This is a genomic window from Acinetobacter sp. IK23 (assembly GCF_035615275.1).
Lineage (GTDB): Bacteria > Pseudomonadota > Gammaproteobacteria > Pseudomonadales > Moraxellaceae > Acinetobacter > Acinetobacter seifertii.
The window spans coordinates 284,823-342,493 of the sequence record NZ_JANBNX010000001.1; the positions used below are offsets into that span (position 1 = coordinate 284,823).

The following is a 57,671-nucleotide window of genomic DNA, read 5'->3' on the forward strand; positions in this document are numbered from 1 at the left end:
ATTTGGATGGCTTGATAGATCATCTAAACGTTCATTGCCAAATAAAGTGTTATAGCCATGTTGAACACCTTCAGCATTGGCAATCAGGTCAAGCATCTTCTGTACATTTGGTGAACCCAATAGCTTTTCAAAGTTTTCTCTTGTTGCCATAACTTTTCCTCGGGCGTAAAAAAACCGCTCGAAAGCGGTTTATGGTATTTTATAAAAAATAATTTAATATCTAAAAATCATGCCTGAATATGTCAAAGACTTCACCCGTCCTCAATACTCAGATCCTGTAATCGATATGTCTGAATACTTTATTGAAAACCCTCAATACAGAGTAATTAAATATATCCATATTGAGGGTGGAATAAGATGCTGGTATGTGATGGTTAGTTAGGCTTGAATTTAATATTTGACGCTTAACATCTCCCATGCTTTGCATGATTTATCTACAACACCCTCACCAATTGATTCTGGTACAGCTGGAGTCATTTCTGAGTAGCTACTCGTGAAGCTGCTATTAGGCATATGCTTGTTGTTTTTATATGCCTGAGCGCTCAAAACCCCATATTTTCTTTGCTCACAATCAACTTGGTACATTAATAAAGTGTAATCCCCAATAGTTTGACCGTCCTTAACTGTATCTTTAACAATTTCTTTCTTAAACCATGCGTTAACCATCCCATAACTGGTCTTCTTAACACTTTCTATGTTTATATAATACCGATCAGTGTCGGAAGAAAATACAGGCAACCAACTAGCTGCATATAGTTCTTTCGTGGCTATCAGTGCAAAAGGTAGTACAAAAAATATTCTTTTCATTTATTCTCTCCTCATGAATGAAAAGAGAATAACATATGACCAATTTTACAATCCATTCTCATTAACGAACTTCTGAGCTTCTGCGGGAGAAATTCCAAGGGTTTTTGCAGCACTCATAACAGCAGGAGAATAGCCTTCCCCTTTTGTTGCATATAATTGAGCTTTACGGTTGGCACTCTTAGCTGCAGCTGACATTTGCTGAGCGATTTTTGAAAGGTTTTGCTGAACTGCTTTTGGCCCCTGATTAATATCAAGTGATGCAATAGATGATCGAATAGCATCCCCTTCTTTATCGGTTAAAGCACCTAAACCTCGCATTTTTTCTACTTGAGCAAGGAAGACTTGAGACTTTAAAGTCTCAATATCTTTTGCAAAAGTATTTTCTGATGTTCCCGGCACTTGACGCACTAACCGATCCCAGTAAGCACCGCCATTTTCCTTAGTCTGATTAACGAGTTTTGCAGCTAGATTAGATGCATCTGCTGCCTGTTTCGAAGCATTAGCATAATTTTCAACTTTCTCAAGTCGCTCAACTCTTTGGATTGAACTTTCAGCTTTAGATGCTCTCAATTTTGCCGCTTCAATGCGCTCGGTTTTATCTAGACCATCATAGAACTGCTGTTGATCTTGGCTTAACTTGTCATAAAAGTTTTGATTGTCATATTCAATCTTTTTGCCTTGATTCTTTACACCAGTTCGGCGGTCTTCTGCTGCTAATGGAATGTCGTTTGTTTGAGCTTCTGTATATGCAGTTTTTGCTCTTGATTCAGCAATCTCATAAGGCTGCATTTCATTTGCACGCTGTTCAGAACCAAGAGCAGTCCAAACATCCTTAAATTTATCAGGATCAGTTCCAGCCATTAACATACCAACTGAGGCACGTGCAGCATCTGGATCAGTATCGATAAGCTTAATAATTCCCTTTGTCACGCTCGCATCTTTCGTATTTCCTGCGTTTTCGTACGCTGTGGCTTGGTCGGTTAAAACCTGTTTGGCAATATCTGGCTGCTGATTGGATAGTGCAGCAAATACCTGTGAGGATGTATTGAACACAGCTTTGCGCTTACCATCATCCATGGTGTCGTAGGCACGTTTCAGATTTTCAGAAAGCTGTGGATACATAGTCATGACTTTGGCATAGCCTTCTGGTGAAGGGTTGCTTGCCAGATCAGCCAAGTCGGCTTGCATTTGTGCTTGTTGTTTCTTTTGAAGCGCAAGCTGTTCTTGCTTGAGCTTCACTTCTTCTACCTGAGCCGCTGTGTTAAACCCATAGTTAAAGCTCTTCTGCACAGTATCCATAGGGTTTGGCAGATCAAGAATGTAGTTATTTGGCTGTGCCATGATTCACCTCAAAAGCCCTTAAATGCTGATGCTCCGGCTAGATTTCCCAAAGCTCCTGTTAAACTGTTCCACATATTTGCTGATGCTTGTCCTTGAGCAAGCGCGTTACCAGCCTGCGCTTGACCAATTGAACCAACCAGATTGCCGATGTTATTTGCCGTTTGCATACCAGCATTACCAACACCAGCAGCTGCATTCTGACCCAGCGAGGTTAAGCCTCCTAAGTTTTGATACTGCTGATTAACTAGTTGGTTTAAAAGCTGTGGTCTAAATTGTGAAAGTGCTGCTTGAGTATTTCCACCACGCAAACCACCTGTTGCGGATGCATTTTGCAAAATGGAATTTTCGCCTTGCTGCAAATAGGTCTGCATTGCTTGGCTATTATTAATTGCATCAATTGCGGATTGCTGTTTGTCTGCACCGTTTAAACCGAGTAAATCAGATTGACCTGAAAGGCCCTGAGCACCTGCATTCACATACGGCTTCATTAACTCTTGTATAGCATCAAACTGACGACGCTGTTCATCAATTGCCGCTTGTGAAGCTTCTGTTTGTGCCTGAGCTGCTGAGCTTGCGGCTTTGCTTTGTGCTTTACTTGATAATACGCCACCAACAACGGTTGCGGCGGCTACTGCTGCGACTGGCATAAGTATTCCTCTTTTGTAAGACCAACCAAAAACTGATCGATCAGGCGGTTATTCTTGAGATACGAGCTGCGATTAATCCCCTCGACTGTAAACCCAAGCACCTGTGCATATAGCTTAGCCTTTCGGTTGTAGTCAGGGACGTATGAAATCGCTTTTTGATATTTGCTAAAAAGATGGTCCAGCAGTAAACGGCCTGCATCAAATGCCTTTTTCCCACGAAAGTATGGCAGCAAGCATGTGTGAATTTCTGCCGTGGTGCCGTTTTGCGGGACCAGTGCATATAAACCGTGTAACTGACCATCGTCGTACACGCCGAGCCACTCAAAAGTGTTGGGCAAGACAGTGAGCTTTGTATTTACTGAAAAATCATCACTCACATCACCATTTACATCTGGATTCGTGATGATTGAATTAATGATATCGATATCATTGATCTGCTGAAGGTGCATACATGCCTCACGTGACCTCACGGCCCGAAACGCGAAGCACTAAAGCGCTTGCTGTGTTTGAAATTGCGCTAATCAACCCACCAGCTTCAAGGATATGGCCCACTACTTCAGGGCATGTATAAACTTGACCAGCCGCCACCGATTGATCTTTGATAATCAAATTTGAAGTACCAGCAGATCCAGAAGTCACAAGATTGATGCTAAACGTCGCTGCTGAGCCTGAAACATTGGTTACTGTGCATTTATCAATAAGCGCCTTGACGCTTGATGCCGTATATTGAGTTGTCTGTGCAATTTCAATGAACTTCGAACTCACAAGATTTTTTGCTGTAACTGTTGCCATTTTTCATATCTCTAAGTTGAAGTTTGAGCATTCGATTTGCTGACATGCAACATCGATATAATCAGACTTTGTTAATTCTTGAGCTGGTGAGATGCCAAGCGAATCGGATAATGCATGAGCATGAGCAGGTGATAACGCGCTCAATTCAGCTAGACGCATCACATTGACCACTTCTGCATTGGCAATGCCTGCTTGAGTTGCTGCATTATCAGCTGCGTATTGAGAGCCTTCTGTGTCGTCTGCGCCTTTATTGAACTCGCTCGGAACTAAGTCAAACATCTTCTCGACTGCTTTGATTAAGCGCTGATCACCCTGACACCATTTGTAAATCAATTCCCGTGGTGGGGTTTTGGGATCAACTAATGCCATTTCACCTCTCCAATGCTTCAAGCCGAGCTTCAAGTCGTGCGACTGAAAGCCTGCTTTCTGATGTTCCGGTAAATTTTTGAATACGCCAATTGATCATGTGTCCACATTGGAACCAGATGAGACGCTTATCACGCTCACCAGTCTTGCCAGTACTAATGTAGCGTTCGTTGGACCAGTTAATACCATCCACAGAAAATTGCGTGCAGATTGTGGGGTTAGCGCCAAATAGCGTGCGTCCAGTTAGGGCCACCAATTCAAGCTGATGGAAGATTGCACCACGTGATTCGTTATAGATAATCTGTGTATTGAACGACCACTCTGTAACCTCTCCCCAATGCTCACCAGAAGCGTTTGTAAGCGTTCCGAGCTTTGGCTGATACGGATGCCCAACAATCCATTTGTCATAGCACCAGACATGGTTTTGAGCCAAATAGCGACCCCCACCAAATCCAGAGCATAAAAAAAACCAGACTTGCTGGTTTGTGGCTTGTGATGCTGCTGCATCATAGACAAGCGTTTTATCTGGCAAATGGAAATAAATCCATTGGTGTGCATCTACAATCCGAGACTCAAGCAAGCATTCTGCTAGCTGTGTTTCAGAATATTGACGCAAGATTTGATCAATCTCGCGTGTTGCAATGCGCTGAGTACCACCATTCGCGCATATATATATTGAACATGGCTCATTCTTCCCACTGCCAACAAATGCAATGGTGTCCAAGTATTTGCAGCATGTGGAAGGACTTAATGTGCCACGTGTCATCATGGCCCCATCAACACGACTAAATGGGAAGTTTTCACCGCCCACATTGTCGAATACCTCAATTGTGTAGCGGTTTAGTGTGTAAATCTCATTGCGAAGTTTAAATAATGCGTTGATCGGATCAGGATCTGCTTCAGATGAACCATATTTCAATGGATTGACAGAAAAAGGATCATTAAGTTCTGTGACAACAAGAAACTCTCCATCTGTCGTCATGAAATAACCATCAACCCAGGCAAAATCCTTTACCACTCCAAGATCTTCGTCCGTGACTTTGGTTAATGTGCCATTGTATAAATACAGGCTTTCACCGCTATTTATCCCGAGATAATCGAATGAGTAGTCAAAGTTGCAATAACCTGTACCACTAACATCTCCGAGCACTGTTATAGACCCGTCTTCTGAAACCTTTATAAGCTTCGTACCTGCCACTCGATAGCAAACGCCATTCCAATTAATGCCGCCACGATCAATACTCGGTAAATCACTTAAATGATTAATACCTTCCGCTGGCCTTAAGTAACCGTTAGCAATTCCGTTTTCCTTCGGGACAGGTATCATATTTCGCGGATACATCGTTCGAAAATCAGAATTTTCGTCGGTGTATATTCCGCTCAAAATAGGGATTTGCATTACTCACCCCACTCGATACCATGTCTGAGACAATTCTTCGTACTTGAGTTTAAAAAAAGCTGTAGCACCCATCGCATCGGGAGCGCCAATAACTGTAGCTCCATTTGCATCGATTGTTAGGTCGGTAATTTGCTGTGATGAAGTCACTAGCACCTCTTGACCATCGACAATGCTGTTTACCGAAGGCAATACCAACGTACCTACTGCAATCGCTGCTGATGGGTTTATCACCAGATATGTACCAGCGGCATTATTGTCAATTTCTTTCGTGAAATTGGCATTCGGATTGAATGGCTGAATTATTGCTGAAACTGGCTTAACTACTGGGATGTTTGAAAGAATCCAACTTAGGATTACATCCTGAGGAACAGAACGAAAATCTGTGCAATTTCCTTTATATAAAACGAATTGATCACCAACACCTAAAGCATCAGTTTCATTAAGACGTCTACTCATTGAAGAACTCCGCATCTTGATTAGGTGTTAAAACTGCATTGTCTTGCTGATTAAGAATAAATGGATAGCAACGTTTATTTCCTGCACCTGCGGGCAGTGAACATGCATATTTCATTTGAGGTGGATGAGAAACCGCCATTCGTAGAAGGTTTTCATACCCTTCTTTAGCCAAAACTACTTTTTCAGGGGCTAAGACCTTTCCAAATTTTGACGCTAAACGCTTTGCTAAATTCAAATAAAAAGTTTCAATAGCATAATCTGGTATGTAAGTGTCTTGATCTAAATCGCTACTATCTGCCTCAGTTGGTAATGGGTAGCCAATTTGGATGTTCTTAGATGACCATAGTGCAGCCATTGCATCCATAGATCGGCGTGCACTTTCCACCTGTTCAGGCTGTAAGTCAAAGTCATAAGCAGCCATCCCGATTTCTTCAAAAGCCTGTTCGATAATTTGCCGCTTAGTCCATGACATATCAGCCACCATTTAGCAGGGCTAGTAATTCATCTTTAGAATCACGCACTTTAAATTTGATACCGCGCTTTGTAAGCTCATTGCGCAATTGATCAGCAGTCCATTGTGAGTAATCAAAATCTTGCGCATCGTCCGTGGTCTCTTCGTTAAGCTCAGGGTTTGGATTATCGTTGGTTGCACCTGCGGGAGTTGTGTCACCCTGCAACTCAGCAATACGTGCGTACATCGCTGGCACATCATTTTTAAAAGCAATTAGCTCTGCTTTTGCTGTTTCAAGTTGATCTTCTGTCCAGGCTAGTTTTTCGACTAAACCGTCATGCGTTTTACTGCCAGTTTCAGCCGATTCAGCAGTCTTTTTCGGTTCTTTCAACATGACAAAGTCAACAAAACCCGCTTCTCGCAAGTCTTGCTCATCATCAATATTACTCGCGATACGCATGTCATGTTTATCGGTGTCACCATGATACAAAGCTTTTGGATATTCCACTTTTCATTACTCCAAAAATGACGACGCCCGCATATAGCGGGCATTTGTCGTCACTGGGTTAGATTAGGTTTGGTTGAAGATTTGGATACCAGCCATTTCAGTGTTTAGGACATTCACGCCATAAGACACAGAGACACGGAACTTAGTTTGATAATTATCAATACTAGTTTGTTTTGTCATTAATACTTGAATGCCTTGGGTTGTAGTAGCGCTTATAACTGCAAGCCCCGAACCAGCTGGAACAACAATGCGCCCTGGTATAATTTCCAACGCATCTTTTTTCCAGAATGGGTTAGCACGAGCTGTCACTTTGTTTAAGAAAGTAATAACCGCACCATTCGCAGGTGTTGCAGTAACATTCTGGTATTGTTGTTCTGGGCGTGTTGGGCTGCCAGTAGCTGAGACAATTGCTGGTGTAATGACAACAGTTCCAGTTCCACCAGCGCCAGTTACAATTTGAACAATACGGAAAGTTTTCAAGCGCCCAGTATCTTCTTTTGTAATTGGGTGAACTGAATTAACCCCAGCAATCGTAAATGCATCGCCTACTTTTAAGGTGCCACTTGTAACAGTTAGTGAGATAGTTTGGAAGCGGTTATCTACATTGCTTGTCCCACCATTAGGGCTAGGAACGGTAGCTTTAGGAATATGCTTTTGACCTGCACCATTCATAGTCACACCAGTAGCTGATGCAGCAACTAAGTTACGAGTAGTATCAAGCTTAAATACATCGAAACCAGCAATATTTCGACCAACTAATGCTCGCTCATAAGCAGTAACAGTTTTATTGGCTGCCATATTATCGCGGTTTGCAACATCTTTGGCCAATTTGTTGTAATCAGTAGAGCCATAGGCAACATAGCGGTCAAACTGCTGAATACCAAGTTCATTACACATTGAATCTAGTTCAGCCACATCCTCAAAGCCTTGCGCTGTTAAAGGTCGGGTTGAAACAATGGAACCTAAATTCGTTACTGCTGTAAGAGTTGATACTTCAATGTCAGATGCTAACTTTTGTTTAGCAGCCTCACCTAGGCGACCCTCCTGTAAAGCATCACGCAACTCCAGGCCATTCATCCGCCATGGAACGTTCTTGATTGTATTGATGCTTGCTGGTACTGACAATTGAGTCATATCATCAAATTCGCCAGTAATGTCCAAGCCTTCAACACTCGTTGCAATATAAGGCATAGGACGCCAAATCGTATCATTTGAGCGTTCCATTGTAGTTTGGTCTGGGCGGTACATCTTTGCAGCATTCGAAGTAGTAAGTTGTTTTTCAAAACCTTCTAAGATTTCATCAAAAGCAACTTTTTCTTCTTTAGTAAAATCGTTAGCCATATTTGGCTCTCCTTATTTCTTTAAACTTCGTTTGTATTCAATAACTTTTGTACGATCACCAGTTCTGTCAGCTTCACGTTCAAGTTCTTCGAGGCGCTTGTCAGAGCCATTATTGAAAGATGCTGAGCCACTTGGTTTGCGTTCTGGACTAGTTGAAGGTTTACGTGCTGTCTTTAATGAGATGGAGGGGTAAATGGAGATTGATCGTCGTGTACGTGCTAAAGAATTTATGTACCTTCTATCGATCCAGAAGGATAAATTCTATGAGTGGGTAAATTCTGGAAAAATCAAACAACCCATTCGCGTAAGTGAAAAAGATGTATTTTGGTACTCTTCATACGTTAAGCAGAAAGTTGAAGAGTATAAGCAAGAATCTGATATAGTAGCCCACATCTAGTGGGCTTTATTTTACCCCTACCCAAAGAAAAACGGGTAATCAAACGGGTAACCCTCCAAGCTCCATTTATTTTATTATTATATTTAAGTGACTTACAATGAAGATTGTCATTCTTAACAAACCTTATGACGTACTCTCCCAGTTTCGTAAAGACGAAGCGCATATGACGGTCTCTGATTTTATAGATGACCCGACTTTACGCATAGCAGGTCGTCTTGATATGGACTCTGAGGGTTTAGTTTTTTTAACCGATCATGGTGGTTTGAATCAGTTCATTACCAACCCTGCGAATAAAAAATACAAAACGTATTTAGTTCAAGTTGATGGCGATGTTACCGAGGAAGCGCTTGAGCAACTTCGTAAAGGTGTAGAGCTTAATGATGGTATGACTTTACCAGCAAAAGCAATTAAGGTAAGTGAACCTGAATGGGTATGGGACCGTGATCCTCCTGTACGTTACCGTGCCAACATTCCAACCTCTTGGATTGAAATTTCTATTTGTGAAGGTCGTAACCGTCAAGTTCGCCGTATGACCTCTGCGGTAGGTTTCCCAACTTTACGTCTCATTCGTACTAAAATTGGTTCAATTGATTTAGTCCAATTAGGATTACAGCCGGGCGAGACCAAAGAAATTGAACCTCTACTCTACCCTGACTTTAAAGATGTGCCAGCAGAACAACCTTATCGTTCACGTTCATATGTGAAAAAACCGGGTGGTACAGGTGGTAAACCAATGGTTCGTAAGAACAAAGATGGTTCTGTTAAAAAGTCTGGTACAAAACGTATCTGGCAAATGGATGAAAGTGAAAAACCACGTCGCAAGACCAATGGTACAACTCGTCCAAATACCAAGGCACCACGTGGTCGTGGCCGTAATGGTCGATAAAAACATTTAAGTTTTAAAGCTCACGTCAGTGGGCTTTTTTAATAGCTATTATTTATAAAAATAAAAAAGCCGGCGCATATGCACCGGCTTTTCAGCTATTTACTAACGAATTAGTTATTAAGCTTGAACAGTTGAAAGCGCTGCATTAAATGTAGCACTTGGACGCATTACAGCGCTTACTTTCGCAGGATCAACTGCATAGTAACCACCGATGTCAGCTGCTTTACCTTGTACTTGAGCAAGCTCAGCAACGATCTTCTGTTCGTTTTCAGCTAATGCTTTTGCAAGTGGAGCAAATTTAGCTTTCAACTCAGCATCTTCGTCTTGAGCTGCAAGTGCTTCTGCCCAGTAAAGTGATAAGTAGAAATGGCTACCACGGTTATCAAGCTCGCCTGTACGGCGTGATGGAGACTTGTCATTGTCGAGCAATTTACCAGTCGCTTCATCAAGTGTTTTCGCAAGTAACTTGGCACGAGCATTATTTTCTTTAATGCCCATTTCTTCTAAAGAAACTGCAAGCGCAAGGAACTCACCAAGCGAATCCCAACGTAAGTGGTTTTCTTCAACAAGTTGTTGTACGTGTTTAGGTGCTGAACCACCGGCACCAGTCTCGTACATGCCACCACCTGCCATAAGCGGAACGATTGACAACATCTTCGCAGAAGTACCAAGTTCCATAATTGGGAACAAATCTGTTAAGTAGTCACGTAAAATGTTACCAGTCACAGAAATTGTATCTAAGCCACGAACTACGCGCTCAAGTGTGTAACGCATAGCACGTACTTGAGACATGATTTGGATATCAAGACCAGTCGTATCATGATCTTTTAAGTACTTTTGTACTTTCTTGATCAATTCGTTTTCGTGTGGACGGTATGGGTCAAGCCAGAAGATCGCAGGCATGCCTGAGTTACGAGCACGAGTTACTGCAAGTTTTACCCAGTCACGAATCGGAGCATCTTTCACCTGACACATACGCCAGATATCGCCTTCTTCAACATTTTGAGTCAATAACACTTCACCAGTGTCAAGATCGGTAATGTTTGCGATACCAGCTTCAGCAATTTCAAAAGTCTTGTCGTGAGAACCGTATTCTTCAGCTTTTTGAGCCATCAAACCAACGTTTGGTACTGTACCCATAGTCTTCGGATCGAAGTTACCATGCCATTTACAGAAATTGATCATTTCTTGGTAAATACGCGCAAATGTTGATTCTGGCATTACCGCTTTAGCATCGTATTGCTTACCATCAGCACCCCACATTTTACCACCAGCACGGATCATTGCAGGCATAGAAGCATCTACAATGATGTCGTTAGGTGAATGGAAGTTTGTGATGCCTTTTGCTGAGTCAACCATTGCAAGTGCAGGACGGTGTTCTTGGCAAGCATGTAAGTCTTCGATGATTTCTTCACGTAATGACGTTGGAAGCGTTTCGATTTTCTCGTATAACCCAGCCATACCGTTATTAACGTTGATACCTAACTCGTCAAATAACTTACCGTGTTTTTCAAAAGCTTCTTTGTAGTAGATTTTCACACAGTGACCGAACACGATCGGGTGTGAAACTTTCATCATTGTCGCTTTTACGTGTAAAGAGAATAAAATTCCTGCTTCTTTACAATCATCAAGTTCTTTTTCGTAGAAATCACAAAGTGCTTTCTTGCTCATGAACATTGAGTCGATGATTTCGCCTTCTTGAAGCGCAACTTTTGGCTTAAGAACAATGCTCTTACCACTGTTTGTGATAAGTTCCATTTTTACATTGCGTGCACGGTCAAGTGTCATTGACTTTTCACCGTGGTAGAAGTCACCTTCTTCCATGTGTGAAACGTGAGTTTGTGACCACTGTTTCCACTCGCTCATTGAGTGAGGGTGTTTCTTAGCGTAATTTTTAACGGCAGCAGGAGCACGACGGTCAGAGTTACCCTCACGAAGAACTGGGTTTACTGCTGAACCTAGGCATTTGCCATAACGAGCTTTAATAGTTTTTTCTTCTTCAGTCGCTGGGTTTTCCGGATAGTCAGGAATTGCAAAACCTTTAGATTGAAGTTCTTTAATACATGCTGTCAATTGCGCAACAGAGGCACTAATATTTGGGAGTTTAATAATGTTAGTATCTGGATCTTGTGTAAGACGACCTAGCTCAGCAAGGTTGTCGGATACCTTTTGCTCTTCACTTAGGTAGTCAGCGAATTCTGCGAGCACACGTGCAGCTACAGAGATGTCACTTTTAACAATCTCGATACCTGCTGGCTTAGTAAAGGTCTCAATGATCGGCAGTAGCGAATAAGTCGCCAATAATGGCGCCTCGTCAGTCAGTGTGTAAATGATAGTTGACTTTTCACCAGCCATATATAGCCCCTTCCGTTGAATTGAGTTTTGAGGACCGAGCTTTTGGCCCAGTGCCTACGAACCGATATGCTTAAATAAAACCCTGAGAGTATCGACTCTCATTGGCTTCCAGTCAACGAAATATCCAGTGATAACGACATTTCGCAGCGAAATAATACATAATTTAAATCTATTGATAATAATCTTATACCTAACTTATGGTAATACATCTAGGTTTACCAACTTTTAAGGTATAGATCAGTCTTAAATTACATGAGATATCTTTCAGAGTTCTGACAAATATTATACTTTTCATTCAAAATAAACTCAAAGATAACACCTATTTCAATTTTTAAAATCTACTAAAAAGTAAAAACCGATGTACGAAACATCGGTTTTTTATAAACTATTTAACTGTTATTCAGGCTTTTAACCATTTATCAGCTTTTGTTTGATCTTCAATAATAAGTTCAACTTCAGTTAAGTTTATGCTTTCACCTGTAACTTCAAACGACAACAACTCATCACGGCGGAAAGCCAAGACTTGGTAATTACCCTTTTGCTTAGCGTATTTCTCAATAAGTTTTGTGGTCGCTTTTAATCCATCAATTGCGATAATGACATCATTGGCAGAAATACCTGCTTTTGCCCCAGCTCCTTCACGTTGAGCATTTTGTACCAATACACCTTCAGGTTTATCGGTTAGCTTTAAACCATAAGCCAAAGTCTTATCGTTTTTAAGCGTATAACTTAAACCAAACTCAGGGAATAACTGATCCAGCGGCAACTCATCTGTTGTGTTAATCAAATGATTGATTTGCTCAACCCAACTATCACCCGTTAACTCTTCACATAAATCGAAAACGGTACGCTCATTAACCTGAATACCGTTTTGGGTGTTTTCATACAAACGACGCATTAGGGCATCAAGACTAGAACCACGTAAACGTAAGCCTAAATCTAAACATAAGGCAACTAATGCGCCTTTATTGTAATAACTAGTTCCAGCATTATTGGTGTTTTCATCTGGACGATAAAACTTAATCCATGCGTCAAAACTTGACTCTGCGACTGTCTGAACAAAACGACCCGGATTTTGTAAATAACGATCAAGCTGTGACTTCAACAAATCTAGATAAGACTTCTGAGAGATCACACCGCTACGTAATAAAATGAGATCATCATAATATGAAGTAAACCCTTCAAAGATCCACAGTAGCGAGGTATAACCTTCTTGATGTAAATTATAGTTTGCAAAGTTTTCTGGACGGATAAACTTCACTAACCAAGAATGAAAATACTCGTGGCTACATAAACCTAAGAAACGTTGATAGTCTTTCGAAGGTTCAGTTGGTTCATTCGATTTTGGTAAATCATCACGTGGTGTAATCAGACTAGTACTGTTGCAATGCTCTAAGCCACCATAACTATTGCCTGTTGCCATCGTCATAAAGGTATAGTTTTTAAATGGCGCTGAACCAAACATTTCAATTTCAGCTGCACAGATCTTTTCAATATCCGCTTTTAAACGTTCTATATTGGTATTGTGCTGTCCAGAAATTGCAAATTCATGTTCGATTCCATGAGCTTCGAAGCTAAAACGTGTTTGCTCCGCAAGTTCAAATGGACTATCAATCAGTTGATCATAATGATCAGCTTTTAAGGTAAAACGTCCCTTAACTAAGCTTTTTGAAGCTAAGCCAGTTGCTAATTGAAAGTGTTTTAACTCATCAGGCAAAAAGATTTCTAACTCACAAGCAGATTGCTCTTGTCCATCTAAACCTAAGCATACACAGGCTGGGTTAATATATAGACGAGTTTGATCTACATAAGCACCACGTACCGACAAATCATAAGCATAGACATCGTATTCAACAGTAATTAATTCATGATCGGTGTTAAATAAACGCCAGCGATTTTTTTCAGTTTTTTTAATATTGAGCATGCGCCCAGCTTCATCGTAAGCTTTTACAGCTTCAATATGCTTAGAAAACTCACGAATTAAATAACTACCCGGAATCCACGTTGGTAACCATAGTTCCTGATTTGGATTCGCTAAAAAACGAATTGTGACGTGAACAAGATGCTGTTTGTAATCATCGAACTCTATTTGATAATGCAACATAAATTCTTCAATTTAAAATAAGAACGGTTTCACCTTAGATTATCACTTTTTTGTATCGACTTGCGTAGATGTATTTTTTGGCAACAATTCAGACTAGCCTTCTACAAAAAAAAGGCATAGCATGCTGTGCATCTGTGTTCCGTATTTGCCAGTAAACGTCAAGGTCACCTAGTGAAATTCTTCCTATCTCTTTTTACACTGTTTAGTATTTTCTGTACTACTCTTACCAATGCTGCCCTTCTTAATATTGCTCCTGAGAGCGTCGAGGCCGCTGCTTGGACAATAGTAGATACTCAATCTGGTCAAGTCATTGCTGAACATAATAGTCATGTGCAACGTGCACCAGCATCTTTAACCAAAATGATGGTTGCTTATATTGCATTAAAAGAGATTAAGGCTGGAAAATTAAAGCTAGATCAAGTTATTACTGCGACACCAGTAGTTAGCGTGGTTCAGTGGGATGAATCACAAATGTACCTTAAAGCAGGTGAGCAAATTTCAGTTGATCAGCTTTTGGCAGGTTTAATTGTAATGTCAGCAAATGATGCTGCGGTGACTTTGGCAGAAAAAATTTCTGGTGATGTGCCTCATTTTGTACAACGCATGAACCAAGAAGCTCAAGCTTTAGGCATGAAAGACACGCATTTTAGTAACCCTGCCGGTATTACAATGCCTGATCATTACACGACAGCACACGATTTAAGCTTATTAAGTCAGGCAGTAATTCACCAAACACCTGAATATTTACATTATTCAAAAATGCCAAGCTTTAGCTACAATCAACGTTTTCATCATGCTACTAACTTTGCTTTGAAATATGATCCATCTGTAGATGGTTTAAAAACTGGCTATACCAAAGCAGCAGGTTATAACTTAGCGCTTACAGCTTCACGTCCTTCGTTTTCACCGAACCTACCACAAAGACGTTTACTGGTTATTGTTTTAGGTACAGCAAGTGCAGTGAAGCGTGCTGAAATTGCCGATAAGTTAATGAATCTTGCTTATGCATATACACGTGATGAAGTGGTTATTCCACAGCAAAAACTTATTGCTGAGCTACCAGTTATTAAATCAACTTTAAAAATGTTTAAGGTTGAAACTAAGCAGCCAACTATTGTCACGACTTCTTTATATGCCGAACCAGCAGCAATTGATTTAAATACGTTTGATTACGCAACACAACGCATTCAAGTTCTTGATAGCAATAAACAACTAAAAACTATTGCTCCACTAGAAACGACTCAAACTCGTGTAAATATTGCATTAAACGAGCAAAAATTAACAGCACCGTTAATGAAAGCCATGAACTTGGCAACAGTTTCAATTTATCAAAACAATCAACTGATTCGCAGTCTGCAAATTGAAAATGATGTGCATATTGAAGAAGCCAATATTTTCCAAAAAATCATGATGTGGTTCTCAAATTTGTTCTCTATTTTTTCATCGAGTAATCATAGTGTAGCAAAACTCTACCCTGTAGATTCGCACTAAAAAAATCAAATTGTGCACAGAGGCACAATAAATTTTATAAATAAAAGATGGCATAATTTAGCCATCTTTTTTTATAGAAAAATAATTAGGTGATAAAAATGGCCCAAAGTTTACATCATATTGTTATTGTCGGTGGTGGTGCGGGTGGTTTGGAACTTGCCACACAACTCGGTGAAACTTTTGGGAAAAGTGGTAAAGCTAAAATTACATTAGTCGACCAAAATTTGACTCATATCTGGAAGCCTCTACTTCATGAAATTGCGGCGGGTTCCTTAAACCCTCACGAAGAACAAACCAATTATTTTGCGCATGCAGAAAAACATTATTACGAATTTATATTGGGAACACTTGTTGCAATTGATAAAGAGAAAAAAATAATAGATTTAGTCCCTCCTCAAGTGTCTAAAGAACAGAACACTCAAGTTCAAAAACTCAGTTATGACACGCTTATTTTAGCGCTTGGTTCAGTATCCAATGACTTTAACACAACGGGTGTACGTGAAAACTGTCATTTTCTAGACAGTAGAAATCAAGCAGATATTTTCCAACAAGATCTTTTGCATTTGTACATTGAAGCACAGAATCAACCAGATCAACGTACACTCAATATTGGAATTGTTGGTGCAGGTGCAACGGGTGTAGAACTTGCTGCCGAGCTTATAGAAACCACTAAAAACTTTTACCGATATGGTTTGAAAAAAATCCATCCGAATCAAGTCAAAATCACACTGATTGAAGCTTCCGAACGTATTTTACCTGCTTTAAGTGAGAAAACAGCTGAGCATAGTGCAAAACAGCTCCAAAAAATGGGTATCGAAATTTTAACTCGACATCGCGTTGAAAAAATTGATAAACATTGCATCTATTTCAGTAACGGTAATGAACTCAAAAGTGATATTACGGTATGGGCAGCTGGCGTAAAAGCACCGAAAGTTCTTGAAAGTTTTACCGATTTTGAACGTGACAACATTAACCGTTTAATGGTCTATGCTACGCTGCAAACTTATTCTGACCCAAATGTATTCGCTTTTGGTGATTGTGCACACTGCCAACTTGATGCACGAAACCCTCCTCTTGGACCACGCGCTCAAGTTGCCAGTCAACAAGCAAGCTTTTTAGTTGGTGCTATGGCTGCCAGACTGAATGGCCGTTCGCAGCCAATGTTCACTTTTAATGACAAAGGTTCACTTGTGTCTTTAAGTCGTAATAAAGCCGTTGGAGAATTACTTGGGGATGTCAGTGTACAAGGATATATTGCTAAAACAATGTACGTATCTTTATACCGTTTACATCAAGCAACAATTCACGGATATACTCAAGCTGGACTACTTACAGTGAAAGATTTACTTACAAGACGAGTACGACCAAAAATTAAGCTGTATTGAGTTGAATTTTTTGAGTTCATCCCTATATAGGTAAAAACGCATTAGAAAAAGTGTTAAAGATTGAGATTTTGTAGTCTACAAAATTTATTTTTCACTTTATGATGTACGCTTTAATTGATTGAATGGATCAAAAACATGACTGCAATTGCAAATAACCACGTGGTTTCATTCCACTATAAATTAACAAACGCTGAGGGTGAAACACTTGATCAATCTCAAGGTGAACCACTTGCCTATTTGCACGGTGCAGGCAATATCATTCCTGGTTTAGAAAATGCATTAACTGGTAAAACTGTTGGTGATAAATTCACTGTAAACGTACCAGCTGCTGAAGGTTATGGCGAATACAACCCAGACCTAGTACAAGAAGTTCCAGCTCAAATGTTCCAAGGTGTTGATAATATTCAACCTGGTATGCAATTCCAAGCTCAAACTGATGACGGCGTTCAAATCGTTACAGTTAAAGCGGTTGAAGGCGACAACGTTGTTGTTGATGCTAACTTCCCACTTGCTGGCCAAGACTTAACTTTTGAAGTTGAAATCGTAGAAATCCGTGAAGCATCTGCTGAAGAGCTTGATCACGGTCATGTACACGGTGCTGGTGGTCACCACCACTAATTCATCTTTAACAAGATGATAAAAAGCAAAGCTTCGGCTTTGCTTTTTTTATGCATTTATTTTATATAATATTCAGTGAGTTAATTTATTATTGGACTATGCATGTCAAATGCTTATCAATTGATTTGGTTCCGACAAGATTTACGAGTGCGCGATCATGCAGCTTTATGGCATGCTTGCCAACAAGGTAATTCAATTGCATTAGTCATCTTATCGCCAGACCAGTGGAAACAGCACGACGATGCTCCAATAAAAATTAGTTTTTATTTAAGACAACTCAAAAAACTTCAAGAAGAATTGGCAGCTCTTCACATCCCTCTGGTTATTCAGGTCATCCCTTATTGGAAAGATATTGCCAAATCTATTTCTGACTTTAGTAAGAAATATAATATTGAAAATGTTTATGCCAATATTGAGGTAGGAGTAAATGAACTAAAAAGAGATAAAACTGTACAAGATATTTTGAATAAAGACAGTAAAGAACTTTTTTTATTTCATGATCGCACGATTTTTCCTCTACGTTCAATTCGCAATAAATCAGAACAACCTTATCAAGTTTTTAGTGCCTTTAAAAAAGTGTGCTACTCAAAACTAGATACTAGTGGTTTACCTCAATGTTATCCTTTACCCAATAAACAAACTAAAGTTCCAACCGATTTACTAGAAGTGGAAAATACAAACTTAGCTGAAATTGAAAAGCTATTCTGTTCATCCATTACAACAGAACAGCAAGATTTATGGCCTGTTGGCGAGTCATATGGATTAGAACAACTAGATCATTTTATTGAAGACTCGGTATCTCACTATAAAGTCGATCGAGATTTTCCCCACATAACAGGTACAAGTAAACTTTCGCCTTATTTAAATATTGGAATCTTATCTATACGCCAGTGTTTACAAGCATTATTCCGCAGTCAACATGGTAACTTTCATTTAACCAATGAAGGTCAGCAAACATGGTTAGATGAACTTATTTGGCGAGAGTTTTATCAACATATTTTATTTGACTTTCCATATGTGTCTAAACATATTCCATTTAAAAAGGACACTCAAAAAATTCAATGGAATCATAACCCAGAGCACTTAACTGCATGGCAAACTGGTCAAACGGGTATTCCTATTGTTGATGCCGGAATGCGCCAGCTTTTACAAACCGGCTGGATGCATAATCGAGTACGTATGATTACTGCTATGTTCTTATGTAAAAACTTACTGATCGATTGGCGTATTGGTGAGCAATGGTTTATGCAACATTTAATTGATGGAGACCTAGCTGCAAACAATGGTGGATGGCAATGGTGTGCTTCAACTGGAACAGATGCTGTACCCTATTTCCGAATCTTTAACCCGATTAGCCAATCGCAAAAATTTGATCCGAATGGTGATTATATTCGCACATGGGTAAAAGAATTAGCTCATCTAGACAACAAATCTATTCATGACCCTTATTCAGCCAATAAGTCTCTTCAGTTGAATTATCCAAAACCGATTGTAGATTTAAAAGAAACGCGCCTAAAAGCAATTGAAACATTCAAGCGTATTTAGTTAACAATTACGTCTTATATGTTTACTTTTGATTAAAAAATAATAACGGGATTTGACTATAAAGGGACTTTCAACTACAAATAAACAGTATAGATACTTAAAAAGGACATAAACAACAACAACTTCCAAAATCACGACCTTTCATTATAAAAGTATAAAAAAATTAACATTACAAAAAAGGTAGCATAAACCATATGCAACAAAAGAACCCAGGTAGAACACTCGTCTTATGGATTATTGCAGCTCATCTATTTATGGGAATGATTGCATACGAGTGGCTGCCTGTAAGCTTTAGAGGAAGCTGGATTTTTATTCTAATTCTTTTAGTTTCTGGTGCTTTTTTAGAAGTTGGTTTATCACTAATTGTGGGTTTACTCGCTTTTATTGGCGTATCTGTTTATTTTCTCCTTGACCTTGGAGCACAAACGCATATTGAACGTCAGCTTCTTTTACTTTTTATTATTCCTCTTATTCCAGTTTTTTTAAGTGCCGTACGCCATAATATTGAAACTAACGTTCAGAAATATCGCGATATTCAAAGCTATGACCGAAATTATCGTCGGGATATTTTTCCATTAAGCGCTTTAAAATATTTTCAACATAGTTTTTTTAGATTGCTTGATCATCATCATGTGCAAGATTATGAAGTCTTCGTGATTAGAATTCTTAATCGTAGTCTAATCAAAGAAATGCTAGGAGATGATGTTTGGAAAACCACTCAAAATGAAATGATTACGATTTTGAGCCAACATCAACCGAATGAAATTGTTTTCCAATTTGCTGATGATGATTTAGAGAACATATACAGCATTGTCATTCGTCAGCAAAAAACTGACGAAGAGCCTGACTTTATTAAAAAGTTAAGAGAAATTATGACACTGCGTCTTGAGGTTGAATATAAAGTTATTGTTATTCCACCTGAGGAGATGAACTAATGTCTACTCTTCTTAATATTTGTGGAATTGTGATCGCATCGAGCCAATATCCTGACGCCACTTTACAACAGTTTTATCGGCAATATTATCATTGTGAAATTAAAGCTGAACAAATAAAAACTGAAGTACAAACTCCAGAAGATCTTTCGATGTTCTTCCCTTATCAAGATACGTGGTGGCCTGTATTTACTCTTGACCAGATCAGTTCTGAAAGTTTTCAAAAGTTTATTCATAATGGAGTTCGACCCGGCATTATATTGCCAGATGAGGTTTTTGGTTTCCCCCACTATTTCTTGTTAAAAGAAGCAGTAAGCCAAGGTGCTATTCCTATAGTACTATTTAAAACTGAACAACCTCAGTATTTTGCTGCGAAGGCAACATTTTCAACAGCAATTGGTTTACGGCCAATGGCTGCGTTTGTGAGTACAGGATGGGATGAAAATTTAATTTCACAGCCAGCGGGTAGTTATATTATTCCATTAAATTCAGAAAATTTACCGATACCATCCAGAGAAATTAAACAAGGTAAACATTTATTTTATTCGGCCAAGAACTTTAACGGCCATGTTTCAGGTTACGAAATTATCATTAACCCTCCAGCCGACTTGCCTCTTTCCAATATTCGTTATCCGCAACTCGGTATTTCGTGGAAATTTAATAATATTAATTATGTAAGTACACCTGAACATGTCAGTACAAATCTTATCGGTTATATATTTATTGGTTTAAGTGTAGTCGTTGTTCCTCTAGATCTGATTTTAACAACAACTTATCCAGATCTTCTCGGTACATTTGGTAGTTATATTTCATGGATCTCCTTAGTAGTAGGATTAATTCTATTATTGCTACTCATCTCTTCTATTATTAGGAGGGTCCGTACAAATGGCTCCAATTGATATTCTGTTTTTATTTGGCTTTTTAGGTATTTGGATTCCACAAGCATTTTGGGCGTGGCTAAGCTATCAAGCGTGGAAATATTCAAAAACAGCTGAAAAAGAACTACAAAATCTACCTATCCCCGAGAGATGGCCGGTCTTAAGCGTTTTAATTCCCGCCTATAACGAAGGCGTAGTGATTGAAGATACTTTACATGCAATTGCTCAACAAGATTATCCAGCCGAAGCTTATGAAGTTCTACTGATTAATGATGGATCTAAAGATAACACGCTTGAAATCGCAGAAAGCCTCGCAAAAATTTATCCATGCATAAAAATTGTTAATGTTCCAAAAGGTATGGGGGGCAAAGGGAAATCAAGAACCCTCAATAACGGGCTTCCTCATGCTAAAGGTGAGTTAATTGTTGTTTATGATGCCGATAGTACTCCTGAACCCGATTGCGTTCGATTACTCGCACAAACACTACTTGCAGATAAAAAACTAGTCGCTGTAAATGGCAAAGTAAGAACCCGTAACTGGCAAGATAGTATTTTGACGCGCTTTATTGCGATTGAGTTCATCTTTTTCCAATGGATCTTTCAAGGTGGACGTTGGCAACGTTTTGAGTTATCAACATTGATGGGCACTAACTACGTCATCTGGCGCGATGCCTTAGAAACCTTAGGCGGTTTTGACGAAAAGTCGCTAGTGGATGACACAGAAATGAGTTTCCGAATTTTTATCGGACAAAAACGAATTAAATGGGTTCCTTATGCAATTGGTTGGCAGCAAGATCCACCTTCGTTAAGCGTATTCGTTAAACAGCGTTCACGTTGGACTCAAGGTAATTTTTATGTGACACGTAAATATTTACCAGTAGCGCTCAGAACACCATTCCCTATCGGAATTGAAATTCTGAATAACATCATGTGCTATATCCTTTTCGTACCAGCTCTGTTCTGGAGTCATATTACGTTAACGCTTGGTTTACTTGATATTGCAGGTATTTCAGTTCCAGGGCCATTTACGCTCTTGTGGGGCCTTTCATTTTGCCTATATGTAGCACAAATGTGGTTTACGCTTTCTCTAGAAAAGGTTAAACCAGAGCTCTATTTTTACTCAGTTTTATCTTATGTAAGTTATTCACAAATATTCTTATTTATTGTATTTAAAGCCGCATTCGACATGCTAAAAAATAAAATACAAGGTAATTCACTTCAGTGGTACAAAACAGAACGTAGCAAGGAGAAAAAATAAATGAAAAAGACTTTCAAACTTTATCCACTCATACAAGCACTCCTTGCTAGCAGTTGCCTTATGTTAGCTGTGCCAGCCCATACCACTACATGGACTTTAGACGATATTAGTACATCAACTAAATATACCGTTGAGCCTCACTTTTTCTATATTGGAAAAGGTGCAGAGTGGCAGAACATTCAATTTTCCAGTGACTATTCCACTGAAAGTGACACAACATTACTCGTAAAATATGACGATAAGCTCATCTATAACACCACCTTAAATGGGAGTGGACAATTTAAATTTGATATTCCAGCCAGCAAGACTGGTTTCCATCGTTTAGATTTTATTATTCAGCAATATTCTAAACCAACCTCTTTAAATCAAGCCAAAGATACATTCTGTACAGAAGATATAGATCATTTGACATATTTAAGTAATTCTCAACTCGACTTTACATCTCTTCGAAATGTTTATCGCTTAAAAGATTTACCTGATGCTTTGTTTAACCCCCAAGCGAAAAGACCTACTCCTTTTGTCGGTATCTTAAAATATAACCGCAAGGAGATTACCGAAGCCTCTATGCTTGCCCGACTAGCAACTTCTTGGAGCTCTGTCACTCCTATTGAATGGATCGATTCTGGACAAACCAATTTAAACCCTGAAACCAAGTTTGTTATTGAAATAATAAAATCGACACCTCCACTTAAAAATGGAGCCTTTGTACAAATTTCAAAACCGACAGATGGTGCTCCTACCCTCTCTATCACTTATCACACGCCACAAGAACTTACTGCTGCTATTAATGGATTAATTAATCCAGCTTATGTACAGCAGCTTGATACAGGCAGTGCAATTTTCCCAACTACAATTTCAGCACCTGCTTGGGCTCAATTCAAGAAAATTGATACGCTTGCAGACTTAGGTATTGAAGATTTCCGCTTAAATCACGCTGAAAAAAACTTGTTTCTCGATTTTCCAGCAGTATGGCAGCCTACTGACATCCTACAAGGACAAATTGCCCTTCGTATTCAAAGCGGCCTATTACAGGGTTCAAACATTACGGCATGGCTCGATGGTGGTCTTGCAGGTAGTATGAAAACGGCAGATCTTGCCTCTGACCCAGTTAATCGACAATTCAACATTTTCGCGAAATCTATTTCTAATACAACCAACTTTAGCTTGAAGCTTGAAAACTCGGTCATTGCCAACTCTCAATGTCTGCCCACTGCTCATGGTTCACTTTGGGTCGATACAGCCAAATCGACTGTCAAGCTTCCACACAAACTTAAAAACGGGGTGGCAGCCCTTTCCATGACATTAGCAACCAAACCAACGATTGCAATTGATGATCAATCTGGTGCATTAAATATTGCGATCACATTAGGGCAAGTCGCTAAAAAAATGCTACTTACTGATGCTCCAATGCCACTGAATTTAGTACGTTTTTCTCCAAATGCTCCACAAGCAGTTAATGTGATTGTGAATAAACAGATTTATCAACAACAAGTCTCAATGCATCAAAACATTATTTATGCGCCAGCAGCAGCAAACGGTTTTATTGTGAGTTATAACAATAACCGCTTTGATGTCATTACTGACTCTGAAAAAGGTGCACAAACCTTCATGCATCTATGGGGAACCATTCAACATAAAATTCCAAATAATGTGACCAAAATGTTGGTTTCAGAAAACGGCAATATCTATGTTCTCCAAAAATTAATTGTAGGTAATCAAAAAGCTCCATTAGTTCAGCAGTCTTCATTCTTTTTACTGGTTGTGATTATCTCTGCAATTATGATAATAGTGATCTTCTTGTGGTATTGGTTACGACGTAATAATGAGAAAACAGATACCAATTAAAATAACTGCTTTTATTATTTTAATTATATGTAGTGTAGTGGCTTATGCGGGGTTGTTCAAAAATCATGGACACCCCCCAGTGATCGAAGGAATTTTTTGGCAACCAGATAACAATACCACTCCTCCAAAAGGAAACTGGCATTATTTAGGAGTTAACACTTTTGTTCCCCAATGGTCAGTCGTTGAATCTAAATCGTGGTGGACAAACTCCAACCTCCCACAATGGGAAAAAGCCATTGATATACAGAAAATTAAGCAACAACCTTGGGCTAAAAATCTCATATTAGGTTTAGCTGGTGAATATAATGAACCAGCAGCACGTGCAAATGTTGTTGCTTTAGGAGAAAAATCTGCACAAATTATTCAAGAACAAAATGATGCATCTTTAAAAGGTTACTATTTTCCAGTTGAAGCTGATCCAACTTGGTTAAGGGTAAGCACACTAGGTCATGTTCTAGAAAAACTGCCAGCACCTATTTGGGTGAGCATTTATAGTGGTGAAAGAGAACCTGAAAATTATAATTTATGGGTTAAAAGTTGGCTACCTAGCCAAGCTGGTGTCTTTTTCCAAGATGGTGTAGGTGTCGGTGTAAGAACCCCTCAACAAGCCAGACGTATTTTAGACCAACTTGAACAAAGTCTTGGAAAAGATAAAACTGTTATTGTGCTAGAAGCATTTCGTACCAAAAAAAATGGACAATTTCGAGCAGCCTATCCTTGGGAAATTATTTCTCAGATTAAAGCGTATGAAGGCAAAACAATTTATATTTTTGATGGTCCCCACTATATGGGACGCTGGTCGGTTTATATCGTCGGTTTATGGTATCGCCTGACTTATGGCAGCATTCCTGCCACCATAAGTGAATCAGAAAATTCAAAATAAATACTTTTTATTCAGAAGTTCTGGCAATTTCATCTAATATTCGCTGGGCAGCACACCCATCACCAAACGGATTTTCAACATTTGCCATTTTTTGGTAATGCTGCGAATCTGTTAAAAGTTTTTCAGCCTCATCAATAATTTTTTGCTGATTTGTTCCAACAAGTACTCCTGCGCCCACCTCTACTACTTCAGGTCGTTCAGTAGTGTCTCGTAAAATTAATACAGGCTTATTAAACGAAGGGCTTTCCTCTTGTAAACCACCAGAGTCCGTTAAAATGAAGATAGAACGGTTTATGACGGCTAATAAACTTGGATAATCAAGTGGTTTAACCAAGTGAATTTGAGCATGATTTTTAAACTTATCATGCACTACATCATGTACAGCTGGGTTTAAATGCACAGGCCAAATAAAATGTAAATCAGGATGATGATTAGCTAAATATTCAACTGCATTACAAATATTTTGAATTCCCTCACCAAAATTTTCACGGCGGTGAGCGGTAATAAGTACGACTTTATCGTTTTGTTTTAACTCAATTCCGTAAGGTTCGAGCTGATTTTTTAAACCAGCTTTTTCAGAAATTAATTTTCTGCCTAAATATACAGCATCGACTACCGTATTGCCTGTCACTGTAATTAACGAAGGCTTGATTTGCTCATTAAGTAGATTTCTTTTTGATTGTTCAGTCGGAGCAAAATGCCATTTAGTAATACGTGAAACTAACTGACGGTTACCTTCCTCAGGGAAAGGATGATCTAAATCATAAGAACGTAAACCTGCCTCTACATGGGCAACAGGGATTTTCATTGAAAATGCGACTAATCCAGCAGCTAATACAGTGGTAGTATCACCCTGAATGACTATCGCATCTCTTTTTTGACCATCGGTGTAAACATGCTCTAGTTGAGCCAAACCATGAATTAATAGCTGATTTAAGCTTTGCCCTGCATTCATAATTTTAAGTCGGTGGTCAATTTCAACCCCAAAGAAATCTATAGCATCTCGCACTAATTCATCATGCTGGCCCGTGAAAATAACTTCAACCTGAAATCGCGAGTCTTGTTTTGCTAATAAAATTACCGGAGCTAGCTTTATTAGCTCTGGACGAGTACCAAATACAATTGAAATAATTTTTTTTTCATTATTAGAAGTCCTTATAAAAAACAAGTTCTACACGAGTATTGTTGTAATGATCTTTTGTATTAACAGGCACGTCTTTAAAATAGTTGCCATATAAACGTTCAACACGAAGTTTTATCGGTTGATAATTAAAAGGTTGCCATGAAATACCTGGCCCATATTCAAATAAATTATTGTAATACTCATTTTTACTGTCTGCTAAGCCATGCAATTTCACATAAGCCTGCACAGTTCCATTATCTCCTTTATATAAGTTTAAACCTGTGCGTAAGCGCAAATCTCCAATAACGTTATAGTCTTCTCTTGAATAAGTCGCGACATTGCCATAGAGGTCAGTAAAGTAATTATCTAAACAAAGTGTATGATTACAGTTAGATTGGGAATACCACTCTTGATAACCTGTTACCCCTCCAACTACACTTTCACGAAATTTTTTTCGATTTCGATCAATCAAGTCATAACTTCCGCCAACTTCGACATAAGCTCGAACAGGAATAGAAGTCCATGGTTGATAATTTGCACCTACCCCAAGAGTAACTGCATTTTCATCAATAATTTCAGGTCGTACTCCACCTTGAGATTTAGTATCACGGTTTAAATTAAGAAAACCGTAGACTTGAGTACGACCATTGTCGATGTTTTTACCGTACCGAACTTTTAAAGGAAAAATAACATCGTCATAACGTGACTCATAAGAGGGTGCAAAATAGATATCCCCAAAATATGGCTTAACCTCACCTCCACTTAAATTTTTAACCGCTTGAGTTGCCTTCGCAGCAATTGCTGGATCTGAAGATGAAGTTAGTTCTTTAAATAAAACCAGTGCATCACGATTTTTTTTTTGTTGATTCAGCAAATATGCTTCTTGTAATTTTAAAGTGTCGTCTTGAGGAGCTAAAGCTCTTGCTTGTCTTAAACTTTGTAAAGCCTCATCTCTTTTTTCGAGCCGAATTTGTAAATAAGTAAGGCTTTTCCAGACTTTAATATCTGTAGGGGTCAGCTTACTCAGCTCAACTAATATTTTTTCTGCTTCTTGAGGTTGAGACTGCTCTATTTTATAGAATCTGTCCCATTTATCATAAATGAGATTTCCAGGTTTATATTCAGAGGTAACTGGGTCTTGTGCATAAACAGAACACACACTTACTACCGTTGAAGAAATGACTACTCCCATAAGTAATATCGAATGCGTTATAGAGTTTATTGTTTTGCTATTTCTCATTATCACCTCTACAGTAAATTAGAGTTATTAAGGGTAATTTGTTAGAATGATCAATAAATATCATAATTTAAAATAATGAGTTACATCGTTAAGTTAGGTTAAGGATGATTTAATATAAATAGTTTAGTCTCCATTTTTATTATTGATCTATTCTTTAGTATCCCTAAATTCCCTATAATGATGACATATTTTTTGATCAATAATTTGTAAAATTTCATAGCATCTATAAAACATTTATAAGGCAAAACACATGGCTTTTCCACATCATACAGAGCATCATGCAATTCACCGTTCAGGTTGGTTAAGAGCTTCAGTATTAGGAGCCAATGATGGAATTATTTCTGTCACTAGTTTAATTATGGGTATGGCTGCAAGTGGAGCTAACTCACATACTTTATTAATTACATGCATTGCTGGACTAATTTCTGGGGCTACATCAATGGCTGCCGGAGAATATATTTCTGTAAAATCTCAAGAAGATATTGAAAAAGCAGATTTAGCGATTGAAGCAAAAGAACTCTCAAAGCACCCTCAAAAAGAGTTAGATGAGCTAACTCAAATTTATATTTCTAGAGGCCTATCTAAAGAATTGGCTCAAGAAGTTGCTTTGCAGCTAACCACTCATGATGCATTGGGTGCACATGCTCGGGATGAAATCGGCATTCATGAAAATACCGCAGCCAATCCTGTACAAGCTGCATTATCATCTGCCGCATCATTTTCTTTTGGGGCTTTTTTCCCCATGCTGGCTATATTACTCAGCCCGAATCAATGGATTATACCTGCTGTCCTAGCCACAGGAATTCTTTCATTAGCGATTTTAGGTGCACTTTCAAGTTACTTTGCTGGTACATCTAAACTTAAAGGCAGTTTACGTATTACCTTATGGGGAATTTTAGCAATGGCTTTTTCAAGCTGGATTGGTTCTTTATTTAATGTCACGCCATTATAAGAAGATCTTTTAAATAGTGTTCTAGAATATTTAAAAATTAAATAGCCAATATTATTTGCTCTTCATTCTATTTTCACGTTATGGTGAAGTGAAAGAAATGAGGTGAATAAAATGAGCCTATTACAACAACTTGCAATTAAACATCCAATTTTTCTGGCTCCCATGGCAGGCGTTTCTACACCAGAACTAGCAGCCGAGGTTTCAAATCAAGGAGGCCTTGGATCATTAGGCTTGGGAGCAAATACTCCACAAAGTGCACGTGAACAAATTTTAAAAACTCAAGCACTCACCGAAAACTCATTTCAGGTTAATTTTTTCTGTCATCAATCTACAGAACTTAACCTAGAAAAAGCAAAACAATGGATTGAATATTTACGTCCTCATTTCGAAAAATTTGGTGTTCAACCTCCTCAAGAGTTGCACTGTATTTATCCAAGTTTTTTAGACAATGATGACTTTTTAAATGTTGTTTTAGAAACTAAACCTAAAGCGGTGAGCTTCCATTTTGGTATTCCGCATCCGCATCAAATTAAAGCTTTGAAAGAAGCTGGTATTTTGACTATGGTTTCGGCCACCAACCTGATTGAAGCGCAAGCGATTGAAGCAGCAGGTATCGATATCATCATTGCTCAAGGTATTGAAGCAGGTGGACATCGAGGAATTTTCAACCAGACTTTTGATGCAGCGATTAAAACCAGTGACTTGGTCCAATTGATTGTGAAGCATTGTAAGCTTCCTGTTGTAGCTGCGGGTGGCATTATGACTGGCTTGCAGGCCAAACATATGTTGGGTTTAGGAGCAACCGCAGTCCAGTTAGGTACAGCATTCGTTCAATGCCAAACTTCAAATGCTTCTGCTGAATATCGCAAAGCATTATTTACTGAACCTGTAACGCAAATTAGTGCAAGCCTTTCTGGGCGTCCAGCTCGCGGTTTATTAAACCATTGGCATACCAAAATTGATTCACCTACTCGACCCCTCCAACCTGAATACCCTTATGCTTATGATTTAGCAAAGCAACTCAATGCTCTTGCGAGCAAACACCATGACTATGGTTTTGGTGCTTTTTGGGCAGGAAGTAATGTTGCACAAATACGTGAATTAGGCGCTTCTGATCTGGTCAATCAACTGGTTGTTGAAATGTTAGATAATGAATAAATAAAGATTTTAAGCAACCAGTCGTGTACTGGTTGCTTTATTTTAGTGAGTAGCTAATAAATTAACTTGTTCAACCTGAACATCGCTCATCAAATTACCTTCTGCAAGCAATTGATTAAAATAACTTTCGACCACTAATGCTTGTTCAGCAGTAGTTTCAACTTTATACATATTTTGACGGAACTCGTTACTCGAACGTAAGCCTTTGGTATACCAAGCAATATGCTTACGAGCAATACGACATCCTGAATATTCACCATAAAATTGATATAACTCAGACAAATGTCCTAAAAGTACATCTTTGACTTCTTCAATATTTGGAGCAGCCAAATGCTCACCAGTTTTTAAATAATGAGCAATTTCACGGAAAATCCATGGACGACCTTGTGCGGCCCGTCCAATCATAATTGCATCGGCACCAGTATAGTCCAGTACATATTTTGCTTTCTCAGGACTATCAATGTCACCATTGGCAATTACTGGAATATTGATTAACTCTTTAACATGTTTAATTAATTCATAACGTGCTGTATTTAAATACATGTCTTCACGAGTACGGCCATGCAATGCTAACGCGGCAATCCCCGCCTCTTCAGCACGTTTAGCCACGCGTAAAATATTTTCTTCGCCATTTAAAAATCCCAAACGGGTTTTTAAAGTCACCGGAACATCAACAGCTTCAACAACAGCATCTAGTATTCGAGCTACCAAGTCCTCATCTTGCAATAATGCTGAACCTGCTAATTTATTGCATACTTTTTTTGCAGGACATCCCATATTGATATCAACAATTTGTGCCCCATTTGCAACTTGATAACGAGCAGCCTCAGCTAACTGTTCTGGGTCAGAACCCGCGATTTGCGCAGAGATAGGAGCCAATTCTCCATCAAAATTCGCACGATAAAGACTTTTTTTAGTCATTCGCAAAGTTTTGTCGGCAGTCATCATTTCACTCACTGCATGACCCGCACCAAAATACTTGCACAGTGTTCTAAATGGACGGTCAGTTACACCAGCCATAGGAGCAACAATTAAATTATTTGACAGTTGATAGGGACCAATATACATATATATTCATACAATTCATGATCAACATAGTATACTTCATCCGCTTGATCAGCTCATCTTTTTTGCAGGTGCTTTCCTCGCCATGAACAAACCGTTGTCTTCCCGTTTTTTATTAAAATCATTCGGTGTAGTCACCGTATGCATGAGTTTAGCTGCTTGTGGAGATAAAGCCTGGTGGTCAAAAAATGATGAGCCCGATTTAGAAAGCCAGCAAATTAAAAAGTTAATTCCATCGCGCGTGCATGATCGTGAGTCATGGGCCAAAGATATTGAAGATATTATGCAGGAATTAAAAATTCCTAAAACCAAGCAAAATGTCTGCAGTATTGTTGCAATTGTAGATCAGGAATCTAACTTTGTTGCCAATCCTGTGGTACCAGGCCTAGGCAAAAAAGCAGTTGATGAAGTCAGTACCCGTTTAAATGAAAAGTTTGAAGACAAACTTGGTGAGAAAGTTGGCGGTACTGTCGCAGGCTACTTCGAAGAAGTATTAAAAACCCAGCCTTCCCCTGACAACAACTATATGAGTCAGATGCGTAAAGTCAAAACTGAAAAAGATCTCGACTTACTTTATCGTCAAATTTTTGATTTTATGACTCAACATTATCATGTCAGTGCATTAACTGGTGCAGCTAAATTGGTCGGACAAGATATTGGCGAGAAAATGAACCCTATTACGACTTTGGGTTCAATGCAAGTTCACATTAATTATGCCAAAGCCCATAAGCGTTCTAGCATGAATATTGCAGACCTTAGAAATGATCTTTATACGCAATATGGCGGTCTATATTATGGTATTCACCGCTTGATGGTATATCCAGCAGACTATGATAAGGCGATTTACCGTTTTGCCGATTATAACTCAGGTATGTACTCTAGCCGTAATGCTGCTTTTCAAAGCATGCTCGATGCCCTTACTGATACTAAACTTACTTTAGATGGTGATTTATTACTTTACAATAAATCTGGTGATCCACTCGCAGTTCAGAGTCAGTCAGAAAAAGAGTTAATGAAATTATTTACTGCAAATAATGTTTTAATTACCCCAAGGCAACTTCGCGATGATCTGAAGTTAGAAAAAGAGAAAAAGTTTGAAAGTACAACAACTTATATTGCATTAACTAAACTTTATAAGGCTAAAACTGGCAAAGAACCGATCTATGCCATGATGCCTCAAGTGGTCATTTCTGGGCCTAAATTAAGTCGTGACTATAATACTAACTGGTATGCAACCCGCGTAAACGGACGATATGAATCATGTATGCAACGAGCGAAACGAATAAGATAATAAAAAACCTCGCCCTGTTCGATTTTGATGGAACCTTGTGCACTAAAGACAGTTTTACAGGGTTCATCTTTTATGCATTATCAAAGCGCCACATTGTGAAGCAAGGCTTGAAAATCCTGCCATGGATTCAAGCCTATTATCTTAATTTTTATCCCGCCCATGCGATGAGAGCTAAACTTTTTCGCAGTATGTTTAGCAATACTCCAGCCATTGAACTGCAAAGGTTAGGCGAAGAATATGCGCAAGAGCTTGTATCGACGCTTTCACCTGAAATCTTCGCACAGTTACAACAACATCAGTTACTTGGTGATCAAGTAGTCTTGGTTTCAGCTTCAATTGATATCTATCTTGCTCCACTTTGCAAATTACTTGATATCGAATTAATTTGTACCGAAACTCAAATTAAAAATGGCATGATGACGGGCTACTATTCAACACCAGATTGTAGTAATGAACAAAAGAAGTTAAGAATACATGAACAATATTCTTTGCAGGATTATTATCAAATTTATGCCTATGGGAATACTTCAGAAGATTTAGATATGCTGAGCCTTGCCACCCATCCTTTTATGGTTGGTGAAGATCGAATCTTGCCGTCATTAACACCACAAAAAAAGCTCGCATAAAGCGAGCTCTTTAATTGATCACAACTTAATAAATTGCCATATGGTCACGATGGATCATTTCAAGCGAACGGGCTTCTCCAAGTACTTGGTAAACCTTATCTGAAGAAAGGCCTTTAATAATTTCAGCTGAACGAGAACTAAAGTTTACTCGTCCAACCGCAATACGTTTGCCTTGTTTATCCACACATTCAACCACATCACCACGATCAAAGTGACCTTCAACAGTTTTGACCCCAACAGGGAGTAAACTACGGTGTTTCAATTTAATCGCTTCAACCGCACCATCATCAATCACCAAACGACCTGCTGTTTGCAAATGCGCAGCAAGCCACTGTTGATGTGCTGTCATACGGTCTTTATCAGTCGTGAATAACGTACCTAACATTTCGCCAGCCATTACTCGTGACAATACATTGTCACTTTCACCACTAGCAATCAGTGTTGGACAACCTGACTTGGCAGCTAGACGTGCGGCACGAACTTTAGTGACCATGCCACCTCGTCCAAGAAGCCCACCACCGCCAGCCATTTCAAATAAGACATCGTCCATGGCACGCACAGTTGATAACAACTTTGCATCAGGGTTATGGCGTGGGTCTGAGTCAAACATGCCTTGCTGATCTGTTAAAATGATCAGTAAATCAGCATGTACTTGACCAGCAACCATTGCTGCTAAGGTATCGTTATCACCAAAACGGATCTCGTCAGTAGAGACTGTGTCGTTTTCATTGATAACCGGAATAACACGCCAGTCAATCAAGTTCTGCAACGCATCGCATGAGTTCAAATAACGACGGCGATCTGCCAAATCATCATGTGTTAGTAACACTTGCGCTGTTCGAATACTATGATTTTCAAGCACGCTAGACCACGTATGAATTAGGCCCATTTGCCCAATTGCGGCACATGCTTGTAAACTGGGTAGATCGGTGGGTCGACTCGCAAGCTTCATACGAACCATACCTTCTGCTACAGCTCCTGAAGACACTAAAATAATTTCGTGTCCAGCATTGTGTAAATCTGCAATCTGTTTCGCCCAATGCGAAATAGCTTCCAGATCTAGCCCCTGCCCATTTGCTGTGAGTAAAGATGATCCGATTTTAACAACGATTCGTTTACACTCACTGAGCTTACGTTGCCCATCGACCACTTCTATCATGTTTTCCTCGATTTTTTAGTCACGAACGTAGATGCTTTCTACATCATTGTCGTCTTCATCATCGTCAAAATCATCATCATCGTCCATCATGCTTTCAAGACGTTGTGCTCGACGCATTGCACGATATGCTTCTTTTGCCGCAATGGTTTGTTCACGTGTTTCAACTTCTAGTTGTTCACGGAAAGCTCTTACTTCTGCTGCGTACTCAGGATCTTCAACTTCGCGTTCACGTTGCTGTTCAATCTGATCCATCAGGTAGTACACCACTTCCTTTGTACCTTCACTTAATAAGCCCGATGTTTTAAAGACAGGTCCAGTCCACTCTAATTCATCTAGAATGTGCTGACACCACTCTTCACGGCTTTCCTCAGCAATTTGATCCAGTTTATTGAGCACTAAAACAACTGGTAGTTTCGCCAAAGTAGGTGAGAACTTAACCAACTCATTCATAATTGCTTTTGCATTATGAGCTGGATCTGAACCATCAATTGGTTGTACATCAATAATATGTAAAAGAATACGAGTACGCGCCAAATGTTTAAGGAAACGAATTCCTAGACCTGCACCTTCTGCCGCACCTTCAATAAGGCCCGGAATATCGGCCATTACAAATGAACGATGACGGTCAGCATCTACAACACCCAAGTTTGGAACCATGGTTGTAAATGGATAGTCTGCCACTTTTGGCTTTGCAGCACTTACAGCACGAATGAAAGTAGATTTACCAGCATTTGGCATACCTAATAAGCCAACATCTGCCAATACTTTCAACTCAAGACGAATTTCACGAAATTCACCTTTAGTACCCGTAGTACATTTACGTGGAGCACGGTTAGTTGATGATTTAAAGTGAGTATTACCTAAACCACCTTCACCACCACCTGCAACCAGAATTCTTTGGCCGTCTTCAACCAAGTCACCAATAATATCGCCAGAATCTGTATCAACAATTGTTGTACCTACAGGTACTTTTAAAACCACATCTTCACCACCACGTCCGGTACAGTTAGCACCTGCACCGTTTTTACCACGCTCAGCGCGGAATTTACGGGTGTAACGGTAATCGACTAAGGTACTTGTATCATCATCAGCTTGAATATAGATACTTCCACCACGTCCGCCATCACCACCATCTGGGCCACCAAATGGTACAAATTTTTCACGGCGAAAACTGGCTACGCCATTGCCACCGTCGCCAGCCTCTACGGTAATGACTGCTTCATCAACAAAGCGCATTTGCCAATCCTCTAAAAACTCTAAAACCGCCTATTCTGCCATATTTTCATAAAATTCTCGAATAGAAAATCGAGAGAATTCAACTTTCCTAGGTCTTATTCTATATCTTTTGATATTGATAAAAGTTTAAAGCAGATCAGAGTCGCTTTTTATGCGTTAATCCCTTATGGATGAACATTGCGTAAAGGCAAATCCATCTTCATATCTAAATTCGCTTTTGTGTGCTGTACAGAGTTATACATAATGGCATTAAAGCTTGAGATATTGCCCATTTCCATTGCATCATTAATTTTCAAACTTGGATTAAACTGATGTTTAACTGGTAAATTTACCGACTCATCGAACTCAAAATAAACTGGACCATTAAAAGCAATTTTAACAGGAATGGTATAACTACGTTTTAACTGAAATGGAATATCAAGATTAATAGGAATATTTAATTTTAATGGAAATCTAGGTAATAACTTATTTTGGTAAATTAAATCGGTAGTTGTTTCCAAAGGCATAACCTGATCAACTTTCAGAGTTGTCGCATAATCGACACTTACTGTAATTGGCATCTCGACTTCAAACTCTAAATCAGCCAAATACCTTCCCTTTAATGGTACTGAAATCTGACGATCAATCTTAATTGAGGTATCAAGTTTACCTATAGACTGTACCTGTAAATTATTACCAACATGAATTTTTGTCTCTAATGACTCCGGTAAACGAATATCCGACTCATGTGCAGACACTACAACTGAAGCTTGTATATTTAAATAAAGCCAAAATAAAATTGCCGTGAGTACCATAATCAGAAAAAAACTGATCAGCATACTTTTTATTGAACCAAGCATCAGTCACCTTCCTACTTATTCTGGTTCTGATCAGGTACAGATGTAGCATTATCGACTTTAACCCGATTAAGACTCATACTTGATAAAGGTATTTTTAACTCACCATGCTCAATTTTAACTGGCAAAGTATTTTTCACATCTACTGAAGCATTTAAAGCAGTTTTTACAGGTACATTCAAACTACCTTGAATCGGAATATTGGTCTTTAATTGAGCATTTAGAGGAATATGAAGATCTTCTTTTAAAACTGTTTTAACTGGAGCATCAAACTTCAAATGAACTTTTTGATCGAGTGGTACTTGAATATCAATAGGTACATCAAGCTTTAATGGAATATTACCTTTTAATGGCAAAGTGATGTCCTTACCTAATACTCTGACTTGAACTTTAGTATCTATTGGGAGGCTTTGATCAACTTTTAACGTTTCTTTTACAGGAATAACTGTGCTGATTGGCACCATATTATCGAAATATACACGAGGAGTTAACGTCTGTGTTAAAGGTATCGTTAACTTTTCATTAATAGGAATATTCGCATTTACTCGGCCTTTTACATCGACATTTAAAGCATCTTTTACTTTGACCTGTACCTGTAATGGTTCTTGTAAATCAATCGCTACAGCTTGGTTTTTCAGCGGAATATAAATATTAAAATGCTTGAAAACCCAAATGGCGATGAGCACACCACATATATTCGCGATGATGATGAAAAAGAAGACTATCAATAATCTTTTAAACTGCTGCAATTCCAATCCCTTACTATTTCTTTTTGTTCCTTAAATCCTATTCTCATTGATTTCCAAAAAATAATCAGCATATATTTTGTACGGTTGTAAAAAAACCCAGTCTAAACTGGGTCTTTTTGTCACAATATTTTATCTAACGTTAAATAGAATTAAGCGTTAGTTTCTGCAGGAATTTTTGTATAGCTTACACCACACATTTGTTCAGCAATACGTAATACTTGGCAGCTATAACCTACTTCATTATCGTACCAAACATATGCAGTTAAGCGGTTACCAGAAGTAATCGTTGCTTGAGCATCATATACACCAGCAGTACGAGAACCGATAAAGTCACTCGATACAACTTCTGTAGAGTTGGTATAACCGATTTGACCTTGAAGTTTAGAGTTAATCGAAATTTGACGAATGTATTCGTTCACTTCTTCGCGATCAACTTCTTTATCAAGTGTTAAGTTTAAGATTGCAAGAGATACGTTTGGTGTTGGAACACGTACAGAGTTACCAGTTAACTTACCTTTTAATGCAGGTAATGCTTTAGCAACAGCTTTAGCAGCACCAGTTTCAGTAATAACCATGTTCAATGTAGCGGCACGACCACGACGATCAGCTTTGTGATAGTTATCAATTAAGTTCTGGTCATTTGTAAATGAGTGAACTGTTTCAACGTGACCATTAAGAACTTTATATTTGTCATCCAATACTTTAAGAATTGGAGTGATTGCATTTGTTGTACAACTTGCAGCAGAGATGATTTTGTCTTCATCTAAGATGTCAGTGTTATTCACACCAAATACAACGTTTTTCATTTCGCCTTTACTTGGTGCAGTTAATACTACACGTGCAACGCCTGGGCATTTCAAGTGTTGGCTTAAGCCTTCAGCATCACGCCATTTACCAGTGTTGTCGATTAAAAGCGCGTTTTCAATACCGTATTCAGTGTAATCAACTTCACTTGGGCTAGATGCATAGATGACTTTAATGAAGTTACCATTCGCAATGATTGCTTCGTTTTCTTCATCAACAGAGATTGTACCAGCGAAAGTACCGTGAATAGAGTCACGACGAAGTAAAGAAGCACGTTTCGCCAAGTCACCGTCAGAAGACTTACGAACAACAATCGCTTTAAGGCTTAAACCACGACCTAAACCTGATTGGCTAATGATTAAACGAGCTAAGATACGACCAATACGACCAAAACCGTAAAGAACTACGTCTTTTGGTTGTTCAGAAGTTGCACTACCTTTAATTGACTCAACTGCTTGAGCAACAAACGCGTCAACATCACCGCCTTTTTCTTTATATTCAACTGCAAGTTTACCGATATCAACTTCTGCAGAACCAATGTTTTCAACTTTTGCTAAAGCTTCTAAAATTGGGAATGTATTTACAACAGAAAGCTCAACATCTACAACACGTGTACGACGGTGAGTTTTCAAAATTTGAATAACAGAACGGTTAATTAAAGAGCGACCGTAAACAGATACGACAATATTTTTTTCACGGTATAATTGACCGATTAATGCAATCATACGTTCCGCGATTTCTTCACGGTTTTTCCAACGACCTTGGTGTTCAGCATGCAGGGCGATGATAGTGTCTTTGCTCACAGATACGTCCTCTAATTAATTATATCTAGGCGTGATTTTTAAAACCCCGTAATTGTAATGGAATTATTGGCAAGAATGAATCAAAAGCTGACGTTAGTAGCTAGATTTTCCTAAAATTCATCATAAATTCATAAAATACCTATAATTATTTTTTATTATCTTATTGTTTAAAGCAGCTAAATTTTTGCTTTTTCTTACTTTTTGGATTCTGATGCTCTAATGATGAGCATCATTTTTTAATCTTTTTTGATATTTTTCGATATTTAACTGCAAATTTTTGGCTTTTTGCTGCTGTTGATAAAGATGAAAAGCACCTTCTAAAACAAGTACAAAAACAGCACACCAGATTGGAATATAAGTAAACCACTCTTCTCGACCAATACTTTCACCTAAAACCAACGACGCCAAAGCAAGCAATACAGGTTCTAGATATCCGAGCAATCCAAATACCACTAAGGGTAAAAAACGACTCGCTAATATATAACTTCCTAAACCTATAGCACTAAGCACCCCTAGCCCCATAATGACCAAAGCAAGGGTTGGTTGATCGAGAAATTTAGCGTATGGCAATACACCTGTATGGGTCAGATAAATCGCTACGGGCATAATAATTACAAGATCCCACCAAAAACCACCTAAATTATCGGTTTTAATTTTCTTGCGTAATAAGAAATAAGCTGAATAACCAATGGCAACTAAAGCAGTTTCCCAAGCAATACTTCCTAAGCGAAAAATTTCATGGCCTACCCCAACTATGGCCAGAATAATAGCGACCCACTGAAATTTTGATATTTTTTCGCCATATAAGACACTACCAGCTAACACCAGTACAAGCGGTAGAAGGAAATATCCCAAGGACACTTGTAAACCACGCCCATGCATTGGCCCCCACAAAAAGAGCCATAGCTGTACCGAAGTCAACACAGAGGTTGTGATGAGCAATAAAAGAAAAGAGGGGTTTGCCAAAACACGCTGATAGATATTTTTAATATGGCTTAAGTCACCACTCCACCACATAAACATAGTTAAAAATGGCAAAGTTGCAATAATACGCCATCCAAAAGTCTGCTCGCTATCAAGTTGGCCGAGTAATTGGGTATAGAAATAAAGTACACCGAAAGTTAATGATGCCATGACAGAGAAAATCACGCCTTTTAACATCACCAACCTCTTTATACTTCAATAAAAATGAAGCGATACAATACTTGATTTATCCACTATACAAAAGAAAAAACCATGTGAAGACATGGTTTTTTCTTAAGCAAAATTTTTTACTCTTTGTGCTCAGAGTGAATAATATCTCGAATATCAAATCCTAATGTTTTTGCATAATTCAGATATTCATCAACTACCTCTTTTTTAGGGTGCGGCGTTCGAGATAATACCCAAAGATATTTACGAGAAGGCTCTCCAACTAAAACAGTCTGATAGTCTTCATCTAGTTTTAAAATCCAATAATCACCACGAATTACGGGTATCCATCTTACAGCCTCAGGTAAAAAACTAACCTTTAGTTTAGTGTTATATGGTGGATTCACTACAAATGCTTCACCAATAGATTGCTGTAATTGTTTTTGATTATCATAACAACGGTTATCTACAACAATATTCCCATTTTCATTTAAGGTATATGTTGCAGATACGTTGTAAGCACATTTTTTTTGAAAAAAAGCTGGTTTACGTGCGACTTCATACCACACACCTAAATAACGGTCTAATTCAACTTTATCGACAGTTGGTAACGTTTTTTGCTGGGCGTAGGCATATGTTCCAACGGCTAAGCCAGTCAGAACAATCCCGCCCAATGCAATTTTTGCCAAGCGCCAACTGGCTTGCGGAACATTTTTTCGAAATGCCATTGTTGCCCTCAACTTTTAGTTGTGAATACAAAAATAACTTAAATATCTACAGTAGCTTGTTTTTTAAACAAATCATGTAGTGTTATGTATCCATTTATTGCAACATTTGCGCTTTTAAACGAACAATCTCATCACGAATGCGAGCAGCTTGCTCGAATTGTAAGTCTTTAGATGCCCTTAACATTTCTTTCTCAAGCTTAGTAATATGCTTACTAAATAATTTAGGATCAGAAAGAATATGTCGATCGTCAGCACTCAGGGCTTTTGCCTGCTCTAATATCTTCTCATCAATTTGATCATCTGAAAGCACTTCACCTGAATCAATTTCTTTGATGACCTGACGAACAGCACTACGAGGTGTAATACCATGTAGCTCGTTGAACTCAATTTGTTTGGCTCTACGACGCTCGGTTTCATCAATTGCTTTTTGCATAGAATCGGTAATTCTATCTGCATATAAAATTGCTTTACCTTTCACATTTCGGGCAGCTCGACCAATGGTCTGAATAAGTGAACGTTCTGAACGTAAGAAGCCCTCTTTATCTGCATCTAAAATGGCAACTAAAGAAACCTCTGGCATATCCAAGCCTTCACGAAGCAAGTTAATACCGACTAAAACGTCGAATACACCTGTACGTAACTCATGAATAATTTTGACACGCTCAACCGTATCGATATCTGAGTGCAAATAAGCAACCTTAACGCCATATTCTTTTAAGTAAGACGTTAAATCTTCCGCCATACGTTTAGTTAAAGTCGTCACCAATACACGTTCATTTAAATTCTTACGAATATTAATTTCAGAAAGCACATCATCGACTTGAGTAAGTACTGGGCGCACTTCAATTTCTGGATCAATTAAACCTGTTGGTCGAACAACTTGCTCAACCACTTGTTCTGACTTTTCCAATTCGTATTTAGCGGGCGTTGCGCTCACAAATATAGTGGTTGGTACAATACGTTCCCACTCTTCAAATTTCATTGGGCGGTTATCAAGTGCACTAGGTAAACGGAAACCATAATTCACTAAGTTTTCTTTACGTGAACGGTCACCTTTATACATTGCGCCAATCTGAGGAACCGTTACATGCGATTCATCGATAATAAGTAAGGCATCGTCTGGCACATAATCAAACAATGTCGGTGGTGCTTCACCTGCTGGACGGCCCGATAAATGACGAGAGTAGTTTTCAATACCATTGGTATAGCCTAACTGCTGCATCATTTCCAAATCATAACGAGTACGCTGCTCTATACGCTGAGCCTCAAGCAACTTGTCATGTTCTCGGAAGAACTTAAGCTGGTCTTGAAGTTCATCCTTAATGGTATCAATCGCACGAGTTAAGTTGTCTTTTGGTGTCACATAATGGCTTTTTGGATAAATCGTGACACGTGGTACTTTGCGTACCATTTTACCAGTGAGTGGGTCAAACCAACGAATTGAGTCTACTTCATCATCAAAAAGCTCAATACGAATTGCATGTTGGTCCGATTCAGCAGGGAAAATGTCAATAATTTCGCCACGAATTCGATAGGTACCACGTAAGAATTCAAGCTCATTACGCGTATATTGCATTTCAACCAAACGGCGAATAATTTCGTCTCGACTCACTCGGTCACCCTGCACCACATGCAATAACATTTGCATATAAGCATTTGGGTCACCCAAACCATAAATAGCAGATACAGAAGCAACAATAATTGCATCACGGCGTTCTAACAAAGCACGTGTTGCCGATAAACGCATCTGGTCAATATGGTCATTAATTGCTGCGTCTTTTTCAATAAACGTATCTGAAGACGGAACATAAGCTTCTGGTTGATAGTAGTCGTAATAACTTACAAAGTATTCAACTGCATTATTTGGGAAAAAGGCTTTAAATTCACCATAAAGCTGCGCTGCTAAGGTCTTATTGTGCGCCATCACAATAGTTGGCCGTTGTGTTTGGGCAATGACATTTGCCATGGTATAGGTCTTACCGGAACCAGTCACACCCAACAGTAACTGATTACGAAAACCTTTTTCGACGCCATTTACCAGCTTTTCAATTGCCTGTGGCTGATCACCCGCTGGCTGATAATGAGTGACCAAATCGAAAGGTTGATTTTCGTTCACAGTTCTCTCTCTTTTATAAATATGCGTAATTTGCTATTAATGGAGTCAATAAGCCAAATTTACAATCATTTTTCTGTACTTTAATCAGATTTTTGATTACATATAAGTGAATATCTTCAAATTTTATATTTATTAGGCAGTTGGTTCGGTGCCTATGCTATTAGTCTGAAGTTAAAGGTTTCTTTTAGGCACAAATTAGCATTAGCGATTAGTTTATGTACGATTGCTATATTGACCTATTTTTCATATATACAGCCCCAAATATGGGTACGATTAATTATTTTAAATATTTCTTTGGGTTTAGTAGGTTTTATTACAATTCCATATGTACTAAAAAAATTACCGTCCTCTAAATCATTTGATAAATGGATCTTAATTTTTTATTTGATCAGTGTTTCATATTCTTTTTTTCGAGCTGGAATTAACTTCATATTTTTAGAGCCTATAGATCAAAGTCAATTTACCTTAACCTCATCAGTATGGTGGCTGCTATGTATGTCAGCCAACATCCTCTTAAATATTTTATTTGCTCTAGTCATTAGTGGGTGCGCCGTCAAAGATGTTATTCATCATCTCAATAATGAACGTTTTCAAGATCCGCTTACTCATTTATTAAATCGTCGTAGTTTTTTTGAAAAAAATAAAGTTATAGATTTTGGTAATAGTTTTTATTTTTTAATATACTTCGACCTTGATCATTTCAAAACAATTAATGATACATGGGGTCATTATACAGGTGATCTAATTTTAAAAGGCGTTAGTGAAATAATATTAAATAATAAAAAGGCTAATGACTTAGTAGCACGCTTTGGAGGTGAAGAATTTATTTGCTTGATCTCGGCTAAAAATGAAAGAGATGCTTTACACCAGACACAACGGCTTAAAGCTTTGATAGAACAAACTGTATTTACGAATAATAAAATTAGAATTACAGCAAGTTATGGACTCACCTCTATAAAAAACTTACAGGACATTGAACAGGCTTTGCATCGTGCTGATCATCTGCTCTATAGAGCTAAAGCAAATGGTAGAAATCAAATTTCATCTGATTTTGTTATTTAAGTAAGACCTTTACTTTATGACTCTATAAAAACATATCAGTTTCTTATAAGCCTTTCTTTATAAAATGAATTGATAACTTTCATCTTCATTGAGTACAGTCTTATAAAAAATTATAAAAGAAAAATGCAAACAGGTATTGACCCTTCCCGCAATCAACTGCAACATGAGCTTATACTCTATTTAATGATAAGAATATGTCATACCAATACCATGATGAAAGCATTGTAACGGAACTTCCTGAAGATACAGTTTTCGTATTTGGAAGCAATCTTGCCGGGCAACACGGTAGTGGAGCTGCCCGAGTTGCTAGTCAGCACTTTGGTGCAGTTGAAGGTGTAGGTCGTGGCTGGGCTGGACAAAGCTTTGCAATTCCAACTCTAAATGAACATATTCAACAAATGCCGCTCTCCCAAATCGAGCATTATGTTGAAGACTTTAAAATTTATGCAAAAAATCATCCTAAAATGAAGTACTTTGTGACTGCTTTAGGATGTGGAATCGCAGGTTATAAAGTTTCTGAAATTGCTCCGCTTTTTAAGGGCATATATCACAATGTAATTTTCCCTGAATCATTTAAACCATATGTCGAAGAAAATGCTGTTTCACAGTTCCCGACACTTACTCAAAAAATGGTTCAAAGTTTCATTAATGATGAAGTCATCTTTTACTTTAATCATGGTAGCGAGTCTTTTGAAGAAGCTTTAGATAAAACAGATTTATCGAATGCTGAAAAAGCAGTAGCACTTATCGTACTTAATGAAGAATTGTATCCTCGTGACCGTTATGGCAGAGGCCGTGATCATGAATTAAGTGATATTTTGGGTAAGCTCAATGGTAAGATTTTCAATATTCATGGTAATTCAGAAGGCGCGATGATTTTCGTAAGTGTTATTGTTGCACTTATGGAACTATATGATTTCGATGAGCAAGACTTTATTAAATTATGGCGTGGTGAAAAACACATTGAACACCCAATTAACCGCTAATTTATTTTGTCATTTTATGAGTTAAGCAGATAACCTCTGCTTTCTCATTATGTTATTTCACTTACATTAAATATTCTTTATTTTAATTATTCTAATAGATTTAATCTGTTTATCTTTCCAAATCTTAATTTTTCTCACTATACTTTGAGACAAACTGAATACTTAAAGAAACATATGGAAACTTTAGATTCTTCAATTTTTGACCTAACCCCAATTCCAATGTGGATTGAGGATTTCAGTGAAGTTAAACAGTTATTTGACTTATGGAAAAGCCAAGGGATTGAAAACCTATATGATTTTCTAAGCCAAAATAAAAATCTAATTATTGAATGTGCCCATAAAATTAAAGTGATCAAAGTCAATCAAAAAGCTTTAGAACTTTTTGAAGCAAAAAACCAAGAAGAATTGTGCGCGAACTTAGATCTTATTTTTAAAAAAGAGATGTTTGAAGCCCATATTCACGAACTCGAAGCGTTATGGAATGGCAAAACCCACTTCTCAAGTACTACTATAAATTACACGCTCTCTGGTAAACCTATTGATGTACAACTACGGGGGGCAATTTTACCAGGCTCTGAAGCCACCTTTAGCCGTATTTTAATTACGACTGAAGATATTACTCCTTACAAAAACGCACTCCGTCAAGAAGAAAAAAATAGACGTTTAGCAGAGTCAATGTTTATTTACTCACCCACTTCTCTTTGGGTCGAAGATTTTAGTCGTATTAAAAACAGAATTGATCAGCTTAGATTATTAGGTATAGAAGATTTTAGAACTTTTTTAGATGTACATCCTGAATTTGTTCGTCAATGTATCGAAGATATTTTGATTTTAGATGTTAATCAGTCGACCCTCGATTTATTTAAAGCACCCGATAAAAACACTTTGCTAAAAAATACCCATAAAATTTTTGCCGATGAGATGGTGGAAACCTTTAGAGAACAACTGATTGAGCTATGGCAAGGAAATATTCACCACAAGCGTGAAGCAATTAATTATGCATTAGATGGACAAATTAGAAATGTCCTACTGCAATTTACTGTATTCCCAGGCTATGAAGAGACATGGGGACTGGTACAGGTTGCACTCACAGATATTACAGCTCGAAAGAAAGCTGAAAATTATCTCGAATATTTAGGGCAACATGATGTACTGACTAAACTCTATAACCGCGCATTCTTTACAGAAGAACTTAATCGTTTAAATCGTAGTATTATCCGCCCTGTTTCATCAATTTTTTTAGATATGAATGGTTTAAAAGAAACCAATGATCAACTGGGTCATGATATTGGCGATGGGTTGTTACGCCGTGTAGGTAATATTCTAAATCAGGCAATCACACATACTGCTTATACCGCTTCTCGAATTGGTGGAGATGAGTTCGTTGTTTTAATGCCCGGAGCAGACGAAGCGAATGTTTTAATGATGCTTCAAACGATTCAGGAACTTTTCAATATAGACAATCAATATTACTCAAGTCACCCAATTAGTATTGCTATTGGGCATGCAACAACAAAAGACAATGAACATGTAGAGGATATGCTAAAACGCGCAGATCACCATATGTATCAAAAGAAAAAAATTTATTATCAAGAAGTACTACAACAATAAAAAAACAGGCATATTGCCTGTTTTTTTAAATTAACGCTTACCCATAGAACGACGGGTACCACGAGGAGGCATCCAAGTTCTATCTGCATATTGCTCTGGCTTCGGACGCACTTGGTTGTGTACAGCATCACCAGCTTGATTGCTTTCATTCGGCATTGGGAATGGCAATTTCACCAAAGCCTTTTTCTGTTTTGGCTGTTGCTCAGTCATAATTCAGTCTCGATATTTCGATTGCGATTTATTATAAAGGATTTTTCTCATTTCTTTCGAAAAAAGCTTCAATTGAATAAAACCGCAACAAGAACGTTCCTAAATTAAACTTTTTTACATCTAAAAATACCTGCATCCGCAAATTACTTAATTTTTGCGATAAGATAGTATGCTTTTTATTTTTTAATCCCATAAGAGGAATATTGCCGTGGACGTACGTCTTTCTGATCGTGTCAATGCCATCAAACCGTCCCCTACACTTGCTGTAACCAACAAAGCTGCTGAACTTAAAGCTGCTGGCAAGAACGTGATTGGTTTAGGTGCTGGCGAACCAGACTTTGATACCCCGCAACACATCAAAGATGCTGCAATTGAAGCGATTAATAATGGTTTCACCAAATATACGGCTGTAGATGGTACTCCTGGATTAAAAAAAGCAATTATTGCTAAATTTAAGCGTGATAATAATCTTGATTATCAAGCAAACCAGATTTTGGTGTCATGTGGTGGTAAGCAAAGCTTCTTTAACTTGGCGCTTGCTCTATTAAACAAAGGCGATGAAGTGATCATCCCTGCACCGTTCTGGGTAAGCTATCCAGATATGGTGATTATTGCTGAAGGTACACCAGTTATTGTGAAATGTGGTGAAGAGCAACGCTTCAAAATCACTCCTGAACAATTAGAAGCTGCTATTACACCAAATACTCGTTTAGTGGTACTAAACAGCCCATCTAACCCAACAGGTATGATTTATAGCAAAGCTGAATTAGAAGCTTTAGCTGAAGTTTTACGTCGTCATCCACAAGTATTTGTTGCTTCTGATGACATGTATGAACCAATTCGTTGGGAAGATGAGTTCTATAACATTGCAACTGTTGCTCCAGATTTATATGACCGCACAATTGTTTTAAATGGTGTTTCTAAGGCATATGCAATGACTGGTTGGCGTATTGGCTATGCAGCCGGCCCAGCAAAAATCATTGGTGCAATGAAAAAAATCCAGTCTCAATCAACTTCTAACCCAACTTCAATTTCACAAGTTGCTGCTGAAGCTGCATTGAATGGCCCACAAGATGTTTTAGAACCAATGATTGAAGCGTTTAAACGCCGTCATGACTTAGTTGTAAACGGCTTAAATGACATCAAAGGTATCTCTTGCTTACCTGCTGATGGTGCATTCTATGCCTATGCAAACATTCGCCCTCTTATTCGTGCAAAAGGCTTAAAGTCTTGCACAGAATTCTCTGAATGGTTACTTGAAGAAACTGGCGTAGCAGTTGTTCCTGGTGATGCATTTGGTTTAGGCGGCTTCATGCGTATTTCATATGCAACAGCTGATGAAGTACTTGTTGATGCGTTAGCACGTATCAAAAAAGCTGCTGAATCGATTGAAGGTGTTGACGCTGCGATCGCTTCAATTGAAGCAGAAAAGGCTGCTAAATAATTTGTAAAATTAAAAAAGGCCTCAAAATTGAGGCCTTTTTTATAATTAAAATTATTCTGGGTTAAACAAGGCAACTACCTCAGCCTCAGTTAATTTTTTTGTTTGATTTTGGAAAGTATAAAAATCGGGTTTTGAATCAATAAAAATTTCCATATCTAAATTCAAGTCTTCTATTGGATCATTTAAAGAAAATACATTGATATTACAGTAGTTTTGATCTTTCGTTCTCCAAAAAATTGTTGTTCCACAAGTATTACAAAAGCCTCTTTCGCCCCATTCAGAAGAGTTAAATACGCTAAGATGCTTTTGCTGAATAAACTTTAAACTACCTTTGACCACATCAACTGTCATAATGACACCACTAGTTTGTCTACGACACATCGAACAATGGCAAGCATGTACATCATGATTTTTTAATTCAACTTCAAAAGTTGTTTCACCGCATAGACACTGACCGTTCATTATTATTTTCCGCAAGAAGTTTATATTTTTAGGGTTATAAAATATTCTGCTCAACTAAATTTTACAAGTTTATAAACTATAAAATAGCCATATTTCTTGTACTTGCTAACTTGACAATATGCATTTTAACGCCTAATTTAGCATCAAGTTCTATTTTAGAACTTTAATTACTGAAGGACTCAAAAAATGAAAAATCCTATGGAAATGACAGGCCTCGAATTTTTACAAGCCATGATTGAAGGTCACATTCCACCTGCCAGTATTAGCAAAACTATACCTATGCAACCTACTGAAATCTCTGAAGGATCTGTAACCTTTAAAGCACAAGCAGATCTCAACCATTTAAACCCATTAGGTGGTGTACATGGTGGCTTTGCTGCAACAGTCCTAGACTCGGTAACAGGCTGTGCTGTTCATACGATGTTACCCGCAGGTGTGGGTTATGGCACCATCGACCTTAATGTAAAAATGTGCCGCCCTATTCCCCAAAATCAGGCTTTAATTGCCACAGGAAAAGTTATTAATTTAAGTAAAAACTTGGGTATTTCCGAAGGAAAAATTATTGATGAAGAAGGTAAACTGTATGCTTATGCGACAGCAACCTGCATGATTATTCGCCCATAAAGAATAGAGGCAGCTTTAAACGGCTGCCTTTTTTATGACGTAAGGAATAATTGGACGTTCACAAGTTTGAGCAATCACATATGGCGCCCAAATATTTTTAAGTTGAAGCTCGACAACTTCACGATGCTGAGTAGACCAAGCCAGAACTTTATTTTTACCTAACAATAATTCGCCATCGAGCTGGAAAATATAAAGAGGTTGCGATTGATCTAGCAATTTGGAACACTTTAAGACTTTAAATGAAGTACGCACATTCCACTTTGAACTAAACCAGAGTTGTAGCAAATCACCTAAGTACAATCTCTGCTTTTTAAATGGAAAAGCATCAATCCACGCATCTTCTACACATGTGTAATAGGATTCAGGTTGATTTAATATATTAAGATAATTACGTTGATAAAAATCAAAATTAGAAAAAATAGAGGCAATAGTAAGTGTTTTCATACTTATCTCCGATTTAGCCATTTTAGTGCTGGCAAGTTGGTTTAAATCCACACTGTTTGGATTTCTCCAAACGCTTGTTCTTTTTTGAATCTAGCAATTCAGTTTTTAAAGTGCAAGTAATTTATGAGTTTGCCACCCAACCTGGTCAAATAAAAAGCATACAACACAAAAATGAAGGAAACATGACGATTTTCACTTGACCCTTGTCAAAATCTCCTTATAATCGCATGCAGATTCTCCCATAGCTCAGTCGGTAGAGCGACGGACTGTTAATCCGCAGGTCCCTGGTTCGAGCCCAGGTGGGAGAGCCAAATACTAAAAAGCCCGCAGCATTAAAGCGGGCTTTTTTTTGCCATAAATTTATCAATAACTACAAAAAATCCCCTATCTATTGATAGAGGATTTAATTTTTTCTTAGAGCATGTGTTAGGTTTAACGATACAACTTAACTCTAAACAACATATTTTCTTGTTAAATCATTCTTCTACTTCAACCACTTTTAAAGGATTAAAAGACTGCGTTGTTGGCATCATTTCTATACGGTTAATATTAATATGTGGTGGTTGAGTTGCAATCCAAGCTACCGTATTTGCAATGTCTTCAGGCAAAATTGGGTTTTTCTTATCATAGAGACTACTCACTTTATCTTGATCCCCTTTAAAACGTACAAGTGAAAATTCAGTCCCCCCACACAGCCCTGGTTCAACGTTAGTCACGCGCACACCTGTACCAGCCAAATCCGCACGAAGATTTAGACTAAACTGCTCTACAAAAGCCTTTGTTGCACCGTAAACATTACCACCCGGATATGGGTATGTACCTGCAATTGAACCCATATTAATAATTAAGCCAGATTTCTTGTTTACCATACTTGGTAAAATTAATCGGGTAACTGTCACAAGGCCTTTAACATTGGTATCAATCATCGTGTACCAATCATCTAATTCCGCTTTATCTGCCGACTCTAAACCCAATGCCAAACCTGCATTATTTACAAGCAAGTCAATTTGATCAATTTGAAATTCATTGGGTAACTCTTTAAATATCTTATTTATATTTTCTGCTGTATCCGTCATATCAAATACTAATGGATAGAATTTTTCACCCAGTTGTTGTTTTAGTTCTTCTAGTTTTTCTGCCCGTCTTCCGCATCCAATAACGTTATAGCCTAACTCGATCAGCTTTTTTGAAATACTATAACCAAAACCTGCCGATGCGCCTGTAACTAATGCTAACATTCTTATATCCTTGGAAATAATCAACTATTTTAGTTGAACTCATGATGAACATATCAGCCTTTATATTTACACAATATTTATTATTAGGCTAAAAAAATAAAAGTTTTTTTAAAAATTTTAAGAGAAATTAAAATCTATAAAAAATATATTTATTAAATAATTATATGCATTAAATAACTAAAAGCAGAGTTATTTGATCCCACTAGATAAATTATACCCAATAAAAAAAGTTTACCTTGGAAGGTAAACTTTTTTAACAAAAGCCGTCAAAAACTACGCAGGAACACCACTGTGAAAACGGAAAGTATCATCTGGTGTTAATATCAGATTTTTTTCAACCTCACGAATATGTTCAATACGCTGCTGAATATCCTCTTTAGGATTTTTCATTTTTGCTGTTTTGGCCACATCGAGTGCGAGAGCTAAATAGTCTTCGAAATGACGTGATTCTGATTTAAGCAGATAACGATAATAGCGTCCTAACTCATCATCTACACGTGGAGCCAGTGCATGAAAGCGTTCGCATGAACGCGCTTCAACAAAAGCACCTACCACAAGTACGTCAATTAAAGCTTCAGGTTCATAGGTACGAATCTCTTTACGGAGACCACCAGCATAACGTCCAGCACTTAAACCAGTCCACTCTTGACCACGCTTAGCCATAAGCTCAAGCACTTGTTCGTAGTGAAGCATTTCTTCTCGTACAAGCTGAGCAAGTTTTACTTGTAAGTCAGGAAAGAAGCTATAGCGGAACATTAAGTTCATTGCTGTACTAGCAGCTTTCTTTTCACAATTAGCATGATCTTGCATCAAGATATCTAAATTATTGATTGCCTCATCCAACCATTCATTTGGGGTTTGACACCCCAAGAAGTCTAATACAGGCTGCATTAACTCATCATAATTGATACTCGACATTACTAATTATCCTGCTGCCTGAATTGCTGTTTTCATATCTTTAACAGCCTGTACCAGACCTACAAAAACACTCTCAGCAATAATTGAGTGACCAATATTTAACTCATGAATTTGTGGAATCGCTGCAATTGGAGCAATATTTTTTAGATTGAGGCCATGACCCGCATTTACAACTAAACCTTTTGCTGCCGCGTATTCGACACCTTTTACGATACGTGCTAGTTCTTCTTGTTGGTCTTGCTCTGTTTCCGCATCTGCATATGCACCTGTATGTAACTCAATCGTAGGTGCTCCACATGCAATTGCCGCATCAATTTGAGCAAAATCTGCATCAATAAATAAAGATACATCACAACCCAATGCAGCTAAAGCTTGAGTTGCAGCCTTAACTTTTTCAAAATTAGCTACGACATCCAAACCACCTTCCGTTGTCACTTCTTGGCGTTTTTCAGGAACGAAGCACACATGCTGTGGCTGAATTTCTTTTGCAAACTCGACCATTTCATCAGTAACAGCCAACTCTAGATTCATACGCGTTTTTAACAATGGACGCATACGACGCACGTCATCATCTTGAATATGGCGACGGTCTTCACGCAAATGCAAAGTAATACCCTCTGCGCCAGCTTGTTCACAAATGAGAGCAGCTTCTACAGGATCTGGGTAAGTAGTACCGCGCGCCTGTCTTAAAGTAGCAACATGGTCTATGTTTACACCAAGCAATGCAGCCATAAATAAATCCTAATTACGATTGAGTTTGAGTGTTTTGAATCCACAATTGTCGACTTTTTAGGGGACGATCTCCTAAAAGCGATGTAATCATTTGACGGTATAGTTTACCTAATAATTGCAATTGTTCGTGAGAAAAATCCTGACCTTGCTCATAGTCCAACATAGATAAAATTGCTTTTCCAGACAGAGATGAACGGCCTGCCTGAACGACTGGAGCAAAGCCTTCAGTCACTTGAAATTGATAAAATTGATGCGGCAAAATTTCTTTTTGGGAGCTATCAACTGAAAAATCAATAGCGTAACCTAACTCAGGAAGCAAGGCATGTTCAAACTGTCTTAATATCTGTCTAAGAAAGAGATCTGGGTTTTCGTGCGAAGACAATTCTTGTAGTTGAAGTAGTGTTAATTGATATTGTTCAAATGTTTGCGGCATTGCCTCTTCTAAAGGGCAAAGTCTTAAAATAATTTCATTTAAATAAAAACCAGCGAAAAAAGCATCACCAAAAAAGAAAACTGGCTGATTTAGTATTTCCAGCTTCGTAAAATTTTTCAGTTCACTTTTACCCGTAGCTTGTAAGCGGATAGGCTGATATTGAGGGGGTGGAGTCTGTCTTAAAATACCATCGACTCGCCCATACTCTTGAGTGAAGAGATGCACAATATGGCTTTTTTCACGATATTTACGATGATGAATCATATATCCATGCAGGATTTCATTGCGCATCATAAAAAGAAACTATTCCTTAGATTCTTTTTCTTTCTTATCGTCGTCGTCACCATCAGGAATTACAGCTCCTACAACAGCAGCTGTACCCTTCACTACACCTTTAGTTGTTTTATAAGCAATACCTACTGGTACGGTTACAAGCTTGTATACACAACCTTGCAACATCAATGCACATCCAACAATAGCTAATATTGATGTAATTGCTTTCATACCAGTATTCCCTGCTTCTTAGATATCACTATATCCTAAACTTTTTAAAGCACGCTCATCATCAGACCAACCGCCTTTAACCTTAACCCATAAGGTAAGCATGATCTTTTGTTCGAACATTTTTTCCATATCTTTACGGGCATCCATACCAATCGTTTTAAGCTTGGCACCTTTCTCACCAATTACGATTGCTTTTTGACCAGCACGATCCACAAAAATAGTTGCATCGATATAAGTACAAGCTGGTTTTAATCGTCCCGTTTTCTCATTAACAGTTTCTTCTTCCGTTTTGAAAGATTCAATTTGTACTGTTAAATCATATGGAAGCTCTTCGCCCAACTGACGCATGATTTTTTCACGGATGATCTCACTTGCTAAGAAGCGCTCAGAACGGTCCGTAATTTGATCAAATGAATACAGTGGTGGCTGATAAGGAAGATATTTTTCAATCGTTTCACTTAAATGTTCCAAGTTAGCTCCACGTAGAGCAGAAACAGGAACAATCTCAGCAAAATTCATAAGCTTAGTACGCTCTTGAATTAGAGGAAGAATCTCTCTTTTATCTTCAAAAGTATCAGCTTTGTTAATCACCAAAATAACTGGCATTTCAGCATTCTTGAGTTTCTCAAGCACTAAATCGTCATTTTGAGTCCACTTATAGGCATCGATAACAAATAAAACTAAGTTAACGTCACGTAGTGCAGAATGCGCAGCACGGTTCATCATTTTATTGATGGCACGTACTTCTTTCTTATGCATCCCCGGTGTATCAACATAGACCGCTTGCATTTTTTCACGTGAATCAATACCAATAATTTTATGGCGTGTCGTTTGAGGTTTACGCGAAGTAATAGAAAGCTTTTGACCCAATAAATGGTTCATGAGGGTAGATTTACCCACATTTGGACGTCCCACAATCGCCACAAATCCGCTCTTAAAATCCGAAGGAATTGTAACGCCTTTGGAACTAAAAAATTGATCAATCAGATTGTTTGGATCTTGGTTTTCATTTGAATCTGGATTGATTTGATCAGAATGCATCGACATGCAGGTTATTGCTCCAATAACTTTAAAATTTCCGCCGCTGCTGCCTGCTCGGCAAAACGACGACTTGACCCCTCACCATAAATCTTTGGTAAACCATCTACCAAACATTCGACTTTAAAGTGCTGATGAGGCGCATCACCCTGAATATCTACAACCTCGTAAACAGGGAGATGTTTTTTACGTGCTTGTAGATACTCTTGTAAACGTGATTTTGGATCCTTGAGTTGATCTGTTGGCTCAATATGATCTAAATAAGGTACATACCATTTTAACACAATATCGTTAAGTAGGTTCAGGTCACTACAATCAAGATATATTGCGCCAATAATCGCTTCTACAGTATCTGCCAATATTGACTCACGATGATGACCACCAGATTTCAATTCGCCCGTGCTTAATATTAAACACCGACTAAGTTGCAAATCGGTTGCAATTTTACCTAAAGCTTCTTGGCGAACCAGAGTCGCACGCATACGCGTTAAACGCCCCTCATTTTCATGCGGGTAGGCATGATATAAATAATTGGCGATGATCATCCCCAATAGCGAATCGCCTAAAAACTCCAAACGTTCATAGTTATACCTATGACTCACCGAACGATGAGTCAAAGCTAACTGTAGCAATTCGGGCTGCTTAAATTGATAACCGATCCGACTGAGTAAGCGAGGATCACTTAGTTTGAACTGATGTTTTGTCAAAACTCTTCTCAAATGTTAAAACTAAATCAATATTTAGTAAGAATGGTTTTCTTACTTCATATTTCTTTTTGACAATTAGACCCGATTGGTTAAACACTTCTGCAATCTCCTTAAAATGGAGGTCACGAATATTGTTCATTTCAAGTCGTTGATCCATTTGTGTCATAAACTTTTGGGGTGTGGTATCAGCTGAGCTTTGTTGCATAAGCTCAGTAATCTGATTATTAATCACACGATCATCCCAATATGCTGGCCAAACTGCAAGTACGGCTTTCGCCGCAACTGCAAATATGACCACCCCAAATAAAATTGCTAAATACGAAGTACCCTGTTGTGCCTTACGCATTTTTGTTTTCCTAATGGTTGTTTTTAATCTATTTTTCCATTTCGGCTAAAGCTTGGCAGGTGGAAACCAGGTTCTTTATGCATCCAGACATAGAAAGCTCGGCCTGTTAAGTTTTCTTCAGGAACAAAGCCCCAGAAACGACTGTCAGCACTTTGATCACGGTTGTCCCCCATTGCAAAGTAATGTCCTTTTGGAACTGTCACTTCCCAATATAAACCGTCTTGGTTCGAATATTTGCCATTATCAACATAGTTGATAAAAGGTGCCTGACGCGCAACGTTTACGCCTTCAAGCTCACGCATTGTAAATGTATGATCACCAATCGTTTCTTTATGATAAATCGACGTAGGTGTATCTAAAGCATCTTTTTCACGACTAAACTGAGTTGCTACTTTAGGAATTTTTTGACCATTAATAATCAATTGCCCATGATCATAAACAATATGATCACCCGGTAAACCAATTACACGTTTAATGTAGCTAATAGTCGGCTGAGGTGGATAACGGAATACAATGACATCACCACGTTTAGGCTCACCAACATCAATCACTTTTTTATTGACGATAGGTAAACGAACACCATAGTCAAACTTGTTAACCAAAATAAAATCGCCAGTCTCTAAAGTTGGAACCATAGAGTCTGATGGAATGTTAAATGGTTCATAAAGGAATGAACGTAATACAAGCACAACGGCTAAAACTGGCCAAAAGTCATAGGCCCATGTAATAACAAAATTTTCGTTCTCTCGCCCTTTATTCGCACGCTGTTTAAAAACGAGCTTATCTAGCAACCACACTGCAAATAAAATCAGCGTAACTGGAACAAGAATTAAATTAAAATCAAAATCCACATGACCTCACTCGCAGCCTAGCTGCTTGCTTTATGGCTGGGAGAATATAAGTTCATCCCAGCCCTTTCTTTTATCTTTCTACTTTCAAAACAGCTAAGAACGCTTCTTGTGGAATTTCTACACTACCCACTTGTTTCATACGTTTCTTACCTTCTTTTTGTTTAGAAAGTAATTTCTTCTTACGAGACACGTCACCGCCATAACATTTTGCTAGGACGTTTTTACGCATCGCCTTAACGGTCGAACGAGCAATAATTTGCGCACCAATGGCAGCCTGAATTGCCACATCAAACATCTGACGCGGAATCAAGTCTTTCATTTTTTCAACTAGAGCAATACCACGATGACGAGCATCATTACGGTGACAAATCATAGCCAAGGCATCAACCTTTTCACTATTAATTAGCACATCAACCTTAACTAAAGATGAACTTTCAAAACGTACAAAGTTATAGTCTAGCGATGCAAAACCACGTGAACATGATTTAAGCTTGTCAAAGAAATCCATTACGACTTCAGCCATTGGAATTTCAAAAGTAATCGAAACTTGATTACCTAAGAATTTCATGTCTTTTTGTACACCACGACGCTCAATACATAAGGTCATGACATTACCTAAGTATTCTTGCGGCACAAGAATGTGACATTCAGCAATTGGCTCACGTAAATCTTCAACAACTGAACCATCTGGCATTTTAGATGGACTATCGATATAGATCGTCTCACCTTTTTTGGTAACAGCTTCATAAACTACTGTTGGTGCAGAGCTAATTAAATCGAGATCGTACTCACGCTCTAAACGCTCTTGTACGATTTCCATATGCAACATGCCCAAGAAACCACAGCGGAAACCGAAACCAAGTGCATCTGAACTTTCAGGTTCAAAGAACAAGGCAGAATCGTTAATTTGTAATTTCTGTAATGCTTCGCGGAATGGTTCAAAGTCACTTGAATCGATTGGGAAAAGACCCGCATAAACCTGCGGTTTAACCTTTTTGAAACCTGGTAACGTTGCAACGTCTGGTGTAGTCGCAAGTGTAATGGTATCACCTACTGGTGCACCAAAAATGTCTTTAATACCTGCAATAACAAAACCTACTTCACCAGCTTCAAGAATATCTGTTTCAGTATGCTTAGGATTAAATACACCAACAGAAGTTACTGGATGAGTTTGTCCTGTCGACTTAACCAACATTTTGTCGCCCTTACGGATACGACCTTGTTTGATACGAACAAGAGAAACTACACCTAAGTAGTTATCAAACCATGAATCGATAATTAACGCTTGAAGTGGAGCTTCACGGTCACCTTCTGGTGCCGGAATAACATCAACTAAACGCTCTAATACACCTTCAACGCCTAAACCTGTTTTTGCTGAACAAGTCGGTGCATCTGTCGCTTCAATCCCGATAATTTCTTCAATTTCATGAATTACACGTTCAGGTTCAGCCTGCGGTAAATCAATTTTATTCAAAATAGGAAGAACTTCGAGACCTTGTTCAATAGCTGTATAACAGTTTGCAACTGATTGTGCTTCTACGCCTTGCGCAGCATCAACAACCAATAATGCACCTTCACATGCAGCTAACGAACGAGAAACTTCATACGAGAAGTCAACGTGCCCAGGTGTATCAATAAAATTAAGCTGATATTCCTGCCCATTTGGATGGGTGTAATACAATGTCACAGACGCTGCTTTAATGGTAATCCCACGTTCGCGCTCAAGCTCCATTGAGTCCAAGACCTGAGCTTGCATCTCACGATCTTGTAGGCCACCACACATCTGAATGAAACGGTCAGCTAAAGTAGACTTACCATGATCAATATGAGCGATAATCGAGAAGTTTCGGATATTTTTGATATCAACGGATTTTTTAGCTTGCGCCATGGGCTACCTTGAGAAAATATAAAGTGCTATGTAGCTTGTTTTAATACATAGCCAAAGCGGTTTAACAAATTGCGAGAGATTATAGCAGATTGCAGAAATGAAAAAGATATAAATTATTTCTTTTAAAAAAAGCTTTTAAACTTCTTTATGTAACCAAGTAATGTTCTTTAAAGAAAACTTAAATTAGTACAACTTCAGCTCAAACTTAAGTAAGTTGTCAGATACCGTATTGTTAGTATGATTAACTGTTTTACCAATTAATTCAAATCCAAGATTATTTACAACTTGCTGAGATTTAATGTTCCATTCAAATATTTCAGCCCAAATATATTTTATTTTTTTCTCAAATAAAAGTTCTTGCTTCAAATGCTGAATTATCCCTGTAAGTGCTTCTTGCATATAACCAATACCCCATGCTTTAGGATGAAGCTCATAACCAATCACTACAGCAAAATCATTATCAACTTGCTT

59 protein-coding genes, 1 tRNA gene and 1 pseudogene (2 of these 61 cut by a window edge) are annotated in these 57,671 nt (G+C 38.3%); 21 read left to right on the forward strand and 40 right to left on the reverse strand.

Translation table 11 applies throughout. The annotated features are described in order from the left end of the window. The 12 genes from MSG95_RS01460 to MSG95_RS01515 all read right to left on the reverse strand — a co-directional run. Window positions 1-150, reverse strand: partial view of a hypothetical protein gene (locus MSG95_RS01460; protein ID WP_324624741.1) — the beginning only. Its footprint begins 2,346 nt before the window's first position; the window shows 150 of its 2,496 coding nt (coding positions 1-150); its start codon is at window positions 148-150; the stop codon falls past the left edge of the window. A gap of 240 nt (window positions 151-390) precedes the next feature. Further along, entirely contained in the window at window positions 391-807 is a 417-nt protein-coding gene (locus MSG95_RS01465) for a surface-adhesin E family protein (RefSeq protein WP_324624742.1), read from the reverse strand. Between the two features lie 45 nt (window positions 808-852). Then, window positions 853-2,148 (reverse strand): hypothetical protein, encoded by a 1,296-nt coding sequence (locus MSG95_RS01470; protein WP_324624743.1) that lies wholly within the window; start codon window positions 2,146-2,148, stop codon window positions 853-855. 8 nt (window positions 2,149-2,156) lie between these two features. Continuing rightward, on the reverse strand, window positions 2,157-2,795 hold the full coding sequence (locus tag MSG95_RS01475) for a hypothetical protein (protein WP_324624744.1): 639 nt from the start codon (window positions 2,793-2,795) through the stop codon (window positions 2,157-2,159). Then, window positions 2,777-3,244: a DUF2824 family protein gene (locus MSG95_RS01480; protein WP_324624745.1), complete on the reverse strand. Its 468-nt coding sequence runs from the start codon at window positions 3,242-3,244 to the stop codon at window positions 2,777-2,779. The genes MSG95_RS01475 and MSG95_RS01480 overlap by 19 nt, the downstream gene beginning before the upstream one ends. Window positions 3,245-3,251: 7 nt before the next feature. Next, the gene (locus MSG95_RS01485) at window positions 3,252-3,587 is read right to left on the reverse strand and encodes a hypothetical protein (protein ID WP_324624746.1); all 336 of its coding nucleotides are present in this window, start codon (window positions 3,585-3,587) and stop codon (window positions 3,252-3,254) included. A 3-nt stretch (window positions 3,588-3,590) separates the two neighbouring features. After that, window positions 3,591-3,956, reverse strand: coding sequence for a hypothetical protein (locus tag MSG95_RS01490; RefSeq protein ID WP_324624747.1), 366 nt, complete (start codon window positions 3,954-3,956; stop codon window positions 3,591-3,593). 1 nt (window position 3,957) lies between these two features. Further along, window positions 3,958-5,352, reverse strand: coding sequence for a packaged DNA stabilization protein (locus tag MSG95_RS01495; RefSeq protein ID WP_324624748.1), 1,395 nt, complete (start codon window positions 5,350-5,352; stop codon window positions 3,958-3,960). A 3-nt stretch (window positions 5,353-5,355) separates the two neighbouring features. Continuing rightward, window positions 5,356-5,808 (reverse strand): transcriptional regulator, encoded by a 453-nt coding sequence (locus tag MSG95_RS01500; protein WP_324624749.1) that lies wholly within the window; start codon window positions 5,806-5,808, stop codon window positions 5,356-5,358. Beyond that, window positions 5,801-6,280: a packaged DNA stabilization gp4 family protein gene (locus MSG95_RS01505; RefSeq protein WP_324624750.1), complete on the reverse strand. Its 480-nt coding sequence runs from the start codon at window positions 6,278-6,280 to the stop codon at window positions 5,801-5,803. Before MSG95_RS01505 ends, MSG95_RS01500 begins: the two co-directional genes overlap by 8 nt. A 1-nt stretch (window position 6,281) precedes the next feature. Next, window positions 6,282-6,767, reverse strand: a complete 486-nt coding sequence (locus MSG95_RS01510) for a hypothetical protein (RefSeq protein WP_324624751.1) — start codon at window positions 6,765-6,767, stop codon at window positions 6,282-6,284. 63 nt (window positions 6,768-6,830) lie between these two features. After that, window positions 6,831-8,108, reverse strand: coding sequence for a P22 phage major capsid protein family protein (locus MSG95_RS01515; protein WP_324624752.1), 1,278 nt, complete (start codon window positions 8,106-8,108; stop codon window positions 6,831-6,833). Between the two features lie 193 nt (window positions 8,109-8,301). Between MSG95_RS01515 and MSG95_RS01520 the strand changes: the two genes are divergently transcribed. Both MSG95_RS01520 and MSG95_RS01525 read left to right on the forward strand, forming a co-directional pair. Next, window positions 8,302-8,505, forward strand: a complete 204-nt coding sequence (locus tag MSG95_RS01520) for a helix-turn-helix transcriptional regulator (RefSeq protein ID WP_000401872.1) — start codon at window positions 8,302-8,304, stop codon at window positions 8,503-8,505. A 97-nt stretch (window positions 8,506-8,602) separates the two neighbouring features. Further along, window positions 8,603-9,391 carry an rRNA large subunit pseudouridine synthase E gene (locus tag MSG95_RS01525; RefSeq protein ID WP_004700057.1) on the forward strand — a complete coding sequence of 263 codons (789 nt, stop codon included), beginning with the start codon at window positions 8,603-8,605 and terminating at the stop codon, window positions 9,389-9,391. Window positions 9,392-9,508: 117 nt separating this feature from the next. Here the strand turns inward: MSG95_RS01525 and MSG95_RS01530 are convergent, their stop codons facing one another. Continuing rightward, window positions 9,509-11,746 (reverse strand): NADP-dependent isocitrate dehydrogenase, encoded by a 2,238-nt coding sequence (locus tag MSG95_RS01530; protein WP_004700056.1) that lies wholly within the window; start codon window positions 11,744-11,746, stop codon window positions 9,509-9,511. Between the two features lie 400 nt (window positions 11,747-12,146). Further along, the gene (locus tag MSG95_RS01535; protein ID WP_004700053.1) at window positions 12,147-13,850 is read right to left on the reverse strand and encodes a M61 family metallopeptidase; all 1,704 of its coding nucleotides are present in this window, start codon (window positions 13,848-13,850) and stop codon (window positions 12,147-12,149) included. A gap of 171 nt (window positions 13,851-14,021) precedes the next feature. On the opposite strand from MSG95_RS01535, the gene MSG95_RS01540 reads away from it, so the two are divergent. The 9 genes from MSG95_RS01540 to MSG95_RS01580 all read left to right on the forward strand — a co-directional run bounded on the left by MSG95_RS01540 (window position 14,022) and on the right by MSG95_RS01580 (window position 24,685). Then, window positions 14,022-15,341 (forward strand): D-alanyl-D-alanine carboxypeptidase PBP6B, encoded by a 1,320-nt coding sequence (locus MSG95_RS01540; RefSeq protein WP_004700051.1) that lies wholly within the window; start codon window positions 14,022-14,024, stop codon window positions 15,339-15,341. Between the two features lie 98 nt (window positions 15,342-15,439). Further along, complete coding sequence (locus MSG95_RS01545; RefSeq protein ID WP_004700041.1) at window positions 15,440-16,726, forward strand: NAD(P)/FAD-dependent oxidoreductase; 1,287 nt, start codon at window positions 15,440-15,442, stop codon at window positions 16,724-16,726. Between the two features lie 135 nt (window positions 16,727-16,861). Further along, a complete protein-coding gene (locus MSG95_RS01550) occupies window positions 16,862-17,344 on the forward strand; it encodes an FKBP-type peptidyl-prolyl cis-trans isomerase (RefSeq protein ID WP_004700040.1) in 483 nt (160 codons plus the stop codon). Window positions 17,345-17,446: 102 nt separating this feature from the next. Next, a complete protein-coding gene (locus tag MSG95_RS01555; RefSeq protein ID WP_004700038.1) occupies window positions 17,447-18,889 on the forward strand; it encodes a cryptochrome/photolyase family protein in 1,443 nt (480 codons plus the stop codon). 194 nt (window positions 18,890-19,083) lie between these two features. Then, entirely contained in the window at window positions 19,084-19,824 is a 741-nt protein-coding gene (locus MSG95_RS01560) for a hypothetical protein (RefSeq protein ID WP_004700036.1), read from the forward strand. Next, the gene (locus MSG95_RS01565; protein WP_004700034.1) at window positions 19,824-20,720 is read left to right on the forward strand and encodes a hypothetical protein; all 897 of its coding nucleotides are present in this window, start codon (window positions 19,824-19,826) and stop codon (window positions 20,718-20,720) included. Before MSG95_RS01560 ends, MSG95_RS01565 begins: the two co-directional genes overlap by 1 nt. Beyond that, the gene (locus MSG95_RS01570; RefSeq protein ID WP_004700031.1) at window positions 20,707-21,957 is read left to right on the forward strand and encodes a glycosyltransferase family 2 protein; all 1,251 of its coding nucleotides are present in this window, start codon (window positions 20,707-20,709) and stop codon (window positions 21,955-21,957) included. The genes MSG95_RS01565 and MSG95_RS01570 overlap by 14 nt, the downstream gene beginning before the upstream one ends. Continuing rightward, on the forward strand, window positions 21,958-23,802 hold the full coding sequence (locus tag MSG95_RS01575) for a hypothetical protein (protein ID WP_151819343.1): 1,845 nt from the start codon (window positions 21,958-21,960) through the stop codon (window positions 23,800-23,802). It abuts the gene before it with no gap. Further along, the gene (locus MSG95_RS01580; protein ID WP_324624753.1) at window positions 23,780-24,685 is read left to right on the forward strand and encodes a hypothetical protein; all 906 of its coding nucleotides are present in this window, start codon (window positions 23,780-23,782) and stop codon (window positions 24,683-24,685) included. The genes MSG95_RS01575 and MSG95_RS01580 overlap by 23 nt, the downstream gene beginning before the upstream one ends. Before the next feature lie 7 nt (window positions 24,686-24,692). Here MSG95_RS01580 and wecB read toward each other — a convergent pair whose 3' ends face one another. Together wecB and MSG95_RS01590 are read right to left on the reverse strand one after the other, a co-directional pair. Continuing rightward, window positions 24,693-25,844, reverse strand: a complete 1,152-nt coding sequence (wecB, locus tag MSG95_RS01585; protein WP_420713557.1) for a non-hydrolyzing UDP-N-acetylglucosamine 2-epimerase — start codon at window positions 25,842-25,844, stop codon at window positions 24,693-24,695. Continuing rightward, window positions 25,831-27,048, reverse strand: coding sequence for a tetratricopeptide repeat protein (locus MSG95_RS01590; protein WP_004700020.1), 1,218 nt, complete (start codon window positions 27,046-27,048; stop codon window positions 25,831-25,833). Before MSG95_RS01590 ends, wecB begins: the two co-directional genes overlap by 14 nt. Window positions 27,049-27,298: 250 nt before the next feature. On the opposite strand from MSG95_RS01590, the gene MSG95_RS01595 reads away from it, so the two are divergent. Both MSG95_RS01595 and MSG95_RS01600 read left to right on the forward strand, forming a co-directional pair. After that, the gene (locus MSG95_RS01595; RefSeq protein ID WP_004700019.1) at window positions 27,299-28,000 is read left to right on the forward strand and encodes a VIT1/CCC1 transporter family protein; all 702 of its coding nucleotides are present in this window, start codon (window positions 27,299-27,301) and stop codon (window positions 27,998-28,000) included. 111 nt (window positions 28,001-28,111) lie between these two features. Next, on the forward strand, window positions 28,112-29,158 hold the full coding sequence (locus tag MSG95_RS01600; RefSeq protein WP_004700017.1) for an NAD(P)H-dependent flavin oxidoreductase: 1,047 nt from the start codon (window positions 28,112-28,114) through the stop codon (window positions 29,156-29,158). A 42-nt stretch (window positions 29,159-29,200) separates the two neighbouring features. Here MSG95_RS01600 and dusB read toward each other — a convergent pair whose 3' ends face one another. Next, the gene (gene dusB, locus MSG95_RS01605) at window positions 29,201-30,226 is read right to left on the reverse strand and encodes a tRNA dihydrouridine synthase DusB (RefSeq protein ID WP_004700016.1); all 1,026 of its coding nucleotides are present in this window, start codon (window positions 30,224-30,226) and stop codon (window positions 29,201-29,203) included. Between the two features lie 82 nt (window positions 30,227-30,308). Between dusB and MSG95_RS01610 the strand changes: the two genes are divergently transcribed. Both MSG95_RS01610 and MSG95_RS01615 read left to right on the forward strand, forming a co-directional pair. Further along, complete coding sequence (locus tag MSG95_RS01610; protein WP_004700015.1) at window positions 30,309-31,514, forward strand: DUF1615 domain-containing protein; 1,206 nt, start codon at window positions 30,309-30,311, stop codon at window positions 31,512-31,514. Then, window positions 31,484-32,140 (forward strand): HAD-IB family hydrolase, encoded by a 657-nt coding sequence (locus MSG95_RS01615; protein ID WP_004700012.1) that lies wholly within the window; start codon window positions 31,484-31,486, stop codon window positions 32,138-32,140. Before MSG95_RS01610 ends, MSG95_RS01615 begins: the two co-directional genes overlap by 31 nt. Window positions 32,141-32,165: 25 nt before the next feature. Here the strand turns inward: MSG95_RS01615 and proB are convergent, their stop codons facing one another. The 8 genes from proB to uvrB all read right to left on the reverse strand — a co-directional run bounded on the left by proB (window position 32,166) and on the right by uvrB (window position 41,702). After that, window positions 32,166-33,299 (reverse strand): glutamate 5-kinase, encoded by a 1,134-nt coding sequence (proB, locus tag MSG95_RS01620; protein ID WP_004700011.1) that lies wholly within the window; start codon window positions 33,297-33,299, stop codon window positions 32,166-32,168. 15 nt (window positions 33,300-33,314) lie between these two features. Continuing rightward, window positions 33,315-34,535 carry an Obg family GTPase CgtA gene (gene cgtA / locus MSG95_RS01625; RefSeq protein WP_002052725.1) on the reverse strand — a complete coding sequence of 407 codons (1,221 nt, stop codon included), beginning with the start codon at window positions 34,533-34,535 and terminating at the stop codon, window positions 33,315-33,317. 164 nt (window positions 34,536-34,699) lie between these two features. Next, window positions 34,700-35,374: a hypothetical protein gene (locus MSG95_RS01630; protein WP_004700009.1), complete on the reverse strand. Its 675-nt coding sequence runs from the start codon at window positions 35,372-35,374 to the stop codon at window positions 34,700-34,702. 11 nt (window positions 35,375-35,385) lie between these two features. Then, a complete protein-coding gene (locus MSG95_RS01635; RefSeq protein WP_039255331.1) occupies window positions 35,386-36,120 on the reverse strand; it encodes a hypothetical protein in 735 nt (244 codons plus the stop codon). Between the two features lie 149 nt (window positions 36,121-36,269). Continuing rightward, complete coding sequence (locus MSG95_RS01640; RefSeq protein WP_004700004.1) at window positions 36,270-37,727, reverse strand: glyceraldehyde-3-phosphate dehydrogenase; 1,458 nt, start codon at window positions 37,725-37,727, stop codon at window positions 36,270-36,272. 216 nt (window positions 37,728-37,943) lie between these two features. Next, a complete protein-coding gene (rarD, locus tag MSG95_RS01645) occupies window positions 37,944-38,891 on the reverse strand; it encodes an EamA family transporter RarD (protein ID WP_077165498.1) in 948 nt (315 codons plus the stop codon). A gap of 107 nt (window positions 38,892-38,998) precedes the next feature. Beyond that, window positions 38,999-39,586, reverse strand: a complete 588-nt coding sequence (locus tag MSG95_RS01650) for a lipocalin family protein (protein ID WP_004700000.1) — start codon at window positions 39,584-39,586, stop codon at window positions 38,999-39,001. A 94-nt stretch (window positions 39,587-39,680) separates the two neighbouring features. After that, window positions 39,681-41,702, reverse strand: coding sequence for an excinuclease ABC subunit UvrB (gene uvrB / locus MSG95_RS01655; RefSeq protein ID WP_004699998.1), 2,022 nt, complete (start codon window positions 41,700-41,702; stop codon window positions 39,681-39,683). 495 nt (window positions 41,703-42,197) lie between these two features. On the opposite strand from uvrB, the gene MSG95_RS01660 reads away from it, so the two are divergent. From MSG95_RS01660 to MSG95_RS01670, 3 genes are all read left to right on the forward strand, one after another. Continuing rightward, window positions 42,198-42,764 carry a GGDEF domain-containing protein gene (locus MSG95_RS01660; RefSeq protein ID WP_228128567.1) on the forward strand — a complete coding sequence of 189 codons (567 nt, stop codon included), beginning with the start codon at window positions 42,198-42,200 and terminating at the stop codon, window positions 42,762-42,764. A gap of 194 nt (window positions 42,765-42,958) precedes the next feature. Beyond that, a complete protein-coding gene (locus MSG95_RS01665) occupies window positions 42,959-43,750 on the forward strand; it encodes a hypothetical protein (protein WP_039255320.1) in 792 nt (263 codons plus the stop codon). A 174-nt stretch (window positions 43,751-43,924) separates the two neighbouring features. After that, window positions 43,925-45,361, forward strand: coding sequence for a sensor domain-containing diguanylate cyclase (locus tag MSG95_RS01670; protein WP_004699991.1), 1,437 nt, complete (start codon window positions 43,925-43,927; stop codon window positions 45,359-45,361). A 30-nt stretch (window positions 45,362-45,391) separates the two neighbouring features. Here the strand turns inward: MSG95_RS01670 and MSG95_RS01675 are convergent, their stop codons facing one another. Next, window positions 45,392-45,571, reverse strand: coding sequence for a hypothetical protein (locus MSG95_RS01675; protein WP_000139632.1), 180 nt, complete (start codon window positions 45,569-45,571; stop codon window positions 45,392-45,394). A gap of 208 nt (window positions 45,572-45,779) precedes the next feature. On the opposite strand from MSG95_RS01675, the gene MSG95_RS01680 reads away from it, so the two are divergent. Next, a complete protein-coding gene (locus tag MSG95_RS01680; RefSeq protein WP_004699990.1) occupies window positions 45,780-47,015 on the forward strand; it encodes a pyridoxal phosphate-dependent aminotransferase in 1,236 nt (411 codons plus the stop codon). 51 nt (window positions 47,016-47,066) lie between these two features. Here MSG95_RS01680 and MSG95_RS01685 read toward each other — a convergent pair whose 3' ends face one another. Further along, window positions 47,067-47,477 carry a GFA family protein gene (locus tag MSG95_RS01685; protein ID WP_004699987.1) on the reverse strand — a complete coding sequence of 137 codons (411 nt, stop codon included), beginning with the start codon at window positions 47,475-47,477 and terminating at the stop codon, window positions 47,067-47,069. A 186-nt stretch (window positions 47,478-47,663) separates the two neighbouring features. On the opposite strand from MSG95_RS01685, the gene MSG95_RS01690 reads away from it, so the two are divergent. Next, window positions 47,664-48,101, forward strand: a complete 438-nt coding sequence (locus tag MSG95_RS01690; protein ID WP_004699986.1) for a PaaI family thioesterase — start codon at window positions 47,664-47,666, stop codon at window positions 48,099-48,101. 15 nt (window positions 48,102-48,116) lie between these two features. On the opposite strand, the gene MSG95_RS01695 is transcribed toward MSG95_RS01690, so the two are convergent. After that, entirely contained in the window at window positions 48,117-48,545 is a 429-nt protein-coding gene (locus MSG95_RS01695) for a hypothetical protein (protein ID WP_004699984.1), read from the reverse strand. Between the two features lie 101 nt (window positions 48,546-48,646). Beyond that, window positions 48,647-48,731 (reverse strand): annotated as a pseudogene (locus tag MSG95_RS01700) (hypothetical protein); the annotation flags it as partial. Window positions 48,732-48,780: 49 nt separating this feature from the next. On the opposite strand from MSG95_RS01700, the gene MSG95_RS01705 reads away from it, so the two are divergent. Further along, window positions 48,781-48,856: transfer RNA gene (locus MSG95_RS01705), tRNA-Asn, on the forward strand. 165 nt (window positions 48,857-49,021) lie between these two features. Here the strand turns inward: MSG95_RS01705 and MSG95_RS01710 are convergent. The 11 genes from MSG95_RS01710 to MSG95_RS01760 all read right to left on the reverse strand — a co-directional run. Beyond that, entirely contained in the window at window positions 49,022-49,783 is a 762-nt protein-coding gene (locus MSG95_RS01710) for an SDR family NAD(P)-dependent oxidoreductase (protein WP_004699982.1), read from the reverse strand. Between the two features lie 273 nt (window positions 49,784-50,056). Further along, entirely contained in the window at window positions 50,057-50,701 is a 645-nt protein-coding gene (locus MSG95_RS01715) for a tRNA-(ms[2]io[6]A)-hydroxylase (RefSeq protein ID WP_004699979.1), read from the reverse strand. A gap of 6 nt (window positions 50,702-50,707) precedes the next feature. Next, complete coding sequence (pdxJ, locus tag MSG95_RS01720; RefSeq protein ID WP_004699978.1) at window positions 50,708-51,433, reverse strand: pyridoxine 5'-phosphate synthase; 726 nt, start codon at window positions 51,431-51,433, stop codon at window positions 50,708-50,710. Window positions 51,434-51,446: 13 nt separating this feature from the next. After that, on the reverse strand, window positions 51,447-52,160 hold the full coding sequence (gene recO, locus MSG95_RS01725; protein WP_004699975.1) for a DNA repair protein RecO: 714 nt from the start codon (window positions 52,158-52,160) through the stop codon (window positions 51,447-51,449). 9 nt (window positions 52,161-52,169) lie between these two features. Further along, a complete protein-coding gene (locus MSG95_RS01730; RefSeq protein WP_004699972.1) occupies window positions 52,170-52,370 on the reverse strand; it encodes an NF038104 family lipoprotein in 201 nt (66 codons plus the stop codon). Window positions 52,371-52,388: 18 nt separating this feature from the next. Then, a complete protein-coding gene (gene era, locus MSG95_RS01735) occupies window positions 52,389-53,411 on the reverse strand; it encodes a GTPase Era (protein WP_077163210.1) in 1,023 nt (340 codons plus the stop codon). A gap of 11 nt (window positions 53,412-53,422) precedes the next feature. Then, entirely contained in the window at window positions 53,423-54,115 is a 693-nt protein-coding gene (gene rnc, locus MSG95_RS01740) for a ribonuclease III (protein WP_004699968.1), read from the reverse strand. Beyond that, window positions 54,087-54,461 carry a DUF4845 domain-containing protein gene (locus MSG95_RS01745; protein WP_004699967.1) on the reverse strand — a complete coding sequence of 125 codons (375 nt, stop codon included), beginning with the start codon at window positions 54,459-54,461 and terminating at the stop codon, window positions 54,087-54,089. Before MSG95_RS01745 ends, rnc begins: the two co-directional genes overlap by 29 nt. Before the next feature lie 23 nt (window positions 54,462-54,484). Next, complete coding sequence (gene lepB, locus MSG95_RS01750) at window positions 54,485-55,312, reverse strand: signal peptidase I (protein WP_004699965.1); 828 nt, start codon at window positions 55,310-55,312, stop codon at window positions 54,485-54,487. Window positions 55,313-55,382: 70 nt separating this feature from the next. Further along, the gene (gene lepA, locus MSG95_RS01755) at window positions 55,383-57,200 is read right to left on the reverse strand and encodes a translation elongation factor 4 (RefSeq protein WP_004699962.1); all 1,818 of its coding nucleotides are present in this window, start codon (window positions 57,198-57,200) and stop codon (window positions 55,383-55,385) included. Window positions 57,201-57,383: 183 nt separating this feature from the next. Next, window positions 57,384-57,671 carry the 3' portion of a GNAT family N-acetyltransferase gene (locus MSG95_RS01760; protein WP_004699960.1) on the reverse strand. The gene runs 261 nt beyond the window's last position, so the window shows 288 of its 549 coding nt (coding positions 262-549); its start codon lies off the right edge, out of view; the stop codon is at window positions 57,384-57,386.

Bases quoted from the DNA above. Each gene is read 5' to 3' on its own strand.
- MSG95_RS01465 (WP_324624742.1), bottom strand. From the start codon at position 807: ATGAAAAGAATATTTTTTGTACTACCTTTTGCACTGATAGCCACGAAA.
- MSG95_RS01470 (WP_324624743.1), bottom strand. From the start codon at position 2,148: ATGGCACAGCCAAATAACTACATTCTTGATCTGCCAAACCCTATGGAT.
- MSG95_RS01475 (WP_324624744.1), bottom strand. From the start codon at position 2,795: ATGCCAGTCGCAGCAGTAGCCGCCGCAACCGTTGTTGGTGGCGTATTA.
- MSG95_RS01480 (WP_324624745.1), bottom strand. From the start codon at position 3,244: ATGCACCTTCAGCAGATCAATGATATCGATATCATTAATTCAATCATC.
- MSG95_RS01485 (WP_324624746.1), bottom strand. From the start codon at position 3,587: ATGGCAACAGTTACAGCAAAAAATCTTGTGAGTTCGAAGTTCATTGAA.
- MSG95_RS01490 (WP_324624747.1), bottom strand. From the start codon at position 3,956: ATGGCATTAGTTGATCCCAAAACCCCACCACGGGAATTGATTTACAAA.
- MSG95_RS01495 (WP_324624748.1), bottom strand. From the start codon at position 5,352: ATGCAAATCCCTATTTTGAGCGGAATATACACCGACGAAAATTCTGAT.
- MSG95_RS01500 (WP_324624749.1), bottom strand. From the start codon at position 5,808: ATGAGTAGACGTCTTAATGAAACTGATGCTTTAGGTGTTGGTGATCAA.
- MSG95_RS01505 (WP_324624750.1), bottom strand. From the start codon at position 6,280: ATGTCATGGACTAAGCGGCAAATTATCGAACAGGCTTTTGAAGAAATC.
- MSG95_RS01515 (WP_324624752.1), bottom strand. From the start codon at position 8,108: ATGGCTAACGATTTTACTAAAGAAGAAAAAGTTGCTTTTGATGAAATC.
- MSG95_RS01520 (WP_000401872.1), top strand. From the start codon at position 8,302: ATGGAGATTGATCGTCGTGTACGTGCTAAAGAATTTATGTACCTTCTA.
- MSG95_RS01525 (WP_004700057.1), top strand. From the start codon at position 8,603: ATGAAGATTGTCATTCTTAACAAACCTTATGACGTACTCTCCCAGTTT.
- MSG95_RS01530 (WP_004700056.1), bottom strand. From the start codon at position 11,746: ATGGCTGGTGAAAAGTCAACTATCATTTACACACTGACTGACGAGGCG.
- MSG95_RS01535 (WP_004700053.1), bottom strand. From the start codon at position 13,850: ATGTTGCATTATCAAATAGAGTTCGATGATTACAAACAGCATCTTGTT.
- MSG95_RS01545 (WP_004700041.1), top strand. From the start codon at position 15,440: ATGGCCCAAAGTTTACATCATATTGTTATTGTCGGTGGTGGTGCGGGT.
- MSG95_RS01550 (WP_004700040.1), top strand. From the start codon at position 16,862: ATGACTGCAATTGCAAATAACCACGTGGTTTCATTCCACTATAAATTA.
- MSG95_RS01555 (WP_004700038.1), top strand. From the start codon at position 17,447: ATGTCAAATGCTTATCAATTGATTTGGTTCCGACAAGATTTACGAGTG.
- MSG95_RS01560 (WP_004700036.1), top strand. From the start codon at position 19,084: ATGCAACAAAAGAACCCAGGTAGAACACTCGTCTTATGGATTATTGCA.
- MSG95_RS01565 (WP_004700034.1), top strand. From the start codon at position 19,824: ATGTCTACTCTTCTTAATATTTGTGGAATTGTGATCGCATCGAGCCAA.
- MSG95_RS01570 (WP_004700031.1), top strand. From the start codon at position 20,707: ATGGCTCCAATTGATATTCTGTTTTTATTTGGCTTTTTAGGTATTTGG.
- MSG95_RS01575 (WP_151819343.1), top strand. From the start codon at position 21,958: ATGAAAAAGACTTTCAAACTTTATCCACTCATACAAGCACTCCTTGCT.
- MSG95_RS01580 (WP_324624753.1), top strand. From the start codon at position 23,780: ATGAGAAAACAGATACCAATTAAAATAACTGCTTTTATTATTTTAATT.
- MSG95_RS01590 (WP_004700020.1), bottom strand. From the start codon at position 27,048: ATGAGAAATAGCAAAACAATAAACTCTATAACGCATTCGATATTACTT.
- MSG95_RS01595 (WP_004700019.1), top strand. From the start codon at position 27,299: ATGGCTTTTCCACATCATACAGAGCATCATGCAATTCACCGTTCAGGT.
- MSG95_RS01600 (WP_004700017.1), top strand. From the start codon at position 28,112: ATGAGCCTATTACAACAACTTGCAATTAAACATCCAATTTTTCTGGCT.
- dusB (WP_004700016.1), bottom strand. From the start codon at position 30,226: ATGTATATTGGTCCCTATCAACTGTCAAATAATTTAATTGTTGCTCCT.
- MSG95_RS01610 (WP_004700015.1), top strand. From the start codon at position 30,309: ATGAACAAACCGTTGTCTTCCCGTTTTTTATTAAAATCATTCGGTGTA.
- MSG95_RS01615 (WP_004700012.1), top strand. From the start codon at position 31,484: ATGTATGCAACGAGCGAAACGAATAAGATAATAAAAAACCTCGCCCTG.
- proB (WP_004700011.1), bottom strand. From the start codon at position 33,299: ATGATAGAAGTGGTCGATGGGCAACGTAAGCTCAGTGAGTGTAAACGA.
- cgtA (WP_002052725.1), bottom strand. From the start codon at position 34,535: ATGCGCTTTGTTGATGAAGCAGTCATTACCGTAGAGGCTGGCGACGGT.
- MSG95_RS01630 (WP_004700009.1), bottom strand. From the start codon at position 35,374: ATGCTTGGTTCAATAAAAAGTATGCTGATCAGTTTTTTTCTGATTATG.
- MSG95_RS01650 (WP_004700000.1), bottom strand. From the start codon at position 39,586: ATGGCATTTCGAAAAAATGTTCCGCAAGCCAGTTGGCGCTTGGCAAAA.
- MSG95_RS01660 (WP_228128567.1), top strand. From the start codon at position 42,198: ATGTCAGCCAACATCCTCTTAAATATTTTATTTGCTCTAGTCATTAGT.
- MSG95_RS01665 (WP_039255320.1), top strand. From the start codon at position 42,959: ATGTCATACCAATACCATGATGAAAGCATTGTAACGGAACTTCCTGAA.
- MSG95_RS01670 (WP_004699991.1), top strand. From the start codon at position 43,925: ATGGAAACTTTAGATTCTTCAATTTTTGACCTAACCCCAATTCCAATG.
- MSG95_RS01675 (WP_000139632.1), bottom strand. From the start codon at position 45,571: ATGACTGAGCAACAGCCAAAACAGAAAAAGGCTTTGGTGAAATTGCCA.
- MSG95_RS01685 (WP_004699987.1), bottom strand. From the start codon at position 47,477: ATGAACGGTCAGTGTCTATGCGGTGAAACAACTTTTGAAGTTGAATTA.
- MSG95_RS01690 (WP_004699986.1), top strand. From the start codon at position 47,664: ATGAAAAATCCTATGGAAATGACAGGCCTCGAATTTTTACAAGCCATG.
- MSG95_RS01695 (WP_004699984.1), bottom strand. From the start codon at position 48,545: ATGAAAACACTTACTATTGCCTCTATTTTTTCTAATTTTGATTTTTAT.
- MSG95_RS01710 (WP_004699982.1), bottom strand. From the start codon at position 49,783: ATGTTAGCATTAGTTACAGGCGCATCGGCAGGTTTTGGTTATAGTATT.
- MSG95_RS01715 (WP_004699979.1), bottom strand. From the start codon at position 50,701: ATGTCGAGTATCAATTATGATGAGTTAATGCAGCCTGTATTAGACTTC.
- pdxJ (WP_004699978.1), bottom strand. From the start codon at position 51,433: ATGGCTGCATTGCTTGGTGTAAACATAGACCATGTTGCTACTTTAAGA.
- recO (WP_004699975.1), bottom strand. From the start codon at position 52,160: ATGATGCGCAATGAAATCCTGCATGGATATATGATTCATCATCGTAAA.
- MSG95_RS01730 (WP_004699972.1), bottom strand. From the start codon at position 52,370: ATGAAAGCAATTACATCAATATTAGCTATTGTTGGATGTGCATTGATG.
- era (WP_077163210.1), bottom strand. From the start codon at position 53,411: ATGCATTCTGATCAAATCAATCCAGATTCAAATGAAAACCAAGATCCA.
- MSG95_RS01745 (WP_004699967.1), bottom strand. From the start codon at position 54,461: ATGCGTAAGGCACAACAGGGTACTTCGTATTTAGCAATTTTATTTGGG.
- lepA (WP_004699962.1), bottom strand. From the start codon at position 57,200: ATGGCGCAAGCTAAAAAATCCGTTGATATCAAAAATATCCGAAACTTC.